The sequence below is a fragment of the Microbispora corallina genome, assembly GCF_016863035.1.
In the GTDB taxonomy this organism is placed as follows: Bacteria; Actinomycetota; Actinomycetes; order Streptosporangiales; family Streptosporangiaceae; genus Microbispora; species Microbispora corallina.
Window position 1 is genome coordinate 1 of sequence record NZ_BOOC01000057.1, and the last position, 40,575, is coordinate 40,575.

Sequence of the window (40,575 nt, forward strand, 5' to 3'; positions counted from 1 at the left end):
CCGGACGTCGGCAGCAGTCTCGTCCGGGTTCGTGACGGCCGCCTCCCTCATTCTGCGCCAGTGGTCTCTGACCATCTCCGACCGATTGCCTGCCATGCTTCTCTCCCTGTGGTCTGACCGCGTCGGACGCCCCACCGCCTGCTTCGGCGGTGAGTCATGTACTCGACGCCGAACCGGCGCCGGTTTGGACAGGAGCGTCGTGACGGCCGCCGGCCGCGGTGGGCCGGCGGCCGATGCCCGTGCCGGCTGCTCAGCCGGCGGCCGTGTAGAGCCGGGTCACTCCCCCGGCCAGGTTCGCCTGGACCTGCCGTGCGTCCTCGTCGGCGAGGATCTCGACCGAGCCCTCCTCGAGCGCGTCGAGCGACAGCGCGGCGACCACCGCTGGGTCGTTCTTCGGCGCGTCGACGAACGCGACCATGTCGGTGTCGAGGTATCCGACGTGCAACGCGGCGACGGTGGTGCCCTGGGCCGCGAGCTCCAGCCGCAGGGCGTTCGTGAGCGACCACTGCGCCGACTTGGCCGCGGCGTAGCCGCTGTACCCCGGGTAGGTCACCCAGGACAGCACCGACAGCACGTTGAGGATCGTGCCGCCGCCGTTGCCGGCCAGCTGCGGGGCGAACGCACGGCTCACCGCGAGCGTGCCGAAGTAGTGGGTCTCCATCTCCAGGCGGATGTCCTCCAGGGAACCGTCGGACACCGACGCCCCCGTGTAGGAGCCCGCGTTGTTGATCAGCAGCGACACCCCGGACGTCCTCTCCGCCGCGGCGGCCACCGACGCGGCGTCCGTGACGTCGATGGCGACCGGGATCACCCCGGGCACGTCGAGCGACGCGACGTTGCGGACGCCGCCGTACACGGTGGCGCCCCGGGCCACGAGCTGCTCGGCGAAACGCCGGCCCAGCCCGCGGTTGGCTCCGGTAACGAAAGCCGTGCTTCCGGCTATTTTCATTGACTCTCCTTGACTGTGGGGCGGCTTCGAGGCCTCGATGAGCCGGCCGTGGCCGCCTTCGTGACTGCGGACGCCCTGCGGCGGCCGTCACCGGACCGACGCAGAGGACACAGCGATTTGGACCGCGCCGGTCCGGCGGACGCGACGACCGGGTGTCCTCCCTGTAGCCGTAGGACTTCCAGTTGGTCAGCACCCGCTGCCGGACGTCGGCGGGCCGGCTGCAGCACCTTGATCCCGTAGGCGATCCCGGTCGCCCGCTCAGAGTCCCAGCAGGATCTCCGCCAGCGCTTCCGGTCGGGAGGCGAAGGGAGAGTGGCTGCTGGGGAGCGTTCGCACATCGGTGGGGTTGTGGAGGACGTGCGCGTCGGCCTCGTCGATGAAGCGCCGCTGGGCGTCCGGCGGGAGGGCCTGGTCCTCCGTGCACATGACGTACGTACGCGGGATCCGGCCCCATCCGCCCGGTGTGACGGTCACCGGTTCGGCGAGCGGGCCGATGGGGGTGTCGGGGGTGAGAAGGTGCGCGATGGCCTCCCAGTCGTGGTCGTCCACGTCGGCGGCGAAGGTCTCCTTGAGACGCGCGCGGTAGGCCGGGTCGCCGGATCGGAAGTCCATGCGCAGCGCACCGGTGGCGGCCGGGTCGGCGAGGAGGACGGAGGGGATCAGGCCGGTGGAGTACTCCGGCTCGTTCATATAGTCGCTGAACGACGTGCCGTCAGCGATCATCCAGGCGGAGAGGTAGACCAGGCGGTCGATGAGCTCGGGGACCGCTTCGCCGACCTGGTTCAGCACGATCCCGGCCATGCTGTGCCCGAGGAGGACGATCCGGCGGTGGGGCATCCGTGCAGCGAGCCGCCGAAGCATCCGATGACCTGCTCGCTGTAGTCCCGCAGGCTCAGGTGCGCGATGGGAGAAGGCTCGGTCGCGAACTCCTGCAGGTTGAGCGGTCGTGTGGTGTACGAGCGGGGGAAGCCCGCCCCCAGCCCGTGCCCGGGTAAGTCCTGAGCGACGACCTGGTGGCCCTCCTGGACGAGGAGCGATGCCAGGCGTCCGAACGCCCAGGCGCCGTGCGCGCCCCCGTGGACGAGCACGAAAATCGTGGCGTCCGGGCTCTCCGGCTCTGTGTCCTGATGCATTGTCGTCTCCGCCCCGCTCAGGCGGGGGTGACGGTGTAGTCGGCGGCGCCGCGGAAGACGTCGGCGTTGCGACGGGCGAACTGCGCGAACGTGGTCGGTTCGATCCCGAAACGCTCGTGGGTGGACAGGTCGACGGTCGAGCGGCCCAGTCGCTTCCGTTCCTGGAAGAGCTGCGCGAACGCCTTCGCGCGCGGCGGCGGGTATCCGGCCGCCAGCCAGTCGCGCTGCTTCTCCTCGGAGGTCACGTCGCGGTAGCGGACCGGCCTGCCGATGGCATCGGAGAGGTGCCTGGCGGCGTCGGCCATGGTGAGGGCCTCCGGCCCGGTCATGGGATAGGTCACCCCTTCGTGGCCCGGTGTCGTGAGGACGGCGTAGGCCACCTTGGCGATGTCCTCGATGTCGACGGGGGCGAGCGTGGTGTCGCCGAGCGGCAGGCGGAGCTCGCCGTGGGCGACGATGTCGGGCACCTCCTCGAAGTACACCTGCATGAACTGGCTCGGCCGCAGCAGCGTCCACGGCAGGCCGGAGGCGAGCAGGTACCGCAGGACCTGCTCGTGGCTGCGGCTGGAGCGGAACCGTTCGTTGTCGAACCCCTCGATCGAGTCCTTGCCGGAGAACTTCACGAGGTGGCCGACGCCGGCCTTGACCGCGGCGTCGATGAACGTGCACTGGGTCTCCAGCAGCTCCGGGCCGGCGCCGCTGATCATCAGCACGCGGTCCACCCCGTCCAGCGCGGACTCCAGCGTCTCGGGCCAGAGCATGTCGCCGTGGACGATCTCGACGCCCGGCAGCGCCCGCAGGTCGCCGGCCTTGTCCGGGTCGCGCACGAGTGCACGGACCGGTGTGCCGTGCCGGGCGAACTCGCGGACGGTGGCCGATCCGGGGCGTCCGTTGGCTCCTGTGATGAGGATCATCGCTCCTTCTTCCTGATCGGGAACGGCTCGAAGATTACATATGGGAACCGCTTAGTACAACTTCGATATCAACAGAGTCCGTTTTGGAAGACACCACCGGATAGAATCGACGGCGTGCCAAGCAACGACGGCGTGGGAAGCACGCGAACCTACGGCGACGCCTGTGCCGCCGCACACGCCCTCGACCTGGTCGGCGAGCGCTGGGCCCTTCTGGTCGTCCGCGAACTGCTCCTCGGCCCCAAACGCTTCAGCGACCTGCGAAGCGGCCTGCCGAACGCGGGCCCCAACCGCCTGTCCCAGCGGCTGCGCGAGCTCGAACACTCCGGCATCGTGCGCCGGCGCAGGCTCGGCCCGCCCGCCCGATCCTCCGTGTACGAGCTGACCGACTGGGGGCGCCAGCTCCAGCCGGTCCTGGTCCACCTCGGCCGCTGGGGCCGCCAGTCACCGTTCCGCGACCTCGACGCCGGCATCAGCGTCGACGCCCTCATGCTGGCGCTCTCCGGGGACTTCTCCGCCGAGGCGAGCAACGGCCTGTCCGCCGTCTACGCCCTGGTCTTCGGCGACGACCACATCACCGTCCGCGTCGCCGACGGCGCCATCGACATCACCCGCGGCGAACCCGCCTCCCCCGACGCGACCGTCACCACCGACCCCAGGACGTTCGCCACCGTGCTGACCCGAAGGCGCCGCCTGGAGGACGCCGTCCGCACCGGAGACCTCACGGTGTCCGGCGACGTCACCGCGGTCGAGCGCCTGCTCGACTCCTTCCCGCGTCCCGAAACGGCCGAGACGCCGCCGGCATGACGGGGATCCATGCGGCGGACCGGGCCGAAGCCGAGGCCGGGCCGCCGTCCAAAACAGCGCAGGCGCCGCGTCGGTTGATCGGGCGGCCGCACCGGAGCCCTGTCATCGTCGGAGGATGAGATGAGCGCAGATCTTCACCAGCAGGCGGAGCCGGGAGGCGTCTCGTCGGCGCAGGACGGGGAGCGCGCCGTGCTCGCCGTGTTCCACGCGACGTCGGGCGCGTGGGCGGACGGCGACGGCGCCGCGTTCGCCGACCGGTACGCCGAGAACGCCACGGTGATCCTCCCCGGAGTCCACCTGCGCGGCAGAGCGGACATCCGGAAGAGCATGGGCGACGCCTTCGCCGGCCCGCTGAAGGGGTCGAAGCGCGTCCACACCCCGCAGAGCATCAGGTTCGTCGCCGAGGACGTGGCGGTCGTGGTCACCCGGAGCGCCACCGTGTTCGCCGGCGAGGACACCCCTCCGCCCGGCCGGTGGGAGCTGGCGACCTGGACCTTCGCGCGACGCGACGGCAGGTGGCTCGTCGAGACGTACCACAGTTGCCCCGCGGGCTGATCGAGGACGCGTCTGATCGGCCGCGTCACGAGCTCACCGGATCGGGCTGAAGCTGAATGGAGAAGGCAATGAACCGCCTCATCGTGCACATGCAGGCGTCCATGGACGGATTCGTCGGCAGCGACATCGCGGGATCCACCTGGCAGCTGTGGGACTGGGGGCCCGACTGGCCGTGGAGCGCCGATGTGAGGAAGCGCTTCAACGAGGTGGTCGGCGCCGCCTCGGGCATCCTCCTGAGCCGCCCGATGATCACGGAGGGGTACCTCGGCCACTGGCGCCGGACCGCGGACGAGCACCCGGACGACCCCGACTACCGCTTCGCGCGCCGTATCGGCGAGCTGCCCACGTTCGTGGTCACCGGACGCGGCCTGGACGGCGACTGGCCGAGGACCACGGTCATCAACGCCCCGCTCGCCGAGGGCGTACGCCGGGCCCTGACCATGGCCGATGGAGACGTGGTCTGTTTCGGCGGCGCCGGATTCGTCAACGGCCTCCTCCGCGAGGATCTCGTCGACGAACTCCACCTGTTCGTCAACCCGGGAATCGCCGGGGAGGGCCCTCGCATCTTCGACGGGACCATGATTCGCGACTCCTACGAACTGGTCGACGCGTCCCCGTCCGACTGCGGGATTCTGCCGGCCAGGTGGAGGAGACGCCGCCGTTCGCCCGCCGAGAGGGGAGCCTGACCATGGAGACCTGGGCGACCTCCATCACCGCCATCACGCTCTTCGTCGAGGATCTCGCCGCATCGAAGGCGTTCTACACGGACGTGTTCCAGCTGCCCGTCCACTTCGAAGATCCCCACAGCGTGGTGTTCCGCATCGGATCCACGCTCGTCAACCTGCTGTCCGTCGCGGAGGCTCCCGGCCTGGTCGCGCCGGCCAGAGCGGGCACGTCGGACTCCGGCGCCCGGGCCGTTCTCACGATAACCGTGGACGACGTCGACGCCGTGGCCGACGGCGTCGTCTCACGTGGCGCCGTGCTCCTGAACGGTCCCGTCAACCGGCCATGGGGAGTGCGTACGGCGAGCTTCAGGGACCTCGCCGGCCATATCTGGGAGATCGCCGGCGAACCCACCGCCGCCGACTGAACCTCGCAGGGGTACCAGCCGAGCCGTCCGACCAGTTGTGAGAGTTGACTCTCAAGAATTATGAGAGAATACTCTCACACTATGGATACGGGGAACCGCTTCGGCGACATCGAGATCACTGATCCGCAGGCGATGCGGGCGTTGGCGCATCCGGTGCGGCTGGCGATCCTCGAACGCCTCCAGCGGCACGGTCCGGCGACGGCGACCCAGCTCTCGCCCCATGTGGGAGCGACCCCGTCGGTGACCAGCTGGCACCTGCGGCATCTGGCGGGTTTCGGACTGGTCCGCGATGCCGCGCCCGGCCCCGATCGCCGGCAGCGACGCTGGGAGGCGGTGGCGCGCGGCTTCCGGTTGGAGGTGCCGGAGGATCCGGATGACGAGGAGGGCAGGTCGGCTGCGCGGGTCCTGTCCCGGGAGATGTTCCTGCGCTCGGGAGACCTGCCGGGCCGGTGGCTGGCCGAGGTCGAGCCCACGCTCGAACCGGAGTGGCGAAGGATCGCGGGTTCGGCCAGCACCCGCCTCGTCGTGTCCGCCGACGAGCTCGCCGCCATCGAGGATGCGATCGAGCGCATTCTCGCGCCGTACGTGACGCGTGACGAGTCCGCGCGCCCAGCCGGCGTCCGTGGCGTCCGCCTGCTGCGTTACGTCTTGCCGGAAGGTGCCGAGGAGCAGGCCGGTGGGAGGTCATGAACGCCACGGACCAGGCGTTCCCCGTGTCGTTATGGCGGGATCGACGGTTCCTTCGTTTCTGGTCCGGTCAGTCGGTCTCGCAGTTCGGCGACCGGATCACCGAACTGGCCCTGCCGCTGATCGCGGTCGGCGCGCTGCACGCCTCGGCGAACGAGGTGGCGTGGTTGACCGCGCTGATCTGGACTCCGAACCTGCTCGCGATCGTCCTGGGCGCCTGGGTCGACCACCGTGTCCACAAGCGGCGCCTGATGGTTCTCGCCGACCTGGTGCGGGCGGCAGTGCTGCTCTCCCTCCCGGCCGCCTATCTGCTGGGGGTGGTGACCCTTGGACAGTTGTACGTCGTGGCCCTGCTGACGGGCGCGGCCGGGGTGCTGTTCAACACCGCCTATCCGCCGTTCTTCGTCCACCTGGTGCCTCGCTCGTCCTACGTCGACGCGAACAGCAAGCTCAGCGCCAGCCGGTCCGCGTCGTTCGTCGCCGGCCCGGCGATCGGCGGCGCCCTGGTCCAGGCGTTGACCGCTCCCGTCGCCGTCGTCGTCGACGCCCTGACGTTCCTGGCATCCGCGGTCCTCGTCGGCCGGATCCCGATCGACGAATCGCCGGCCGCCCGTGACCACGCGGCTCCCCCGCTGCTGCGTCGTGCCAGAGAGGGACTGACCTACGTGGTCCGCCACCCGGTGCTGCGGGCAGGCCTCGGGTGCACGACGACGGTCAACTTCTTCACCTTCGTCGGGGGGAACGGACTGATCGTGCTGTTCGCCAGCCACAGCCTCGGACTGACCGCGGGAGTCATCGGCTTGGCGTTCGGGATCGGCGCGACCGGCTCACTCCTCGGCGCGGTGATCGCCCCCAAATTATCGCGACGGCTCGGCGTGGGCGCAGCATCGCCGCGGGCGCGGTGCTGTTTCCGGCACCGCTTGCCATCGTCGCCGCCGCGGACGGCCCGCTATGGGTGCGTGCCGGAGCCCTCGCCCTGACCGAGTTCGTCTCCGGCGTCGGCGTCATGCTGTTCGACGTCAACCTCAACTCTCTCCAGGCGGCCGTGATCCCCGACGGCATGCGCAGCCGCGTCGCCGGCGCCTACAGCACGATCAACTACGGCATCCGCCCCTTGGGCTCCGTCCTCGGCGGCCTCCTGGCCACCCTCATCGGCATCCGGGGGACCCTTCTCATCGCGGCCGTCGGCGGGGCGCTGTCTCTGCTCTGGCTGCTCCCCTCGCCGATACCACGCATCCGCTCCCTCACCCCGGACACTCCTGTGAGCACGGACAGCGACGCGGACATGGACAGCCGGCCACTGCCGTGCTGACCCGGCGGCGCGTCACCCCGGCCGGCGACAGGCCGGCCGTCATGCCGACTGCCTCACCGACATCACCGCCCACGGCCCGAGTTCGACGTCGAGGTCGAGCACACCGGTGCCGGGCACGGTGAGCGTGAACCTGAGGAGCGAGTCGGCGACCCTGCTCAGGTGCTCGCTCTCCGCCCGGGACGGGTTGAGGGGGGACCCGAGCCGGTACCAGGCCTCGGCGACGTTCCCGTGCTCCCAGTCGAGGATCTCGACGAGGAACGCGGTGCCCGGCTGGAGTCCGCCGATCGCGTGCCGGATCCTCCGGCTCGGCCCCATCTCGGCCCGCGCGCGTGTCGCCGGGTACGTCTCCTCCGAGCCGACGGCCCGCATGCCCATGTCGTCGGGGTAGTTGAAGAACAGCGCCGACACGGCCGACGTACGGCTGTCCCGGGTCACGACCCCGTCGGACGTCTCCAGGAGCAGCCGGTCGCCGAGGCGTTCCAGCATCGAGAACGCGTGGAACGTGGGCTTGTGGACGCCGCCCTCGTTCACGAGGCCGAACCCGCCGTGGAACGGCCCGATCCCGGCGCCTCCCTCCTCGAACACGTCGGTGAAGGTCCAGTAGGAGATCGAGTCGGCGAGGGTGGCGCACTTGAGGTACGACCGCGTGATGGAGGTCGCGGCGAACACCGTGTCGTGGATGAAGTCGCGGGACGACGGCGACGTCGACCACTCGGTGATGTGGATCTCCGCGTCGGGATACGCGCTGTTCCTCACGAGCTTGCGCAGCAGGGTCAGGTCGTCGAACGTCGCATCGGCGTACCGGGTGATCGGCACCGCCTCGCCGTCGGCGCCGAAGGCGTAGTCGGTGGGGTACGTGTGGGTCGAGATGAAGTCGATCGGCAGCTCGCGCTCCGAGCACCAGGCGATGAAGTCCTCGATCCACACCGGGCGCCAGTCGAGCGCGTCGACGTCGGCCGCGGCGGCCGTCTCGCGCATCGCGGAGCGGTCCTCGACCTCGCCCTTGTAGCGGTCGTCGGGCACGAAGACGCTCGTCGCGGGACCGCCGACCTTCAACGCGGGATCGATCGCCTTGATCGCCCTCACGGTCTGCTCGTAAAGCTCGAAGTACTCGGTCTTCGTCCCGGTCCAGAAGTGGGGAACGAGGTTCGGCTCGTTCCACACCTCGAATCGCCACTCCCGCACCTCGGCGAGGCCGTACCGGTCGATCCAGTGCTCGACCGACCTCGTGACCAGCTCGACCCAGCGCGCCATGTCCTTCGGCGGGCTGCAGTGAGCGCGCCACCAGAACAGCGTCTCCGTCACCGTCGCCAGCTCGCGCGGCATGAAGCCCAGCTCCACGAATGGACGGACGCCGCGGTCCAGAATGAAGTCGAACACCTTGTCCACATAGCTGAACGTGTACACGGGCGAGTCGAGGCGCGCGTTCTCGCCGAAACCGCCGCCGTAGCTCTCCCGGTACACGAACATGTCGTCGTGGAAGACGCCGTGAAAGCGGATGTACTGAAATCCCAGGGTGTCGACGGCCTCGGCGAACTGCCGTTGCCAGTCGGCGCGCAGTGCCTCGTTCGCCCGTCCGGCGCCGACACACCTGCTCCAGACGTGCGGGAGCGCGCTCTCCTCGCACAGCCTGCCGTCGATCCGCAACCGGGGTTCGGACACGTCGTCGCTCGTCATGGTCTCACTTCTCTTCGCAGGATCGGGTACGGGCGGGAGATGATCGGCGACACTGCGGTGGTTTCGAAAATACTTCGCAACCTATTCGGCATCTCCTGGACACTAGGTTGGCCTCTCTCCGGCGTCAACGGGTGGACAAGGCCGAATGCCTGGCGCGAGATGGATGAAGATCTCCGTGGTAGGTTCGAAATAATTTCGTAGGTCGGAAGGGCCCTGATGCCACGGCGAGGTCGTTCGGAGCGAGCCACCTTGGCGGACGTCGCCAGGCTGGCCGGCGTCTCGCCGACGACCGCCTCGAAGGTCCTCAACGGGCGCAGCGACGTGGGCGCGAACACGCGTGAGCTCGTCCTCGGCGTCATGGCCGAGATCGGCTACAAGCCGACGGCGGCGCGTCACGAGCAGACACGGGAACGGGCCCTCGTCACCGTGCTCGACATCGTGGAGTCCCGTTACGCCGGGACCGTGCTCCAGGGGATCCTCGTGGCCGCGACCTCCGCGCAGGCCGAACTCCTCCTTCGCCTGCCGCCCGGCGAATCGATCAGGACGAACCGTACGGCGGCCCGTGCCTGGATGGCGGAGCAGAAGGAGTCCGGTGTCGTCGGTCTCATCGCGCTCGCCGTCGCCGTGCCCGACTCGGTGCTCCTCGCCGCCGAGGATCTCGAGGTGCCCGTCGTGGCGATCGACCCGATCGACACGACCGAGTCACAGGTCGTCAGCATCGGCTCCACCAACTGGGCGGGCGGCCGCTCGGCGACCGAGCACGTCATCAGGCTCGGCCACCGCAGGATCGCCTGGATCGGCGGCCCGCCGGGCTCCGCCCCCTCGGTGGAACGCTTCCACGGGTACCAGGCCGCGCTCGACTCCGCCGGCATCACACCGGACCGCGCGCTGATCCGCCATGAGGCGTTCTCCGTCGAGGCGGGACTCCGGCACGGCCACGACGTCCTCACGCTCGCCGAGCGGCCGACCGCGATCGTCGCGGGCAACGACGAGATCGCCGTCGGGGTCCTCGCGGCGGCCAAGGAGCTTCACATCGCCGTCCCCGGCGAGCTGTCGGTCACCGGGTTCGACGACACGCCGCAGACCGAGTGGACCGCGCCCCGGCTGACGTCCGTCCGGCAGCCTCTCGTCGGCATGGGCCGGATGGCCGTCGAGACCGTCCTCGGCATGGCGGACGGCGTCCAGCCCGCCTCCCGGCATCTCCAGCTGGCGACGACGCTCAGCGTCCGCGAGTCGACGGGCCCCGCGCCGTCGTCCTGATCCGCGCGGCTGACCGGCCGCCGTCTAGCGTTGTTGCTTGAGACGGAGTGCTTCCTTGCGGACCTCGGCCTGGACGGACCGCTCCCGCTCCAGCCACTCCGGGTTCTCCGCCTTCAGCGCGTCGATCTCGGCGGTGGTGAGCGGTCCGGTGATGCCGCCTCTGATCAGGCCGGAGATGGAGATCTTGAGCTTCGCGGCGATGACCTGCTTGGGATGCGGGCCGTTGCGGCGCAGGTCGACGAGCCAGGCCGGGGGCTTCGCCTGCAACTCGTTCAGCTCGTCCCTGGAGACGACACCCTCCTGGAACTCGGCGGGAGTGGCCGAGAGGAGGACACCCAGTTTCTTGGCCGCGGTCGCGGGCTTCATCGTCTGGATGGTCTTCGGTCTGGGCGAGCTCATAAACGTCAAGAGTAGTCAGTCGGAACGGGTTCCCAGGACATCGGTAGCCTGAGGACGTGACTGACGGACAGACCGGCGCGGAGTTTCGGCTGGCGTACGCGCCCGGTGTGACACCCGCGAAATGGGTCAACACCTGGACCGAGAGAATGCCCGACGTGCCGATCACCCTGGTCCCGGTGCCCGCCGCCGAGGTGGTGGGACTCCTGCGGAACGGCGGCGCCGACGCCGGATTCGCCCGGCTGCCGGTCGATCGGGACGGGCTCAGTGTGATTCCCCTCTACGTGGAGACCACGGTGGTCCTGGTGCCCAAGGACCACGCGGTGGCCGCCGCCGACGAGGTGAGCGTCGCCGACCTCGCCGACGACGAGGTGTTCCATCCGCTGGACGACACCATCGAGTGGACGGTCCGGCCCGGACTGCCCGCGTTCACCCGCCCGGACACCACGTCGGAGGCGGTCGAGTTGGTGGCGTCCGGCGCCGGGATTCTCCTGGTCCCGCAGTCGCTGGCACGCCTCCACCACCGCAGGGATCTCACGTACCGGCCGGTCCTGGACGCGCCGCAGTCCCAGGTCGCGCTGACCTGGCCCACGGACGCGACCACCGACCTGGTGGAGGATTTCATCGGCATCGTCCGCGGCCGGACGGTGAACAGCTCGCGGGGCCGTACCCCCGCGTCCCCCGCGGAGAAGCCGGCCCGGCGGCAGGCACAGAAACCCGCGCAGAACGGCTCCGGTCGCCGGGCCGTGCCGACCGGCCGTAAGAGGAGGGGCCACCGGCCTCGGTGACCCCGCGTCCAGGACCCGCCGCATCCCTACCGCCCGGTGGTCATGCCGTTGACCGGGACGAGGGTGGCAGACCGGGAGATCTCATCGAGGTGCCCGGCGACCTCGGCCGGGAGGTCCAGGGTGAACCCGGCGAGGTTGCCCTGGAACTGCTCGAGGGTGCGGGGGCCGACGATGACGGAGGTGACGCCCGGCCGGCGCCGCGCCCAGGCCAGGGCCACGGCCGTCGGCGTCGTGGCCAGGTCGGCCGCGACCTTGACCACGTGGTCGGCGATCTCGAGGTTGGGCTCGTTGAGCAGGCCGTCGGCCCAGGCGCGGGCCATGGGCAGCGTGGAGGCGTGCAGCCGTCCCATCCGCGTCTCGGCTCCGGGGGCGGCTCCGCGGCGGTACCGGCCTGTCAGCACCCCTCCCCCGAGCGGAGACCAGACCAGCGTGCCCAGCCCGTGACGCCGGCAGGTCGGCAGGATCTCCGCTTCGATGCCGCGGGCCAGGAGCGAGTACTGCGGCTGGAGGCTGACGAAGGGGGTGGCACCGAGGCGGTGAGCCGCCCACTGGGACTCCACGATCTGAGCCGCGGTGAAGTTCGAGCAGCCGAGGTAGCGGACCTTGCCTGAGCGCACGAAGCCGTCCAGGGTGGCCATCGTCTCTTCGACGGGGGTCGAGTCGTCCCACTGGTGGCACTGGTAGAGGTCGACGTGGTCGGTGCCGAGCCGGCGCAGGCTCGCCTCCAGCGCTCTGGTCAGGTGGACCCTCGACAGTCCACTGTCGTTCGGGCCCGGCCCTTGCGGGAGGAACGCCTTGGTCGCCAGGACCACCGACTCGCGTCTGCCTTTGACGGCCCGGCCGACGATGCTTTCGGACTGGCCGCCGGAGTAGCCGTCCGCGGTGTCGATGACGTTGCCGCCGGCCTCGAGGAAGGCGTCGACGATGCGGGCGGCCTCGGTCTCGTCGCAGCCGGCCACCGCGTGAGAGGTCCCGAAGTTCATGGTTCCCAGGCACACAGGAGAGACCTTGAGACCTGAGCGGCCCAGCGTCGTGTAATCCATCGCGAAGTCCTTCCGTTGCCGGGACGGGGAATCGGCTACGATCCGGAACAGTTGTTCCGCCTGTCGCCGGATCCAGAACATACGGAACAACTGTTCCGGATGTCAACGTGCGAGGAGAGTGATGATCGACAGGGGCAGGCCCTTGCGCGCCGACGCGCGGCACAACCGGGCGCGCGTGCTGGAGGCGGCCGAGGTGGTCCTGGCCCGCGACGGCCTGACGGCGTCGATGCGTGCCATCGCCCTGCACGCCGGCGTCGGACTGGGCACGATCTACCGGCACTTCCCGACCCAGGAGGCGCTCTACCAGGCCGTCATCATCGAGCGCGCACAGCGCCTGATCAGCGAGGCGGACGCCTTGACGGTCGCGGACGACCCCGGCGCTGCGTTCTTCGAGTTCTTCACCCGGATCGTGGAGAACGCGACGCGGAACAAGACCCTGGCCGACGTGCTCACCCGTGCCGGCCTCGACCCCAAGGCCGGCACGGCGGACATCAGCCGAGACATGAGAGACGCCATCGAGAGGCTGCTGCTCCGCGCCCAGGAGGCCGCCGCCGTCCGCGCGGACCTGCGCATGCCGGAGTTGCTGGCACTGCTCGGGGCCGCGTGCATGGCGGCGGAACGCAACCAGTGGGGCGACGAACTCCGGACCCGGACACTGACGATCATCTTCGACGGGCTGCGCCGTTGAGACCGCCGCTGAGACCGCCGCTGTTGCGGCTCCTGGCGGCCTTGGAATCAGGGCCCGGCCATGGCGGGCACCCTGAAGACCAGGCGGCGCATCAGCCGGAGAAGGGCGTGGCCTAGGCTGCGGCCATGGCCGAGATCACGTCTCCGACTCCCGAAGAAGCCTTCGAGGTGCTGCTCGCCGGTAACCGCCGCTTCGTCGCGGGCGCCCCGGAGCACCCGAACCAGGACGCGACACGCCGCACCGAGATCGCACCGGGCCAGCGCCCGTTCGCCGTCCTGTTCGGGTGTTCCGACTCCCGGTTGGCCGCAGAGATCATCTTCGATCGCGGCCTGGGCGACCTGTTCGTGGTGCGCACCGCGGGCCACGTGATGGGCGCGGAGGTGCTCGGCAGCATCGAGTACGGAGTGGACGTGCTGGACTGCCCGCTGGTGCTGGTCCTCGGTCATGATTCGTGCGGCGCGGTCGGCGCCGCGTGCGCCGCGGTCGAGGACGGGATGGCGCCGGCCGGGTACATCCGGGACGTCGTCGAGCGTGTTACGCCCAGCGTGCTCGCGGCCCGGGCCGCCGGACGCGTCCAGGCGGACGAGATCCTGGCCGAGCACATACGGCACACGGTGGACCTGCTGTTGGACCGCTCTCGGGTGCTCGCCGAACGGGTCGACGCCGGCCGGGCCGCCGTCGTGGGCCTGTGCTACCGCCTCGCCGACGGCAGCGCCCAGGTGGTGGCGGCCCGCGGCCTCGACGTCACCGCCGGCTCCGCCTCCTGACCACAGCTCCCCCTCCCGCACCCGACGCCCGGGGCGGCCGGGTGCCACGGGTGGGGAAGCGTGACCACTGACGAGGTCAGTCGGAGGGGCGGGGCCCCGCGGCGCGGCGGAGCCGGTTGGCGATCGCCAGTCCCAGCCCCTCCTCCACCGGCAGGGACGCGACGATGAGGTCACACCCCCGCTGGTCGAGCTCCCGCAGGAACCCGTACAGCCCGCGCGCGTACGCGGTCGTCGAACCGGGGACCGCCACCACGGCGTGCGCCTTCACCGGGGCGCCGGCGAAGGTGGGGGGAAGAAGGACCCCCACCTGGTGGCCGAGCTCCTGCGCGAACTCCGCTTCGGCGACGACCTTCTCCGGCTCGACGAGGACGACCCGTGCGCGCGGCGCGTAGTGGGACGGATGCTGACCCGGCACCCGAACGTGGCTCGTCGAGTGGACGGCAAGCGAGCGCCCCAGCACCGCTTCGAGGTCCTCGCGCGTCACCCCTCCGGGCCGGAGGACACTCGGGACCTCGCCCGTGGCGTCGACGATGGTCGACTCGACGCCGACCGCGCAGGGGCCGCCGTCCAGGACGAAGTCGACGGCGTCACCAAGCTCGGCACGGACGTGGCTCGCCGTCGTCGGACTGACCGAGCCGAAGCGGTTGGCGGACGGGGCCGCGACACCGCCACCGAAGGCCGACAGCAGCGCGAGCGCGACAGGGTGGGCGGGCACGCGCAGGGCCACCGTCTCCAGGCCACCGGTCGCTTCGAGGGGGACCCGCCGGCCGCGCCGCAGGACCAGCGTGAGCGGCCCCGGCCAGAAGCGTTCGGCCAACAGGCGCGCCGTCGCCGGCACGTCCTCGGTCCAGTCGCCCAGATGCTCCCCGCCACCGATGTGGACGATCAGGGGGTGCGAGGGCGGGCGCCCCTTGACCTGAAAGACGCGCGCGACGGCGGCGGAGTCCTCGGCGTTCGCGCCCAGACCGTAGACGGTCTCGGTAGGAAAGGCCACCAGGCCTCCGGCCCGCAGCACCCCGGCCGCCTTCTCGATGTCACTGGTTACTGCCGTCACCCTCACAATCCTCCCACTGATCCAAGGCCCCCATTCCGTGGCCTCGCCACCCGCCGGCCACCGCCCCGACGGAACCGGTCGGGGCGGCGGCCTGTGGCTGTGATGAGGCGGCGGCTACTCGAAGATCAGTCCAACGCCCGGGACGCACTTGGGCTTCTTGGGAGCCCAGAGGAGGCCGTCGATGACCGTCGGAGTCTCCAGCGGCCCGCCTTGGATCCGTACCCCCGTGTAGAACTCATAGCGGACCGGCCGGAAGATGTCGCACGGGTCCTTAGGAATGTAGTCGGCCGGGATCCAGGTCGACCCGCCGCCGCCACCGCCGCCGGGTGAACCCGTGTCAGAGCCGCCCGGAACCGGCTCGCCGGGGACGGGGAACGGGAGGACTTTGCCGGGGTCGAACCAGAGGTCGGTCGACAGGACGATGCCGGTCGGGGTGATGGCGCGGCACACGCTGTCGATGTCGGTCTCCTCGCAGAGCTGCGAGGAGTTGGTGTATGCCCACTGCCCGACCGACTGGATCTCGTCCGGAGTCGCGGCGGCCAACGGCTGCGGGTTGATGGTCACGCGGTCGAAGTTCGGGCCCTGCGGGAAGAGTGCCGGCATCTTGGCCGCCAGGAAGGTCGCGAGCGCCTTGCCGATGGCCACCGCGCCGAGCTCGTTCGGGTGGAAGCTCTCCTGGAACGACTTGAAGATCTTGCCGCTCCACAGCACGTCCGGGCGGCGTACGAGGCCCTGGAAGTAGGTGTCGGGCTGGCCGAGCTCATGTCCCGCGACGACGCTGGTGCCGTTCGGCCCGGCCGTGTTCGGGTCGAAGATGTGGACCTTGGTGTTCGGATAACTGGCCTGGAACTGCGCCACCCCGTCCCGGATGGCCTGGTTCACCTTGGTCGCGAAGGGATACATCAGGTCCATGGTGTGACCGGTGATCTCCTCGATGCCGGTGTTGCCCGAGGCCTTGACAGGCAGCGGGTAGAGCGCCACGACGATCTCCGCCACCGGGTGGGTCTCCCGGACGGTCTCCAACCCCTGGACGATCTTGCCCGGCAGGGGGGTGATCCGCGACTGCAGCCGGCCCACCTCGAGAGCGACCGCCTGCTCCTGGTCGGTCTGCCAGGTGAACACTCCGAAGCGGCCGGTGGCCGGGTTCAGGTACGCCTCGGCCGCGGTGCTGACCAGGTCGGCGAAACCGGCGTCGTTGCCGCCGAGCCCGAAGTAGACGATCTTTGCCATGGTCGGGACGTCCTGGGCCTGTGGCGGATTACGGACGACCGTTCCGCCCGCGTTCTCCATCTGCGGCTCGTTCAGGTGTTTGATCCACGCGCCGGACGAGGCGTGGAAGAAGAGCCGGTCGCGCGCGAATCCCGTCAGCATCGTGTCCGAGGTGAGGGTCGGCCAGTACAACGGGTAGCGGCCCATCTCCAGGCCCGTCCAGGCCACGGCGAAGGGGGCCAGACCGGATTTGTGGGTCCAGTCCTCGCTGCCGTCGGACTTCGTCACGTACGTGTGGTTGTGGCTCGCGCCCTCTCCGCTGGTGTAGCTGTCGCCGTAGACGACCGCGTCGTACGGATCCGGTCCCGGCACGTCCACACAGGTCGGCGGGCACGGTAGCGGGACCGGCAGCGGCGGGCGCGGCGGGAGCGGAACGCCGGACGGCAGCGGCGAGAACGTCGGGAACGGGGGTCGGGTCGGCAGCGGGATCGGATCGGCGCTGGCCACCGTGGCCGGCAGGAGCAGCCCCAGGGCGGCGAACAACGTCGTCAGCACGACGTATGCCCGGGTGCGTCGTGGGTCACGGGAGGGTGACATGCGAACCTCTCTCGATGATCGCGTGGCCTGCCGCAGCAGCATGCTCCGCGGCGGCCGTCGCTAGCATCGGGCGGTTCCCTACCGCACCCCTACATCGATCCGGCGTCCGGGCCGGCGGCCGCTCGGTCGTCCCGGGCTCGCGCGTCCGCGGCCAGGTGCTGGATGAGTGTGACGCGCGACCGGACGCCGAGCTTGGCGAAGGTGCGCGAGAGGTGGGCCTCCACCGTCTTGGGGCTCAGGTACAGGCGCTCCGCGATCTGCTGGTTGGTCAGTCCGTCCACGGCGAGGCTGGCGATCTGCCGTTCCCGGGTAGTGAGCGCGGAGAGCGGACCTGCCGGTTGGCGCCGTCCCCGGGGCGCTCGGGCGGCCAGCCGGCGTTCGTCGCGGGTCAACGCGGCGGAAAGCCAGGTCGCCCCGGTGGCGGCGTACAGGGACTTGGCCCGGCCTATCTCGCCCCGGACCTTCGCGACCGCACCCAGAGCGGCATACAGTTCGGCGGCGAGTTGCCGCGTGAGCCCCTCCTCGACCGGTGCGCCGGCGGCGGCGAAATGGTCGGCGCCCCGTGCCGCGTGAACAACCGCTTCCTTCGGTCTCCCGGAAAGCATGAGCACCTTCGCCTGCGCTCGATGCGCAGACCCCAGCTGATGGGCCAGACCCGACTTCATCGCCCGGGATAGCGCGTGTTCGGCGAGCGAGCCGGCCTCGGACTGGGCACCGGCAACGGCTGTGATCGTCGCCTGGAGGGCCAGACAGCTCGTCGTGGTCGGTTCGTCGCCCGGGTCCTCCCGGGTCAGCACGGCGAGAGCGCGGTCCGGCTGCCCGGCCTCGGCGTAGACCAGCGCGAGGTCGATCTGCGCCAGCCCCGACCACCAGCCGGACCGGGGCCGGGTCCCCGAGATCCGTTCGGCCAGCTCCAAGGCGGCCCTCGGCCCGTCCCGCCACAACAGCGGACGCAGCAACAGGATGCTGGACATGGCCAGGGTCTCCCGGCTGTGGATCAGCCGGGACGACTCGCGGGCCTCCTCGGCGGCGGTCATCGCCTCGGACAGCCGTCCCTGCCGCTCGTTCAGCGCGGACAAGGCGATGAGGAGGTACGGCACGCTGTGGCTACGCCCGGCACGGTGGGCGATGTCCAGCCCGCGGCGCAGATGCCGCGAGGCGTCGTCGTAGCGTCGCAGGTGGATCTCGACCCAGGCCAGCGGTGCGATCAATTCGAGGTGCGGTGCGAGGACGTCGTCGGTCATGGCGTCCGTCAGCCACGCCGCGCGGTCGGTCTCGCGCCGGCTCTGTGCCACGTGGCCGTCGCGCAGGCTGGCCAGCGCGTGGATGGTGCGGGCGGCTGATTCCAGCGCCTCGTCGTCCGCGTCCCTCAGGGACCGGATCGCGTCGGCGGCCGCGAGCCGGGCCTTTCCCGGCTCCCGCCCCATCAGCTCCACCGCGGCCAGCCCGACCTGGGCCAGGCTGGTCGACCGGTCGCGCGCGTGCGGCCGGGTCAGCTCGGTGGTGACAAGTGCCTTCGCCTCGTCGTAGTCGCCGAGGAGTCGGTAGATCATCGAGGAGAAGCTCACCGCCGCGATCCGCAACGGCCCCGGCGCCCGCATCACCTCCTGCAGGATCTGCCGGCTGGCCGCCAGATCGCCGGTCACCCCCAGTGCGCGGCCCAGCGCCCATTGCAGTTGGACCCGCCACAACGCCTGGTCCGCCTCATCCGGCAGCAACCGGATCGCCGTCCGCAACAGCCGGACGGCGGTGGACGGAGCGGCGTCCAGTGCCGCCGCGGCCGCCGCCTCCAGCGTTCGCACCGCCTGCACGTCGCCGTGCTGCGCCGATCGCGCCGTGTGGTGGGCCAGCAGTTGCAGCGGGCCGCCGTTGCCGCGCAGGTACTCCGCCGCCCGGTCGTGGGCGCGGGAGCGCCAGGCCGCGCCGGACATCCAGTACGCCGCCGCCCGGACCAAGGGGTGACGGAACCGGAACGTGGCATCGGCCTCGACCACCAGGCCCACGCCGACCAGGTGGTCGATGGCGCGATCGAGGGCGGCCTCCGGCAGTTCGGTGATGGACGCGAGGAGGTCCAGCGAGATCGGCTCTCCGGCCACCGCCGCCGCGCAGGCGACCTGCCGGACATCCGGCGTCAGGGCGGTCAGTTCGGTGCTGAGTACGTCGAGCAGTGCCCGCTCGGGTGCGCCGCCTGCCTCGCCACCGGCCTCCGCGAGGGCCGTCAACGTCTCCACGCCGGCGTCGGCGAGCACCTGGAGGTAGAGCGGGTTTCCATGGGTGGTGCGGTAGAGCAGTCGTCGCCGGCCACGGTCCGCCTCCGGCAGCAGCGCCGCCACGTCGGTCTCGCTCAGCGGGGCGAGACCGATGTGGACGGCGGCCTCGCCGAGTTCGGCGACGGCCCGGGCGATGCCCGCGGGCACCTGGGCCGCGCGGTACGCGGTGGCGAGCAGCAACGGCGCCCGCGGCGGGCGGCGCAGCAGATACTCGGTCAGCTCCACGGAGGACTGATCCGCCCAGTGCAGGTCGTCGAGCACGATTGCGACCGGGCCGGCGGCCCCCTGGTCTTCGATGAGCCGGCGCGCGCGTTGGAAGAGCCGGTAGCGGCCGAGCCCCGCCCGCCGGGCCTCGGACGGCCCGGTGGCGTCCAGCAGTAACTCGGTCAGCGCACCCTGCGCGTCCCGGCTCGGATCACCCGGCTGGGGTTCGAACGCCGCGATGTAGACCCCGAACGGTACGTGACGTTCGAACTCGGTCGCCTGACCGTGATGGACGGCGAAGCCACGGGCCCGGGCCAGATCAGCCAGCTCGGCGAGCAGACGGGTCTTCCCCATCCCCGGATCGCCACGCACCGCCACGGCCCGTAGCGCTCCGTCCGCCGCGCCCGACACGGCCCTCGTGAGGAGGCCGAGCTCAGGGTCGCGACCGATCAGCCTGCCGTGTGCCGGTCCGTTGGCCATCTCGCCCTACCCGAGTCCGGTGAGTGAAGACAGCAGTGACGCCCAGCCTAGTGAGATGATCGTCAGTTGAAAACACGTCGCTGTTTTCGTGAGCTGGAGGCCCAGGGCTGACCTGGCCCGTTGTTCGGCGAGTACACCGTCACAGGGCCGGCGTAGTAGTAGCGGCCGTAAGGTGCCGGCTGACGCGGGATCGCGCTGGGAGCCGATGTTGGTGCAGGAGGTCCTGTTGGGCGTGGTCTGCGAGCACTTCACCAGCACGACGTACATGCCCTTGAGAATGCCGTAGGAAAGGGGTCCGGTCGCGACCGTGGCGGCGCAATCGCGCGGCGGGTCCGGCAGGGTGCCAATCTGGCGCGGTCACCGGATCGGGGTCGTCAGCCGATCCCTGCCAGCACTCCGCCACCTCCCGGGCACGATCCTCGAACACGTCAGACGAGGCGCATGGGCCGAGCACCGCGCACTGCTGGCCGTCGTCGACGTTCGGGACCTCGGCTCTCGCGCCCACGTATCGGCCAGCTGATCACCATCGCTACGCCGGCGCCGGCATTGCCTGGATGACGGCCACGAGCGATTCGCTGTCGAATCCGATGCGCACGCTGTCGCGATCCTGCCGGACGAAGGCGGGATGGGCTGTGTCCGGCAGCGCGCTCGCAGGGGCGGGCGTCGGGCGGAACCCTGCGTGGCGCAACCGGTCCAACCATCGCGCCGTTGGCTCGTGCCGTTCGTAGCGCTCCTCGTCGTCGGCGGTGCCGACGATGTCGGCCACCTCACGCCGGAAGAACAGCTTCATGGCGTTACGGTCGGCGGCTGAGGCGTCCAGCGCGTCGATCAGCCGGAAGACGTGGTGAAAGTGCTGCCAGGAGTTGCGGAACCGCTCGGGCAGAGACACCCGGTGATGATCGGAGTCCGGCTCGCACAGCACCACGGCCTCCGGCTCCGCGTCTCGCAGCCTGGCGAAGAACGTGCTCCTTTCATCGACGCCGGACAAGGAGTCACGCAGGTGGTGCAGCGCGAACGCGGCGTTCATGACCAGCGGGCGAGGCGCTTCGCGCACCAGGTCCCAGTCATCGTCGGTCATGTGCTCCGCGAGGCGGGCGACGCCGTGGAAGTCCAGCGTGACGCCGGTGTCGCGGAGAGATCGTTCGGCTTGGTGGAGGCTTTCCACCGCGGGGTCCACCCCGATGACGGTCAGCCTTCCGGGCGCCATCCCGCGTTTCGCGAGCGCGGTCAGGAGCGTCGCCTCCTGGACGCCCGAACCGATGCCGATCGACAGCAGGGTGGCCGTGCGCCGCCCGGCGAGATGCTGGGCGAGGAGGGCGCCGCCGATACGACCGGCCAGATTCACCACCGGCAGGTGTTCGGCCACCAGATCGAACAATTCGATCTGCGGCCGTTCGAACCGGCGCAGGTAGAGGTTGTCGCGCCCGTCCTGATCGGTTCCGAGCCGACGGGCCAACGCGTCGTGGTAAAGCACGTAGAGGAAGTCGTCGCCCGCGTTCTCCGGGTCGATCAGTCCGCGTAACTTGTCCAGCCAGCGCCGGGCGGTGTCGGCTCGGCCCGCATGCGTCTCTTCCACGGCCTGGCACAACATTTCGAATGCATGGGCATTCACGTCGATCCCCTATTCCTTTCATGAGGGCCGTCCGGCGGCGATTTCCTCCCGGAAATAACGACACCGAATTCGGACGAGGATCCCTACGCAGAAAAGCTGATTTCTCCTCGCACGGCCATGCTGAGACAGCGCCCTTGGGATCGACTTGTATGGCGCTTAAGAATCGGTGGTCGACATCATTCCCCGCAGTCGCCCGCCACGGGATCGAGTCCAGCCAACGCCTCGGGCGCCACCGCTGCGTCGTGGAGCGGACCGTCTCCTGGCCGGCCGGCTACCGCCACCTACTTTTGCGGTGAGCGAGGACGCTACCCGTCGCCGCTATGCGCTGGACGTGCGCGGCCTGTTGCCGTCACTGGAGATCAAAAACGCCCCGGACCGTGATCGGCTCGGGGCGTTTGGGCTGTTCAAGGGTGGTGGTCAGGGGCAGGGTCGACCTGCCGACCTACCGCTTTTCAGGCGGACCAATCACCCTGCTCGGGTAGCGGAGAGCGTGGTCAGAGGGTGGTGGACGGTGGCCGAACTGGGCCTGTGTGTGGGGACGTTGCTGTCAGGACTGCTGTCACCTCAGCCATGGCTGGAAGGTCGGAGAGATCGCCACCGTGCGGATGATGTCGCCGGCGACGAGGAACTCAAGGGGCGACCGCGTCGGCTTTGAACCCAGGCGGATAGACCTTCATGATCACCAAGAACTCCTCGGTCTCCAGATCTCCATGATCTGGCACTCAAGGTGTCCACACACCGGGGGGAGGACCCTGTATCGCGGACAACCGATGCCAGCGTTGCTTGACCACCGGTCAAGCAACGCCATCAGTGCAGGACTCAAGACGATCGTGGTCCCCAAAATGCCGAAAGGGCCTACCCGATGTTTCGAATCAGCCCTCTGACCTGCGTCGGGACGGCGGGATTTGAACCCACGACCCTTGACACCCAGGACGTGGGAATAGACGTTTTGCAGCTCATCGGGGTCTAGGTAGCTGTGAACAACGTCTGGTGACGCGCCGGTTGTTCGGCTGCGAGCATGACGTGTCGTCCCCGGATGGTCCCCACGTTGCCAGCCCTACTAGAACTCTTCGGTACGCGTGCCATCCGGGTTGATTCGGTAGTAGTAGAGACAGCGGTCCTTCGCGTGCTTGGCCTGTTCCTCGCGGTAGAAGGCGGTCAGCCGGTGCCATGACGAAATCTCGCGTGCCGCGATGCCGCGCAACCAATCTGTCAAGCGCTCATGCGTGGCGGTGGGAACATTCCCTGGACTACCACCCTCGTAATACGACCAAACTTCGGGATCGTCTCCCGAACCTCGCAGAAAATCGAACTGGTAGCCCTGGTGCATGGAGATCACCCGGTCAGTCTCCTGGAGGCGGAACGGTGAGGCATTCTCCTCCAGAAGCTCCTTCGCCGCAGACCACAGACCAAGGATGCGCGGATGGTAGACGTCAGTTCCCTGCATGAAGTGGCCTGCACCGCCACCGAGCAACAGAAGAAAGCACCGATATGCTTCCGGCAACGGCGCCGGCTGGTCGCGTTCTACCTCGCGGATCTGCTCAGTTGTCAGCCCTAGAATCTGACCAGCTACAGCCGTGGTCCCATCCGCAACGGCTGCGGCAACGGCACGCACTCGTTCCGCTGATGACAGCGACGACCAACTGTCGGGCCAACCGACCTGCCGGACTGACTGCCGCTCATCTCCCACAGTCCAAGGTCTCCTCTCGACACCCCGCCGCACCGTATCAGGCGAAAATCGGCCACGCGGCAGTAGTGCGATCAAGCCAAGACTTCTACGGTGTGAATACCCGCATGAATGTCAACGGCCGCCTACTAGGTTCCCGTTCTGCTGACCCTGAGCTTCTCCTGCCCGTCCCGCCGTGGGGCTTCCGCAGTCCCTTGGTGGTCAGGCGGTGGCTGTTTCCGTATCGCGCTGGCCCCTAACTGATGCCAGGCATGACTGCACCCGTCCATGCAGTAGCGCTCGCGCCGGCGTCGGTCTGCGACAGCAAGAAGCGCGACCAGTAACCGAAACGCCTTTACGCGCTCAGCCAGCGGCAGATTGATGATCTTTGCCAACTGCTCAGGCAGCCGCCCTCGCGTGATCAGTACCGCCGGAGTGTGGGTCCGCCGCAACCCCGCCAGGAGGACACTCTCTGGCCCATCCTCGGCAGTGGCTCCAGCCTGAGTGGAGTACACAGCCAGATCGCATAGAACAGCGAACTGGTCTTCAGACGCCAGTTCCTCGAACCAGCTGACGCCCCACGACATCGGACGAAGAGCCTGCGCCAACTCGTTCAGGATGACCGCACACTCCCGCACATCTCCCCCGTTACGACGACCAGCCCCGCCGCTTCACTGTCAATGAGCGGTTTGGCCGCCCACCAGGTCATCGGATAGAACAGCACGATGCTCCCCAATGGTTCCCTTGACCCGCAAGCACTGAGCCAGCTTTGGGAGCGGCAGTGGCCCGAGTGCCCCCCCGTCGGGCACTGGCTGCGCGGTCACCATCCGGACCGCTGGATCAGATTTCACAGCCTCCCGGAGTCCAAGCGCTACCCGGATAGCGAGGCGGAGTACGCCATCCTGCTCGACCGCCACTACACGGTGCTGGCTGAGCTCGATCCGAGCCCAGACCTCCTGGTCATCACGGCCGACTGGACGGACACTCCAACACCCACGCCCCGGAAATGGCCCAGGCGGTCAGAGGTCGCACCGGCAGCACAGCACTGGCAGACCCTCGTCGAAGAGCCAGGGGACGACCCCGACTTCCGCATCTACACGCAGCTCTACGCCGAGACACGACCATGGCGCCCCAGCATCATCGATGCCGTATTGCGAGCGGTTGCAGACGACGAAATCTACAGCGTGATCCTTAGCTCTCCCGACCTCCGGTGGCTGTATCACCCGTACGACGGCGGCGCCGATGTCATCTTGCCCACACGCGCCGAACGCGATGCTCTCAAGATTCGACACCGAGCCTGGCTGTCCACGCACTCATCAGGTCTTTAGGGACATATGTATCGCGGACAACTGATGCCAGCGCTGCTTGACCGCGGTCAAGCAGCGCCACCCGGGCCGGACACAAATGATCGTGGTCCCCGAGAGGCCGAAAGGGCCGACCCGATGCTTCGGATCAGCCCTCTGAACTGCGTCGGGACGGCGGGATTTGAACCCACGACCCCTTGACCCCCAGGACGTCGGGGTAGGCGTTCTTGCACGTCAACGGCTTTCAGAGGGGTGAGAATGTGGTTCGCGTGCATGCCAGTTGTTCGGCTGCGTGCATACCGTGTGGTCCCCAAATGGTCCCCAGCGAATCCGAGCAGATTTGCTACGAGTGGGAACGTCAGATGTTGAAGCGGAACTCTGACCGCCGCTCAGGCGACCTGCGCCGTCAAGCTCGCTGTGCTGGTCGGGCCGTCTTCTGGCCTCACGTCGGTAGTCCACCGTTGCCGACGTTTCACGATGTCTTGTGCCCCGTACGTGCCCTAGGAGCAGGGCCGCCCGCTCATCCTGCCTGTGCGGATCTGGGGCGTTGGATAGCGTGCGGCAATGACTTTCCGACTGGCGGCGTATCCAGGCGGCAGGGTCGAGCACGGGGAGGATCCATTCGAGGCCGTCATCCGAGAGGTAGCTGAGGAGACGGGCTGTGACGGGGTGGTTGAACGCTTGCTGGGTGTGGACTCAAGGGTGATCCCTGCGGCCGACCGCCTGCCCGCTCTGCCTGGTCTGCCTGGTCTGCCTGAACACCAGAATGTCGGGATCTTCTACCAGGTTCGCATCACCGGCGGCCGCCTCCGGCCTGAGCCGAACGGCGAAACCGCTGAGTCGGTCTGGACTGCGATTCCCGACGTTGCAGGCCTTCGCCGATCATCGTTGGTCGATGTCGGCCTGGCTCTTGTGCAGGCCCTTCCGGCAACTGGCCATGTCAACCCCGTCCCGGTCGGCGGCCTGATCCAGCATTGAGTAATGGACAAGATTTTCCCGCTCGGCCCGGAGCTGTAGTCACCCAGATAGACACTCACGCCCCGTCCATAAGATCATGGGCGGGGCGTTTGGGCTGTTCAGGCGCTGTGGTCAGGGGCAGGGTCGAACTGCCGACCTTCCGCTTTTCAGTGCATGGATCATGAGCGACTGAGCTGGTGTTTGTACTGGTGGGGGGCTATTGGAGGTGTGCATGGGAGTGCTTGGACGGATGCGTTAGGGCACTGTGGGTGTCACTCAGTTGGACACACAGACCAGGGGCCCCGCGACACTCCAGATCGCGGACAGCTCCACCCGTGTCATCGTCGCGGTGGAGATCCCGCTACGAATTCCGATAACCCGAGGACGGCCGGAGGTCCGCGAAGGCTACGGATGCCTGTCTGTCAGGGGAAGCCGGAGGACGAACCGGGCACCACGCGGTGAGTCTTCGATCGTGAGGGTCCCGTTGTGGGCGTGGGCGATGTCGCGCGAGATGGCCAGGCCGAGCCCGCTGCCTCCCGGCTCCCTGCGCCGGCCCTCGTCCAGTCGGACGAAGCGCTCAAATACGCGCTCTCGGTCCTGCGGCGCGATTCCAGCACCGTCGTCGCACACGGTGATGGCGGCCGAGCCCTCCACTCGTCCCACGGTGACCTCGACCCTTTTGTCCGCGTGCCGCCGGGCGTTGACCAGGAGGTTGTCGATGACCCGGATCAGCTGGATCCGGTTGCCCAGAACGTTCACATCCCGGCCCGCGTCGACGTGGACCGGCACGCCACCCGCCATGGCCGCCACCTCCTTCGCCACCAGCGCACCGACGTCGATCGGCTCGTACGCGGCCGGCCCTCCGGCACGGAGCCGAGCCAGCACCAACAGGTCGTCGACGATCGTCTCCAGCCGCTCGGTGACCGCCAGCGCCTCCCTGATGGTCTCGTGCGGGTCGACGTCGGCGGGGTAGAGCATCGCCTCCTCGAGCCGGGCGCGGAGACCGGCAAGCGGCGTTCTGAGCTCGTGAGAGGTGGAGGAGGCGAACCGACGTTGCTCCTTGAACATGTCCGCGTTGTCCACGGCGAGCCCGGCCCGGCTGGCGATGTCGCCGACAAGGGATAGATCGGCCGAGTCGTACACCGGGGAGGTCTCGTACCGGGCCAGGATGAGCGCACCCAGCACCCGGCGCGGCGTACGCAGCGGCGCGATGATGACCGAATGGGCACCCAACTCGTCGTACGGCCGCCGCCGCTGGACGTTGTACTCCTCCGGGTCAATTCGCTCGGCCAGATCCTTAGGGCCGAACAGCACCGCGGGGCCGCCGCGCAGCACTCGCGCCATCGGCGCCTGGGAGGTCTCCGGAAACGCCGGAAGCGGCCCCTCCCACTGCTTGTACTCGATACCGCTCTGGCCCTGCTTGACCACGACCGCCACCCTGTCCACCCCGTCGCCGTTGGGGCTGAGCAGGTCGATCATCGCCCAGTCGGCCAGCCGGGGCACCAGCAGATGAGACAGCCGCCGGAGCGCCTCATCCACCTTCAGGGTGGAGGCCAGCACGGTGCTGGTCTCGGCCATCAGCGACAACCGGTCGGTCAGCTTCTTCAGTGCCGCCAGGGCGGCCGCCTGCTTGTGTTCCACGGCCTTGTGCCGGCTCAGGTCGTAGAACAGGACCACTGAGCCCATGTCCTTCCCCCCGCCCAACGGGAGCGGGGCAACCATCACGCCCAAGGGGACCATGCCTCCGGATCCGCGGGTAGACCACAACTCGTCGCTGCGGACGTACACCCCCTCGGAAAACGCGGCCAGAATCTGGCAGTCCTCCCGGGGGACCGGGCTTCCGTCGGCGTTGCGGTGCAGCAGGTCGTGGGCGTCGGCTCCGAGCATCTGCCGTGCGGGACGATCGAGCAGCCTCTCGGCATACGGATTGACCAGGAGGATCTTCCCCGTATGGTCGACCACGTACAGACCCACGCGCAAACCGTGGAACAGGGCTCTGACGAGTTCCGCGCTGAACCCATACCCCGCCCAATCCTCCAGGTCGTCGCTGGCTGTCATGGCGGCTCCCCCTTACCCACCACCTGCCCAACCCGCCCGAACGGCGAACGATCCCTTAAGGGTATGTATCTCGAAAGAGACTGCTGTGTGCGCTGGGGAGATCCTTCATAGATCGTTTGCGACCCACGAGGAGCTACACACTGCTCTGGCACCAGTGGTGAGCGGCTCGGGACCTCCCGCGCCGGGCAGGTGCCGCACGGCGGCCGCCGTCGTGGCGGCGGGACGTATCCGGGGGACGGCCGCCGATTCCATGAGCAGCAGCGGCTGTCCCGTCCGTCCGTCGAACAGCGTGATGACGCCGACGATGCTCTCTAGGCCCAGTGTCGCCGGCCGGTCGTAGAAACAGGCACCGATCTTGACTGCGACGGCGTCGTCCGCGCCGCTCGCCTTGATGTGGAACTCGCCGGTACCGCTGTCCAGATGTGCCAGCCGGCTGGGCAGCGTACCGCCGGTGGCGTGGGCGACGAAGGCGTCCTTTATGAGGCCGACGTACTCGGCGGGGGGAACAGCCGTTCGACCTCGGTGCGCGTCAGCACGAGCATGATCGCAACACTACAGTCCCGGTGTTGGCTTCCGGGTTCAGATGCAACTGCTAGTACACCGCCGCGGTCGACTCTCACCAGCAAAGCCATGCCACCTTGTGCGATCACTGCTTCTCCGGATAGATGACGGGGGGTGGACGTCGCGTCACTGCGACGACTGGATGACCGGCATGGCTACGGCGTCAGGGTCTGAGAGATCTTTGACGACCGCGACTATATAGTTGGAATGTACAACTATCGAGGTGTGATTCCTTACCGCCACTGCTAGACTCGAAGTATGGTGGGCAAGCGGAAGTACGACGACGGATGCGCGGTGGCACACGCCCTCGACGTGGTCGGGGAACGATGGATGCTGCTCGTCGCACGCGAACTGCTCTTCGGTCCCAAACGCTTCACCGACCTCCGTGACGGCATGCCGGGCGTCAGCGCGGACGTGCTGACACAGCGGCTGCGCGACATGACCGCCTCCGGCATCGTGCAGCGGCGCAAGCTCCCCGCCCCAGCAAGTTCGTGGGTGTATGAGTTGACCGAGTGGGGCATGGAGCTCGAGCCGATCGTTATCCAACTCGGCCGCTGGGCCAGCCGCTCGCCAGCGCTGCCGCATGATGGCGAGATCGGGATCGATTCCCTGGTCGTGTCCCTGCGGGCGCTGTTCGACCCGCGGGCCGCCACAGGACTGGACGTCACCATCGCCCTCAAGCTCGGCGAGCAGCAGTTCCGGATCAAGGTCTCCGACGGCCGGCTCGATCTCGCCCGCGGAGCGGCTGACCACGCGGACGTGACGATGGATACCGATTCCCGCACCTTGGCCGCAGTGCTGCACGGCGGCCGCCCCCTCACCGACGCGCTTGCAAGCGGCAGCCTCGTAGTCGACGGCCCACTGCCCTTGGTCGAGCGGTTCCTCGGACTGTTCCCCCTCCCCGAACCGGCCCCCCTAGCCGCTCACCATTAAGCGCGTCCTTCTCGCCGGAAAGCCCGGGTCCGGAGCCGGACCGCGCCCCGCACCCCGAGTCGTCGACGGGGCCCGTGCCGTGGCGGCTGACGACACCCTGGAGGCGCGCTCAACGGGCAGCCGACCTGTATCCCTGGTTCGACCTCGTCACGCCCGCGCTGAACATGCGCACACCTGGCGGTCGCCCTCGGGCCGCTGAGCGGCGGAGCGATCAGGTAGGGCCTGAACGGTAGTGGGTCTTCTGGGTCAACGTGCCCGTCGGCGCGGTCGTGGTGGCGCTGGTCCCGCGGCGGATCGTGGAGAGCCGCGGCCCGAGTCCTCACCTGAGTACGTCCAGGCCCAGCATCTGGCGGACGCCTGGTGCGCGGTGTTCATGTGGCACAAGACCAGGGACGCTCCGCCTGCGATCACACACGACGTCTTCCGAGCGCTGCAGGATCCGCAGGCCACGGCCGCCCCTCAGAGCACCCATGACGAAATTGTGAGGCTACGCGACGAATACCGGTTCTTCCACTGGCACCTCGCGTTCCCCGACATCTTCACCGTCCCGGAGCTGGCCTCCTAGGCGAGTTGCTCGTCGATCCTGCGTAGCGTGCGCCGGGCCCGGTCGGCCCGGTACTGGTAGTAGATCATCTGATCGCGTCGGGGCCGGCTTGCGCTAAAAGGCCAGGGCTGGATGAAGATGTACCCGTCGGGGAACGGGGGGTGGGGGTGCTCGCGCCGCCACTGCTTGACCCGGCGGTCAGCCGTTGCCGCGCCACCGCCTTGAGCGTCTCCAGTTCGGCGTCGTCGTGCGCTGGTCCGATGTGCTCGATCTGGCGTGACCCGCGGCGGGAGGAGTACACGATCTGCACCGCACGGGCGCCGGAGGCCGTTTTCACCGTCCGCACGTACGGAGACACGGCCACCAGCGTGGAGACGTGATCGGTTTAGTGCGCATTTTTCGTCATTCCCGGCGGGGGACCACGAGGTCAGCGCTCTGCACTCACCCGTGATCTCGAAACGTGAGCCAAGTCAGGGACCGGGCTCGGACGGACACGGTGATCACCGACGTGATGCCGCGCCGGATCCGGGCGTCCCCACGGCCGGGCGACCCGCCCCGGCGACCGCGGTTCAGGCCGATGGCATGAGACACCCGGCGACCGTGGCCAGGTGGTCCAGTGCGGCATCGACCTGGTCGAGTGGAATACCAGGCGTCGGAGGAATCCAGGTCCACGTCAGGATGGACGTACTCGAGATCCGCCACGCCCGGGCGGGCCGGTCGAGCAGCGCCGGGGCCAGGTCACGCAGCGCCCTGGCCGCCCATGCGGCGTCGGCGGCGTGGACGTGGAACCGCTCGTCTACGCGCGGATCGCCGGTCGTGACACCCGGGTAGGCGGCCGGGGCCGGCGTGCGCGGCGTCACCTGCAGGAGCGGCACCGGAGCCGGCAGGTCCAGCAGGGCGGCGATCCAGTGGCACGAGTTCTCGCGGCCACGGCGGCCGAAGCCGTCATCGAGGATCTCCTGTTCGCGCGTGTACGTGAAGACGACCGCGGACCGGTCGCGGAACCCGCCGTGCATCACGTCTGACAGCCGATGCCGGTGGCGGCCCAGCACCGGGTAAGGGAACGCATCAGTGGTCGGCTCGGGCAGGTGGAACGGCTCCCCGTGCAGCTGCTCGAGGAGCGCGCCTTCCTTTTCGCCCGAGAGGGCGAAGGTCCAGCCGCGCTCCGCCGCGAAGGCCCGCATCGCGTGGAATTTCCCGCGGAAACCATTCATGAGGTCGCTCCATGAAGATCAACGGTGAACCGGCGAGGTCGGCCCTTCACGCGGAATGCTCGTCAGCCACACGACCACCCGATCAACTCCCGTGCGGCGGAAAGTGGGGGTCCTGGGAGACCTTGACCGACGGCCGACGCTGTCGGGACGCGGGCCGTCCCCATGCCGAGGTCGACGAGCCAGCGGCCGTCGGGCGCCTCGGACGACGGCAGTCCGGAGACAGTGAGCACCAGATGATTGGCGCCGGCCCAGGCAGCGGAGGCCGCGATGTTCTGAATCCCGCCGACATGCCTGGTCACCTGGTAACCCAGGGCGCGGAGCAGCAGCGAGAACGCCCCCCGTTGAGGTGGAAGCAGTATCCGCCGCCACCCGCCACGCGCCGCGCCGACTCGGCGGGGTCCACGGTGGTGGGCCGGTCGAGCCGGACCTCCAGGCACTCGCACGGCACCCGCTCGGCGTGTGCCCTGTGCAACACCTCGAGAGCCTCGACTCTTGGCCTGTGCTGCGTGAGCTCACCGAGGTCGAGCCTGCCAAGGTAGCCGGCGACATCCACGTGGCCGGCCATGCCGCTGCCGGCAGATCCGTTCACGGCGCTTCGCATCTGGACAGTCACCCGGTCCTTTCACCGCCCGCCGAGGTTCGCGGCAGCGCGGTCAGAGCTCGGTGAGGGCACCGAGAAACCGCTCGAAGGCGCCGCCGTCACCGCTGATCTCCACCCGGTCCCCTACCTGGCTTAGGGGGACTTCGTCGATCACCAGTGCCTTGAAGGTCGCGGGGTCGGTGCGTACGGCCGCGTCCCACCGCTGCGGCTCGCCCCGTTGGATGGCGAGTACGCCGCCGGAGATACGGACGGTGAAGACGTCCTCGTCGATCTCCAGCCGGAAGAGCGCCTCCAGGCCGGCCAGGAGAGCAGGGTCGAGATGGCTCTCCATGGCCAGCATCAGGGAGTCCGTGCCCAGCGTCGTGGTCGCGTGCGTCAGCGGCGGGGAGTTGCGGCCCCAACGGCCCAGGTAGATGAGGACGGGCTCGAGTTCGTGCCCCCATTCGGTGAGCTCGTACACCCAGGCCCGGGCCGGTGGGCCGAGCTTACGCCGCTGGATGACGCCGCCTTCCTTCAGATCACGCAGCCGCTGCGTCAGCACGGTGGGGCTGGCGCCGGGCAGGCCGGTCTTCAGGTCGCTGTACCGCTTGGGGCCGAAGAGCAACTCTCGGACGATCATCAGCGCCCAGCGCTCGCCGACCACATCGAGAGCGCGCGCGGCGGCGCACGGATCACCGTACGTACGGGCCGTTGTCATCGGCTCCTCCTGACCTATCGTCGGCCCGTCCTGAGCTCCGGCCCCGGACGGCTCTGCGTCACCGGGAGGCGTGCCGGGGCAGGAGCGCGGAGGCGAGCTGCCGCCAGTAGGGCATCGCGGACTCGCCCGGGTCGATCCCGATCACCTGTACCGCGACGTGGTCGGCGCCGGCGTCGAGGTGGGCGCGCAGCTTGCGGACGACGGTATCCAGGTCGCCCCAGAACACGAAGTCGTCGACGAGCCGGTCGCTGCCGCCGCCTGCGATCTCCTCCTCCGCGTAGCCCAACCGGCGGAACTTCGCGATGTTGTACGGGGTGTTCAGGTAGAGGTGCAGGTGCTCACGCGCGATTGCCCGGGCGCTTTCAGGGTCGGTCTCGAACAGCACCGGATGCTCGACGGCCAGGAACGCCTCCGGGCCGAGGATTTCCCGTGCCTGCGCGGTGTGCGCCACGTTGACGTGGTACGTCTGGGCGCCGACGGCGCGGTCCCTGGCCAGGTGGAGCATCTTGGGCCCGTACGCGGCAAGGACGCGGCGCATCGGAACCTTCGGCAGGGGGTTGGCCGTCTTCAGCGCGTCCATCTCGTCGAGGTACGCGGTCATGGCCGCCAGCGGCTTGACGCCCGGCCGCGGTACGCCGCCGAACCCCAGGCCGAGCACGTGCCGGCCGGGATAGGCGTCGGCCAGCAGCAGCGCGGCGGCGTAGGTCCAGGAGGCGCCGCGGGACCAGATCGGCGCGATGCCGTTGGCGATGTGCATCCGCTCGGTGCAGGACAGCAGATAGCCGGCGTGCGTCAGCGCCTCCCGTCCGAAGACTTCGGGTATCCATAACGCCCGCCAGCCGAGTTCCTCCAGCTCCTGGACCGACTCGCGCATGCGCACGGCCGGTTGGTGTTCGAAGTCGAAGGTGTAGATCCCGAACGTGCCGAGGTCCATGCGCTCGATCCCACTCACCGATACGTCTCCCTGTGCTGGTCGCCGATGGCGCGATATGACGAGGCCCGCGCGACCGAGGTCCCCTCGGCGCGGGCCAAGCTCGTTTACTACGTATGTCATAGTAGCTGCTTTGATTGTTGTAGCAACTGCTGCGATCTCGCCTCTGGCGCCACCGGACCGGCGGTCTGGGAGTTCGGGAGCATGGGTGTGCCCGAGGCCTTCGCGCGGATCATCAAGGAGCAACGCACGGCCACGTCGTCGACCGGGCCGGGGTCGCGGGCCTCGACTGCGCCGAAACGCCGTGCCACCGCGGGGCGAGCATGGCCCCGGGGGCCCGCCCGTCACCGCTGGGACGTCACCGGGCCAAGGACGCCTTCAGCGAGCCGCGTCAGCGCGGCGACGATCCGCTCCGTCGTGTAGCCGCGCTCGTGCCGCTGGTGCAGATAGACCTCGGGAGCGAGCGGGGCGAGCAGGAGGTCCACCAGCGGTTCGGGATCCGTGGTCCCGGCGGCAACGAGGAGCACCCGGACATGGCTGCTCCAGAAACGGTAGGAGCCCGGCGCGAAGCGCGACCGTCCTACCTCGGCTCCGAGCAGCAGCGGCGCATGTTCTTCGAGCAGGGTCACCATCGCCGCGTAGAAGGCGCCCAGTCGTTCGGCCGGTGGGGCACCGGGGCCCAGCGGCGGATCGCCCCGCAGGATCTGTTCCTGCAACCTGCGCTCATGCTCGTCGAGCAGGGCGAGGGCGAGTGAGGCGACATCCGGGTAGCGACGGTAGAGCGTGGCGCGCCCCACCCCCGCCGCCCGTGCGACCGCGTCCATGGTGACTCCGCCTGCCGGCGGCGCGGCGAACAACTTCGCCGCAGCCGCGAGGATCCGCCGGCGGTTGTGGGCCGCGTCCGCGCGTTCGGCGAACGTCTCGGACTGACCAAGTACGGGAAGGTCAGCGGTGCTCACCCGGCCGGTCCCTTCCTCGCGAGGCGCCTTCCACCGGAAACGTTAGCAAACACAGCGCCTGGTGCCCCGCCGCCGAGGACGGGTCCAGGTGTTCCGCCCGAAATCCGGCGCCACCTCGACGACAGTCGTCTAACCGAGGCGATGTGGACACCGAGTCCGGTTGTTGGGTACCGTAGCCCTAACCGGACAGTGTGTCCACATACTCGAAAGGAAACGATGACTGCACCGCCCCTGCCGCGAGACAAGTTCCCCGCCACCGATCGCTGGGTCTACCTCAACCACGCCGGAATGGGGCCGATCCCCTCACCCGCGGTCGAGGCCATGTCCCAGCGGGCGATGGAAATCGCCCGCTCCGGAGAACTCGCCTGGCCCGATCACAAAGCCCACGTCGAGGAGGTCCGCGATCGCGGCGCCCGGCTGATGGGAGCGCCCAGCGAGGACGTGGCCTTCATCAGGAACACCACGGCCGGCCTCGGCCTGGTCGCGAGCGGCCTGGACCTCGGCCCGGGCGACCGCGTCGTCGTCTGCGACCTCGACTTCCCCTCGTCGCTGTACCCATGGCTCGCCCTGCGCGAGCGTGGCGTGCGGGTCGACCTGGTCGGCCCGGTCGGAACCGCGGAGACCCTGCCGACACAGGTGTTCGCCGACGCGATCGCGGCCGGCCCGCCACCGGCGGTGGTGTCCACCAGCTGGGTGCAGTTCCGCCGCGGATGGCGCGTCGACGTGCCCGCGCTCGCCCGGGTCGCCCACGACGCGGGGGCGCTGCTCTGCGCCGACGTGATCCAAGGGCTCGGCGTGATCCCCGCCCACCTGGACGCCTGGGGGGTGGACTTCGCGATGGCCGACGGCCACAAATGGCTGCTCGGACCTCCCGGCACCGGCTTGCTCTACGTACGCGGAAAGCACCGCGACCGGCTGCGCCCGCTGGAACCCGGCTGGAACTCCATGACCCACCGCGAGCAGTGGGACGAACTCGCGTTCGCCTACGACCGCAGCGCCCGCCGCTACGAAGGAGGCATGCCGAACATCTCCGGCGTCGCGGCCCTCGGCGCGTCGCTGGAACTGCTCCTGGACGCGGATGTGACGACGATCTGGGCACACGTGGACGCTCTGTGCGAGCACCTCTGCGACGGCCTCGCGCGCCTCGGCGCCACAGTGATCACCCAACGGTCCCCCGGGCACGGCTCCGGGATCGTCAGCGTGACGTTTCCCGGCCACGACGCCGTGACGCTCGGCGACCGGCTACGGGCTCGCGGGTTCGTCGTCGGCGCCCGCAGCGGTGCCCTGCGATTCTCGCCGCACGGCTACAACACCGTCGAGGAACTGGACCGGCTGCTGGACGCTCTCGAACCCCTGTTGCCCGCGGCCGCCGAGGTGTCCCGATGAGCTGGATCTGGCTGGTGACGGCCGGCCTGCTGGAGGTCGCCTGGTCCCAGAGCATCAAACCGACCGAGAACTTCACTCGTCCCCTTCCCACGGTGCTGTGCCTGGCGTTGGCGGTCGCCGCCGTCTATCCCCTCACCCTGGCGATGCGCACCATCCCCGTCGGCACCGCGTACGCCGTGTTCGTCGGCATCGGCGCCGTCGGCGCCATCACGCTCGGCGTGATCGTCAACCACGACCCGCTCACCGCCGGACGGCTCGGAGCGCTCGCCCTCATCGTCGCCGGCGTCATCCTCGCCCGCCTGGTCACCGCCGGATAGTCTCATCGTTTTAATGATCACTAGGTAGTATTGTCCGACAAATGATGCTGGAAGACTTCGCGAACGTGGGTGACAAGCGCATCGCCTTGGTGACCGGGGCGGCCGGCGGAATCGGACAGGCGATCGTGGACGTCCTGCGGCGAAAGGGATGGCGGACCGCCGGGGCCGATCTGAAGCCATCGACCGCCGACATGCATTACCCGGTGGACCTCAGCGATCACGGGCAGGCGTCGGCGCTCGTCGGCCTGGTCGCATCGGATATGGGACTGCCGACAGCATTGGTCAATGCGGCGGGGATCTACCGCGCGGTGCACCTCCCGGAAACCGATGAGCGGTACATCGAAGAAGTCATGGCCGTCAACCTCGTCGCTCCGCTCGTGCTGTGCCGTGAGTTCATCGGCAGGCATGTCGCGGGCGGTACTCGTGCGAGCGTGGTGAACGTGGCGTCCGTCAGCGGCGAGATGGGCAGTCCAGATCCCTCGTACGCGGCTTCCAAAGGCGGACTGATCGCCATGACGAGGGGACTCGGCCGGGCCTACGCCGCACAGGGCGTCAGGGTCAACGCGGTCGCTCCCGGAGTCATCGACACCGAGATGGCCGCGCTGATCCCGGCGGATCGCCGCAAGCAGTACCGCCGGTCGATTCCCAGCGGCAGGTTCGGGACCGCCGAGGAGGTCGCCGCGGCGGTCGCGTTCCTGCTCGACGACGAATCGTCCTACATGGCGGGAACGGTGCTGGACGTCAACGGCGGCCTCTTTTAATCGTGCCGGGCCCCGCGAACCGGCACCGTCAACAGAGGGCGGGCCTTCAGCCGGCTACCGTGACGTGAAATCGGCGCCGTCGACGCGGCGCCGGTGAACCAGTTCCGGTGGGTCCGGACGAAGGTGACCACGAAGATCAGCTGGAGGGCGCCCTCGACGAGGATCAGCAGCGCGGAGTCCAGTACGAGCAGCGCGGAACGGCCCTCGATGATGGCGCCGACGGCACGCCGCAGCGCGGCGACCGCGATCGTCGAACAGGTTGCGGGTACGCAGCAGGTCGCGGAGCACGTAGTGCAGGTCTGTCCGCATGGAGACCTGCAGTCGGAAGGGGATGGACTGCTGCCGGCGGTGATCGGCGCGGCGGTCACCGCGATCCGGATCCGCACGCGGGGCAGTATTCCAGCAGGTTGCGCTGTTCGTAGGCGCGGCACCGCAGTAACCCGGCGGTTCACCCGCCGCCGCCACCCGCCACGGATGACCACGATCGTCCGTGGCGGGTGACGGCGCTTCACCTCGCTGGCCAGGCGGGGCGTCACGCGTCGAGGTCGAGGCTGGCGAGCTGCGTGCGGGTGGTGATGTCGAGCTTGGGATAGGCCCGGTGGAGGTGCTGGGCCACGGTACGCGGACTGAGGAAGAGCTGTGCGGCGATCTCGCGGTTGGTGGCGCCGGTCGCCGCGAGCCGCGCGACCCGAAGCTCCTGCGCGGTGAGCTTCGCGGCCGGACCGGAGGCCGGGGCGGCGCCAGAGGAGTTGTCGCCGGTGGCACGGAGCTCCTCACGGGCACGGACCGCCCAGAGCCGGGCCCCCAGGCGCTGGAAGATCTCCAGCGCGGCTCTGAGCCGAACCCGCGCGTCGGCCCTGCGGTGCTCGCGCCGCAACCATTCACCGTAGGCCAGCAGCGTGCGCGCCTGCTCGAACGGCCGATGGAGTGCTGAACCGTCCCGCAGCGCCGCCGCGAAATATGGTTCGGTCTGGCCGGCAGGGCTGAGCAGCGCTCGGCAACGGGCCAGGGTGGCCGGAGCCCACGGGTCAAGGATGCGTCCGGCATATCGGTCGAGTTCCTCCATCCGCCGCGCGGCGATACCCGGCTCCCCCGCGCGGATGGCCGCTTCCAGGTGGTCGGCCGTGCTTCGAACCCACGCGCTGCTGCAGGGCCAGAACGGAAACCGGTTCGCCATCCGGCTCAACGCGGCCTCATAACGGCCATGGCCGAGATCCAGCAGCGCCAGCGCCCAGGTCGCCTCCGCCGCGCTCGGCGGTGTCCCGGAGTCATCGGCGTGCCGGATCGCCTCCCCCGCGAGTGCGCGACACCGCTCGTCGTCCCCATCGAGAGCCGCCAGCCAGGCCAGTGAACCGCGCAGGTAAGCGGCCACCGACGTCTGGCGGGTATCCAGGGCCAGGGCCAGGGCCTCCTCCGCCGTATCGGCGGCGGCGCGATGTCGTCCCAGCAGCGTCTGAGCGCATGCCTGGTGGAACAAGGCGTTCGCCAGATGACCGATCAACCCGGCATCTCGGGTTGAGGCGACCATGGCTGAGGCGACCTCCAGCGCCTCCTCGGCTTTGCCTGCGACATTCAACATGCGCGCCGTCCACGTCTGCTCCCAGACCTCGATCGGGCGCGGCGCGCTGAACAAGGCCTCGTCCGCGCCCTCGCCCAGGAGGATCCGGTAGTAGCCGCGAACATGCCGCATGTACGGCTGGAATTCGTGATCGGGCTGAAGAGCAAGCGTGTCCAGGAGCGTCACCGCCTCACCGACGAGTCGCGTGTCGGCGCCATGACCGGCCCAATATGCGGCCGCCACCAGCAGCTTGGCGGCTTCGAGGGGTTCACTGTCGGAGATCTGGGCTGCACCGTCGATGGAGATGCGCGCCGCGGTCAGCGGGCTGCCGCGCTCGAACGCGAGCCGCCCGCGGGCGCCGGCGAGCCGAGCCACAACAGCCGGCTCGTCGGTCAGCCGCGCGGCGGTGGCGCAGAGTTCCTCGGCCTGCCTGAACCGGCCCGCCTCCAACGCCGCCGTCGCGGCCGCCGCAAGCCGCCGTGCCCGGGCGGCGTTCTCCTCGCTGAGCTGGGCAGATCGTTCGTAGACGCGCGCCGCGGCGGCATGACCGTCGCGCCGGGCGACGCTGTCGGCAACTCGCTCCAGGGCGGCGGCGACCTTCTCGTCCGGCACCAGGGTCGCCGCGGCGAGGTGCCGAGCCCACCGGTCGGGGTGGCTGCCCCGCAGGATCTCCGCGAGTGCCCGGTGAGCGACCTGCCGCTCGGTGAACAGCGCGGCCTGGTAGACCGCCGCCCTCACCAGCGGATGCCGGAACCGGACCGAACCGACAGTGACGATCACCAATCCGGCGCGCTCCGCCTCGGCGAGCGCGGCGACCGGCAAGGCCAGTACGTCGGCCGCCCGCATCACCGTCGCGAGATCTCCGGTGCCCTCCGCCGCCGCCAGGACCAGCAAGGTCCGGGCCGCCTTACCGAGCCGGCCGACCCGTCCATGGAAGACACGTTGGAGCCGATCGGTGATCGGTAACGGACCCGCGTCCAGGTCGTTCTCCTCGCTCACCGTCTTGGGCAGTTCCATCAGCGCGAGTGGGTTCCCAGCCGCGGACTCCAGCACCCGGTCCCGCAGATGCCCCCGCAATGCGGGCGCTTCCCTGGCCAGTAGCGCGGCGGCCGCCTCGGGAGCCAAACCGTCCAGCCGGAGCGTGGGCGGGTCGACGCTGATCGGCAGGTCTCCGGAAGGTCCGGTCTTCTGCCTGGACGCCACCACGAGGCCTACGGGGTCGTACGCGATGCGGCGAGCCACGAGATACAGCGCTTCGGCGGACCCGGCGTCGCCCCATTGACCGTCGTCGATCAGGCACAAGAGCGGACGCTCGGCAGCGAGCCCGGACAGCAGCGTCAGGGTGGCCACGCCGACGAGAAACTGGTCCGCGGCGGTGGCCCGGCCCATACCGAACGCGCCTTTCAGCGCGGATGCCTGCTGCTCGGGCAGGTCGTCGATCGCGTCAAGGGCAGGTTGAAGCATCCGGTGAAGAGTGGCATAGGGCAGTTCGGCCTCACCCTCGACACCTGCCACACGAAGCACGCACATCTGGGCCGGGCTCGCTCCGCGGCATGGTCCAGTAGCGCGGACTTGCCGATCCCGGGCGGGCCCTCCAGAACCAATGCCCGGCCGACGCCGGCCCGGGCGTCATCGACCAACTGGTCGATGACCGCGAGTTCACCGTTCCTGCCCACGAGTACTTCCATCATTTTACGGCAGTACAACGACTTCAACGCGGAGCTTTTCACCGACCTGGCAGGGCGCAGTGAACACCGTTCCTCCAAACTTCCACATCACGACGGAGAAATGCGTCATCTGACGCTATCGCCGTCGGCATCGTGATGGTGAACTTCGTTGCGAGATTTCCACAGCCCCTCGTTCAAAGGAGGAAGAACGATATGAGGCTCAAGGTAGTTGCCCTGGTCGCGCTCGGAGCGGCCGCTATTGTCTCCCAGATGGCGTTCCCGGCGCTCCCGGCCTCCGCCACGTCCAAATACATGATCAAGAACGTCGCGACCGGGAAGTGTCTCCAGGGCACAATCGACAACAAAACAAATGCCGCCTACGAAGTGAAAATGGCCACCTGCAACCGGAGCAACACCGCTCAATGGTGGGGCGAAAGCGTCCACAGGATCGTGATGGTGAACCCGAGCGGTTTGGAAGGCAGCAGATGCCTCAGCGTACCGACAAGTCCGAGCGGGAGTTTCGCTCGGGATGTGTACGCCGCTCCGTGCGGGGCGGCGGGCTATCAGCAGACCCTGTCGTTCGGAGTCACCTCGAACTACCCCATCTACTCACCTCAACCGGCCTGCTATGTCGGCCACTATTCCTCCTCCGACAGTTGGGCTTCCTGCTATGTGAGCAGCGGCAGCTACACGCGCTGGACCTGGGTCGCGTAGCGGCGCCCAGGTACTCTGATGCCTTCGGCGTCCCGGCCTGTCCCGGGCCGGGACGCCGAAGGCATCGCCGCCACCTCTGCCACTACGATCCGAGGTCACAGCTCCGGTCACCCTCTATCGGCGGCCGCCGCCCGGTCCTCGTCCTGGCGGGACCGTGACCCGAACTGTTCGAGGGCGTCGCTCACCGGAGACCGATCTTGGGACGGACCCACTCGGCGTACTTCCGGATCGCGTCGTCGGCCTCGGGCGCGTACCCAG

42 protein-coding genes and 1 pseudogene are annotated in these 40,575 nt (G+C 69.1%); 19 read left to right on the forward strand and 24 right to left on the reverse strand.

What is annotated here, in order from left to right:
- Positions 1-250 precede the first annotated feature (250 nt).
- The 4 genes from Mco01_RS36230 to Mco01_RS36245 form a co-directional block, all read right to left on the reverse strand.
- Positions 251-949 carry an SDR family oxidoreductase gene (locus Mco01_RS36230; RefSeq protein WP_204061337.1) on the reverse strand — a complete coding sequence of 233 codons (699 nt, stop codon included), beginning with the start codon at positions 947-949 and terminating at the stop codon, positions 251-253.
- Between the two features lie 258 nt (positions 950-1,207).
- Positions 1,208-1,786, reverse strand: a complete 579-nt coding sequence (locus Mco01_RS36235) for an alpha/beta fold hydrolase (protein ID WP_204061338.1) — start codon at positions 1,784-1,786, stop codon at positions 1,208-1,210.
- Positions 1,732-2,082: an alpha/beta fold hydrolase gene (locus tag Mco01_RS36240; RefSeq protein ID WP_204061339.1), complete on the reverse strand. Its 351-nt coding sequence runs from the start codon at positions 2,080-2,082 to the stop codon at positions 1,732-1,734. Before Mco01_RS36240 ends, Mco01_RS36235 begins: the two co-directional genes overlap by 55 nt.
- A gap of 17 nt (positions 2,083-2,099) precedes the next feature.
- Entirely contained in the window at positions 2,100-2,996 is an 897-nt protein-coding gene (locus Mco01_RS36245; RefSeq protein WP_204061340.1) for an SDR family oxidoreductase, read from the reverse strand.
- A gap of 114 nt (positions 2,997-3,110) precedes the next feature.
- On the opposite strand from Mco01_RS36245, the gene Mco01_RS36250 reads away from it, so the two are divergent.
- The 7 genes from Mco01_RS36250 (at position 3,111) to Mco01_RS39985 (ending at position 7,444) form a co-directional block, all read left to right on the forward strand.
- Entirely contained in the window at positions 3,111-3,800 is a 690-nt protein-coding gene (locus Mco01_RS36250; protein WP_239104184.1) for a winged helix-turn-helix transcriptional regulator, read from the forward strand.
- Between the two features lie 120 nt (positions 3,801-3,920).
- Entirely contained in the window at positions 3,921-4,355 is a 435-nt protein-coding gene (locus tag Mco01_RS36255) for an SgcJ/EcaC family oxidoreductase (RefSeq protein ID WP_204061341.1), read from the forward strand.
- Positions 4,356-4,423: 68 nt separating this feature from the next.
- Positions 4,424-5,041, forward strand: coding sequence for a dihydrofolate reductase family protein (locus Mco01_RS36260; protein ID WP_204061342.1), 618 nt, complete (start codon positions 4,424-4,426; stop codon positions 5,039-5,041).
- A gap of 2 nt (positions 5,042-5,043) precedes the next feature.
- Positions 5,044-5,445: a VOC family protein gene (locus tag Mco01_RS36265; RefSeq protein ID WP_204061343.1), complete on the forward strand. Its 402-nt coding sequence runs from the start codon at positions 5,044-5,046 to the stop codon at positions 5,443-5,445.
- An 81-nt stretch (positions 5,446-5,526) separates the two neighbouring features.
- Complete coding sequence (locus tag Mco01_RS36270; RefSeq protein WP_204061344.1) at positions 5,527-6,135, forward strand: ArsR/SmtB family transcription factor; 609 nt, start codon at positions 5,527-5,529, stop codon at positions 6,133-6,135.
- A complete protein-coding gene (locus Mco01_RS36275; RefSeq protein ID WP_204061345.1) occupies positions 6,132-7,112 on the forward strand; it encodes an MFS transporter in 981 nt (326 codons plus the stop codon). Before Mco01_RS36270 ends, Mco01_RS36275 begins: the two co-directional genes overlap by 4 nt.
- Entirely contained in the window at positions 7,088-7,444 is a 357-nt protein-coding gene (locus tag Mco01_RS39985; protein ID WP_204061346.1) for an MFS transporter, read from the forward strand. Before Mco01_RS36275 ends, Mco01_RS39985 begins: the two co-directional genes overlap by 25 nt.
- 39 nt (positions 7,445-7,483) lie before the next feature.
- Here the strand turns inward: Mco01_RS39985 and Mco01_RS36285 are convergent, their stop codons facing one another.
- Complete coding sequence (locus tag Mco01_RS36285; RefSeq protein ID WP_204061347.1) at positions 7,484-9,121, reverse strand: GH39 family glycosyl hydrolase; 1,638 nt, start codon at positions 9,119-9,121, stop codon at positions 7,484-7,486.
- A 249-nt stretch (positions 9,122-9,370) separates the two neighbouring features.
- Here Mco01_RS36285 and Mco01_RS36290 point away from each other — a divergent pair, with 249 nt between their 5' ends.
- Positions 9,371-10,381, forward strand: a complete 1,011-nt coding sequence (locus Mco01_RS36290) for a LacI family DNA-binding transcriptional regulator (protein WP_239104185.1) — start codon at positions 9,371-9,373, stop codon at positions 10,379-10,381.
- Between the two features lie 24 nt (positions 10,382-10,405).
- Here the strand turns inward: Mco01_RS36290 and Mco01_RS36295 are convergent, their stop codons facing one another.
- Positions 10,406-10,780 (reverse strand): DUF5997 family protein, encoded by a 375-nt coding sequence (locus Mco01_RS36295; RefSeq protein WP_204061349.1) that lies wholly within the window; start codon positions 10,778-10,780, stop codon positions 10,406-10,408.
- Between the two features lie 56 nt (positions 10,781-10,836).
- Here Mco01_RS36295 and Mco01_RS36300 point away from each other — a divergent pair, with 56 nt between their 5' ends.
- The gene (locus Mco01_RS36300) at positions 10,837-11,565 is read left to right on the forward strand and encodes a LysR family substrate-binding domain-containing protein (RefSeq protein WP_239104186.1); all 729 of its coding nucleotides are present in this window, start codon (positions 10,837-10,839) and stop codon (positions 11,563-11,565) included.
- A 26-nt stretch (positions 11,566-11,591) separates the two neighbouring features.
- Here Mco01_RS36300 and Mco01_RS36305 read toward each other — a convergent pair whose 3' ends face one another.
- Entirely contained in the window at positions 11,592-12,608 is a 1,017-nt protein-coding gene (locus tag Mco01_RS36305; protein ID WP_204061350.1) for an aldo/keto reductase, read from the reverse strand.
- A 121-nt stretch (positions 12,609-12,729) separates the two neighbouring features.
- Between Mco01_RS36305 and Mco01_RS36310 the strand changes: the two genes are divergently transcribed.
- On the forward strand, positions 12,730-13,296 hold the full coding sequence (locus Mco01_RS36310) for a TetR/AcrR family transcriptional regulator (protein WP_204061351.1): 567 nt from the start codon (positions 12,730-12,732) through the stop codon (positions 13,294-13,296).
- A gap of 125 nt (positions 13,297-13,421) precedes the next feature.
- Positions 13,422-14,063 (forward strand): carbonic anhydrase, encoded by a 642-nt coding sequence (locus Mco01_RS36315; RefSeq protein ID WP_204061352.1) that lies wholly within the window; start codon positions 13,422-13,424, stop codon positions 14,061-14,063.
- Positions 14,064-14,139: 76 nt separating this feature from the next.
- Here Mco01_RS36315 and Mco01_RS36320 read toward each other — a convergent pair whose 3' ends face one another.
- The 4 genes from Mco01_RS36320 to Mco01_RS36335 form a co-directional block, all read right to left on the reverse strand.
- Positions 14,140-15,117 (reverse strand): L-threonylcarbamoyladenylate synthase, encoded by a 978-nt coding sequence (locus tag Mco01_RS36320; protein WP_239104187.1) that lies wholly within the window; start codon positions 15,115-15,117, stop codon positions 14,140-14,142.
- A gap of 114 nt (positions 15,118-15,231) precedes the next feature.
- Positions 15,232-16,923: an SGNH/GDSL hydrolase family protein gene (locus Mco01_RS36325; protein ID WP_204061353.1), complete on the reverse strand. Its 1,692-nt coding sequence runs from the start codon at positions 16,921-16,923 to the stop codon at positions 15,232-15,234.
- Between the two features lie 89 nt (positions 16,924-17,012).
- Positions 17,013-19,877 carry a helix-turn-helix transcriptional regulator gene (locus Mco01_RS36330; protein ID WP_204061354.1) on the reverse strand — a complete coding sequence of 955 codons (2,865 nt, stop codon included), beginning with the start codon at positions 19,875-19,877 and terminating at the stop codon, positions 17,013-17,015.
- A gap of 529 nt (positions 19,878-20,406) precedes the next feature.
- Positions 20,407-21,468, reverse strand: coding sequence for a GRAS family protein (locus tag Mco01_RS36335; protein ID WP_275410681.1), 1,062 nt, complete (start codon positions 21,466-21,468; stop codon positions 20,407-20,409).
- Between the two features lie 209 nt (positions 21,469-21,677).
- On the opposite strand from Mco01_RS36335, the pseudogene Mco01_RS36340 reads away from it, so the two are divergent.
- Positions 21,678-21,779: pseudogene (locus Mco01_RS36340) on the forward strand (IS5/IS1182 family transposase); the annotation flags it as partial.
- 770 nt (positions 21,780-22,549) lie between these two features.
- On the opposite strand, the gene Mco01_RS36350 reads toward Mco01_RS36340, so the two are convergent.
- On the reverse strand, positions 22,550-23,179 hold the full coding sequence (locus Mco01_RS36350; protein WP_204061356.1) for an SMI1/KNR4 family protein: 630 nt from the start codon (positions 23,177-23,179) through the stop codon (positions 22,550-22,552).
- 125 nt (positions 23,180-23,304) lie between these two features.
- Positions 23,305-23,793 carry a DUF5958 family protein gene (locus Mco01_RS40380; protein WP_372445022.1) on the reverse strand — a complete coding sequence of 163 codons (489 nt, stop codon included), beginning with the start codon at positions 23,791-23,793 and terminating at the stop codon, positions 23,305-23,307.
- Positions 23,794-23,880: 87 nt separating this feature from the next.
- Between Mco01_RS40380 and Mco01_RS36355 the strand changes: the two genes are divergently transcribed.
- Together Mco01_RS36355 and Mco01_RS36360 are read left to right on the forward strand one after the other, a co-directional pair.
- Entirely contained in the window at positions 23,881-24,483 is a 603-nt protein-coding gene (locus Mco01_RS36355) for a DUF3885 domain-containing protein (RefSeq protein WP_204061357.1), read from the forward strand.
- Between the two features lie 540 nt (positions 24,484-25,023).
- Positions 25,024-25,437 (forward strand): NUDIX hydrolase, encoded by a 414-nt coding sequence (locus tag Mco01_RS36360; protein ID WP_204061358.1) that lies wholly within the window; start codon positions 25,024-25,026, stop codon positions 25,435-25,437.
- Between the two features lie 384 nt (positions 25,438-25,821).
- Here Mco01_RS36360 and Mco01_RS36365 read toward each other — a convergent pair whose 3' ends face one another.
- Together Mco01_RS36365 and Mco01_RS40385 are read right to left on the reverse strand one after the other, a co-directional pair.
- Complete coding sequence (locus Mco01_RS36365; protein WP_204061359.1) at positions 25,822-27,474, reverse strand: ATP-binding protein; 1,653 nt, start codon at positions 27,472-27,474, stop codon at positions 25,822-25,824.
- Between the two features lie 105 nt (positions 27,475-27,579).
- Positions 27,580-27,954: a hypothetical protein gene (locus Mco01_RS40385; RefSeq protein WP_204061376.1), complete on the reverse strand. Its 375-nt coding sequence runs from the start codon at positions 27,952-27,954 to the stop codon at positions 27,580-27,582.
- 339 nt (positions 27,955-28,293) lie between these two features.
- On the opposite strand from Mco01_RS40385, the gene Mco01_RS36375 reads away from it, so the two are divergent.
- On the forward strand, positions 28,294-28,968 hold the full coding sequence (locus tag Mco01_RS36375) for a winged helix-turn-helix transcriptional regulator (RefSeq protein ID WP_204061360.1): 675 nt from the start codon (positions 28,294-28,296) through the stop codon (positions 28,966-28,968).
- A 1,113-nt stretch (positions 28,969-30,081) separates the two neighbouring features.
- On the opposite strand, the gene Mco01_RS36380 is transcribed toward Mco01_RS36375, so the two are convergent.
- The 6 genes from Mco01_RS36380 to Mco01_RS36400 all read right to left on the reverse strand — a co-directional run bounded on the left by Mco01_RS36380 (position 30,082) and on the right by Mco01_RS36400 (position 33,914).
- Positions 30,082-30,726, reverse strand: coding sequence for a hypothetical protein (locus Mco01_RS36380; RefSeq protein ID WP_204061361.1), 645 nt, complete (start codon positions 30,724-30,726; stop codon positions 30,082-30,084).
- A gap of 62 nt (positions 30,727-30,788) precedes the next feature.
- Positions 30,789-31,025, reverse strand: a complete 237-nt coding sequence (locus Mco01_RS39520) for an arylamine N-acetyltransferase family protein (protein ID WP_239104188.1) — start codon at positions 31,023-31,025, stop codon at positions 30,789-30,791.
- Entirely contained in the window at positions 31,022-31,315 is a 294-nt protein-coding gene (locus tag Mco01_RS39525) for an arylamine N-acetyltransferase (protein ID WP_239104189.1), read from the reverse strand. Before Mco01_RS39525 ends, Mco01_RS39520 begins: the two co-directional genes overlap by 4 nt.
- Before the next feature lie 64 nt (positions 31,316-31,379).
- Positions 31,380-32,024 carry a winged helix-turn-helix transcriptional regulator gene (locus Mco01_RS36390; protein WP_204061362.1) on the reverse strand — a complete coding sequence of 215 codons (645 nt, stop codon included), beginning with the start codon at positions 32,022-32,024 and terminating at the stop codon, positions 31,380-31,382.
- 58 nt (positions 32,025-32,082) lie between these two features.
- Positions 32,083-32,976 (reverse strand): TIGR03620 family F420-dependent LLM class oxidoreductase, encoded by an 894-nt coding sequence (locus tag Mco01_RS36395; RefSeq protein WP_204061363.1) that lies wholly within the window; start codon positions 32,974-32,976, stop codon positions 32,083-32,085.
- Between the two features lie 323 nt (positions 32,977-33,299).
- Positions 33,300-33,914, reverse strand: a complete 615-nt coding sequence (locus Mco01_RS36400; RefSeq protein ID WP_204061364.1) for a TetR/AcrR family transcriptional regulator — start codon at positions 33,912-33,914, stop codon at positions 33,300-33,302.
- A 216-nt stretch (positions 33,915-34,130) separates the two neighbouring features.
- Between Mco01_RS36400 and Mco01_RS36405 the strand changes: the two genes are divergently transcribed.
- Genes Mco01_RS36405 through Mco01_RS36415 form a run of 3 tightly spaced genes read left to right on the forward strand, consistent with a single transcriptional unit; the run spans position 34,131 to position 36,378 of the window.
- Entirely contained in the window at positions 34,131-35,300 is a 1,170-nt protein-coding gene (locus Mco01_RS36405) for an aminotransferase class V-fold PLP-dependent enzyme (protein ID WP_204061365.1), read from the forward strand.
- On the forward strand, positions 35,297-35,617 hold the full coding sequence (locus tag Mco01_RS36410; RefSeq protein ID WP_204061366.1) for a DMT family transporter: 321 nt from the start codon (positions 35,297-35,299) through the stop codon (positions 35,615-35,617). The genes Mco01_RS36405 and Mco01_RS36410 overlap by 4 nt, the downstream gene beginning before the upstream one ends.
- Positions 35,618-35,658: 41 nt before the next feature.
- Positions 35,659-36,378: an SDR family NAD(P)-dependent oxidoreductase gene (locus Mco01_RS36415; RefSeq protein WP_204061367.1), complete on the forward strand. Its 720-nt coding sequence runs from the start codon at positions 35,659-35,661 to the stop codon at positions 36,376-36,378.
- Here Mco01_RS36415 and Mco01_RS36420 read toward each other — a convergent pair.
- The 3 genes from Mco01_RS36420 to Mco01_RS40390 all read right to left on the reverse strand — a co-directional run bounded on the left by Mco01_RS36420 (position 36,375) and on the right by Mco01_RS40390 (position 39,627).
- Positions 36,375-36,764 carry a hypothetical protein gene (locus tag Mco01_RS36420; RefSeq protein ID WP_204061368.1) on the reverse strand — a complete coding sequence of 130 codons (390 nt, stop codon included), beginning with the start codon at positions 36,762-36,764 and terminating at the stop codon, positions 36,375-36,377. The genes Mco01_RS36415 and Mco01_RS36420 overlap by 4 nt on opposite strands.
- A 146-nt stretch (positions 36,765-36,910) precedes the next feature.
- Positions 36,911-39,451, reverse strand: a complete 2,541-nt coding sequence (locus tag Mco01_RS36425) for a LuxR C-terminal-related transcriptional regulator (RefSeq protein WP_239104190.1) — start codon at positions 39,449-39,451, stop codon at positions 36,911-36,913.
- Positions 39,340-39,627, reverse strand: coding sequence for an AAA family ATPase (locus Mco01_RS40390; protein ID WP_372445023.1), 288 nt, complete (start codon positions 39,625-39,627; stop codon positions 39,340-39,342). Before Mco01_RS40390 ends, Mco01_RS36425 begins: the two co-directional genes overlap by 112 nt.
- Positions 39,628-39,816: 189 nt before the next feature.
- On the opposite strand from Mco01_RS40390, the gene Mco01_RS36435 reads away from it, so the two are divergent.
- Positions 39,817-40,317 (forward strand): ricin-type beta-trefoil lectin domain protein, encoded by a 501-nt coding sequence (locus tag Mco01_RS36435; protein WP_204061371.1) that lies wholly within the window; start codon positions 39,817-39,819, stop codon positions 40,315-40,317.
- The last annotated feature ends 258 nt before the right edge of the window (positions 40,318-40,575 follow it).

Excerpts from the sequence above, each read along its gene's own strand:
- Mco01_RS36230 (WP_204061337.1), bottom strand. The coding sequence starts at position 949 with ATGAAAATAGCCGGAAGCACGGCTTTCGTTACCGGAGCCAACCGCGGG.
- Mco01_RS36235 (WP_204061338.1), bottom strand. The coding sequence starts at position 1,786 with ATGCCCCACCGCCGGATCGTCCTCCTCGGGCACAGCATGGCCGGGATC.
- Mco01_RS36240 (WP_204061339.1), bottom strand. The coding sequence starts at position 2,082 with ATGCATCAGGACACAGAGCCGGAGAGCCCGGACGCCACGATTTTCGTG.
- Mco01_RS36245 (WP_204061340.1), bottom strand. The coding sequence starts at position 2,996 with ATGATCCTCATCACAGGAGCCAACGGACGCCCCGGATCGGCCACCGTC.
- Mco01_RS36255 (WP_204061341.1), top strand. The coding sequence starts at position 3,921 with ATGAGCGCAGATCTTCACCAGCAGGCGGAGCCGGGAGGCGTCTCGTCG.
- Mco01_RS36260 (WP_204061342.1), top strand. The coding sequence starts at position 4,424 with ATGAACCGCCTCATCGTGCACATGCAGGCGTCCATGGACGGATTCGTC.
- Mco01_RS36265 (WP_204061343.1), top strand. The coding sequence starts at position 5,044 with ATGGAGACCTGGGCGACCTCCATCACCGCCATCACGCTCTTCGTCGAG.
- Mco01_RS36270 (WP_204061344.1), top strand. The coding sequence starts at position 5,527 with ATGGATACGGGGAACCGCTTCGGCGACATCGAGATCACTGATCCGCAG.
- Mco01_RS36275 (WP_204061345.1), top strand. The coding sequence starts at position 6,132 with ATGAACGCCACGGACCAGGCGTTCCCCGTGTCGTTATGGCGGGATCGA.
- Mco01_RS36285 (WP_204061347.1), bottom strand. The coding sequence starts at position 9,121 with ATGACGAGCGACGACGTGTCCGAACCCCGGTTGCGGATCGACGGCAGG.
- Mco01_RS36295 (WP_204061349.1), bottom strand. The coding sequence starts at position 10,780 with ATGAGCTCGCCCAGACCGAAGACCATCCAGACGATGAAGCCCGCGACC.
- Mco01_RS36305 (WP_204061350.1), bottom strand. The coding sequence starts at position 12,608 with ATGGATTACACGACGCTGGGCCGCTCAGGTCTCAAGGTCTCTCCTGTG.
- Mco01_RS36310 (WP_204061351.1), top strand. The coding sequence starts at position 12,730 with ATGATCGACAGGGGCAGGCCCTTGCGCGCCGACGCGCGGCACAACCGG.
- Mco01_RS36315 (WP_204061352.1), top strand. The coding sequence starts at position 13,422 with ATGGCCGAGATCACGTCTCCGACTCCCGAAGAAGCCTTCGAGGTGCTG.
- Mco01_RS36325 (WP_204061353.1), bottom strand. The coding sequence starts at position 16,923 with ATGTCACCCTCCCGTGACCCACGACGCACCCGGGCATACGTCGTGCTG.
- Mco01_RS36330 (WP_204061354.1), bottom strand. The coding sequence starts at position 19,877 with ATGGCCAACGGACCGGCACACGGCAGGCTGATCGGTCGCGACCCTGAG.
- Mco01_RS36335 (WP_275410681.1), bottom strand. The coding sequence starts at position 21,468 with ATGTTGTGCCAGGCCGTGGAAGAGACGCATGCGGGCCGAGCCGACACC.
- Mco01_RS36355 (WP_204061357.1), top strand. The coding sequence starts at position 23,881 with ATGCTCCCCAATGGTTCCCTTGACCCGCAAGCACTGAGCCAGCTTTGG.
- Mco01_RS36360 (WP_204061358.1), top strand. The coding sequence starts at position 25,024 with ATGACTTTCCGACTGGCGGCGTATCCAGGCGGCAGGGTCGAGCACGGG.
- Mco01_RS36365 (WP_204061359.1), bottom strand. The coding sequence starts at position 27,474 with ATGACAGCCAGCGACGACCTGGAGGATTGGGCGGGGTATGGGTTCAGC.
- Mco01_RS36375 (WP_204061360.1), top strand. The coding sequence starts at position 28,294 with ATGGTGGGCAAGCGGAAGTACGACGACGGATGCGCGGTGGCACACGCC.
- Mco01_RS36380 (WP_204061361.1), bottom strand. The coding sequence starts at position 30,726 with ATGAATGGTTTCCGCGGGAAATTCCACGCGATGCGGGCCTTCGCGGCG.
- Mco01_RS36390 (WP_204061362.1), bottom strand. The coding sequence starts at position 32,024 with ATGACAACGGCCCGTACGTACGGTGATCCGTGCGCCGCCGCGCGCGCT.
- Mco01_RS36405 (WP_204061365.1), top strand. The coding sequence starts at position 34,131 with ATGACTGCACCGCCCCTGCCGCGAGACAAGTTCCCCGCCACCGATCGC.
- Mco01_RS36410 (WP_204061366.1), top strand. The coding sequence starts at position 35,297 with ATGAGCTGGATCTGGCTGGTGACGGCCGGCCTGCTGGAGGTCGCCTGG.
- Mco01_RS36415 (WP_204061367.1), top strand. The coding sequence starts at position 35,659 with ATGATGCTGGAAGACTTCGCGAACGTGGGTGACAAGCGCATCGCCTTG.
- Mco01_RS40390 (WP_372445023.1), bottom strand. The coding sequence starts at position 39,627 with ATGATGGAAGTACTCGTGGGCAGGAACGGTGAACTCGCGGTCATCGAC.
- Mco01_RS36435 (WP_204061371.1), top strand. The coding sequence starts at position 39,817 with ATGAGGCTCAAGGTAGTTGCCCTGGTCGCGCTCGGAGCGGCCGCTATT.